Consider the following 55,492-nt stretch of genomic DNA (forward strand, 5'->3'; position numbering starts at 1 on the left):
CGCTGGGTCAGGGTTTCATCGGGCAGCGGCGCGATCGACAGCAATTGTGGGCTGAACAGACTGGTTTCCGAGAGCAGGCTTTCACCCCGTGCGCTGCGTAGGTCGTTGAGCAGCGGCAGCACCACCAACGGCAGATCGCGGCGGGCGCTGTGCACGCGGTCGAGGTACAGCGGCAGTTGGCCGAGGGCCTGTTGCAGAAGACGGATGCTTTCATCGCGCTGACTGACCCGCCCGGCCTTTAGCGCAAGGGCCAGTTCTTCGATCTCTTCGGCCAGCAGCGCTGCGCCGTAGAACTCGACCATTTGCAGCGCACCATGCACCTGGTGAATACCGGACAGGCATTGGCTGATCACGTCATCGTCATGGGTTTCGACAAACGCATCCAGCGCCGAACGGGCCTGTTTCAGGGTTTCGGCAATGTCGCCCTTGACCCATTCGAGGGCCACGTAGTCGTGCCGATCAACCATAACTGCTCCGCTTAGAATTCGTGGGTTGCCTGGATCTCCAGACAGATGGAGATCACATGCGGGACGGGCGGTGCGACGATTCGACTTGCCCCCTCCCACACTTTGACTGCATTTCAATCATCAACCTGTTTGGCCGCAGGCAAGGTGAAACCCGAGACCGACCTGCGCAACTGGCTCGCCATCTTCGCCAAATTGCCGATGCTTTCGGCAGTGGCGGTGGAACCCGACGACGTCTGCGTAGTGATTTGCTGGATCACGTTCATGGTCAGGGAGATCTGCCCTGCCGACGACGTCTGTTGCTGCGCCGCATTGGAGATGCTCTGGATCAGCGCCGCCAAGGTCTTCGATACGCCTTCGATCTCTTCCAGTGCCACGCCCGCGTCTTGGGCCAGCCGTGCACCGCGCACCACTTCGGTGGTGGTCTGTTCCATGGAGATGACCGCCTCGTTGGTGTCGGTCTGGATCGCCCGCACCAGGGTTTCGATCTGCCGCGTGGCAGCCGACGAGCGCTCGGCCAGTCGCTGCACCTCATCGGCCACCACGGCAAAGCCACGTCCGGCATCCCCGGCCATGCTCGCCTGGATGGCGGCGTTGAGGGCGAGGATGTTGGTCTGGTCGGCGATGTCGTCAATCAGGCTGACGATGTCGCCAATCTCCTGGGACGATTCACCCAAACGCTTAATGCGCTTGGCGGTGTCCTGGATCTGTTCGCGGATGTTGTCCATGCCGTGGATGGTGTTGTGCACCACCTCATTGCCCTTGTTGGCGATCTCTACCGAGCGCTCCGCCACTGCCGAAGATTCGGCGGCGTTGGCCGACACTTGGTCGATGGATTGAGCCATCTGGTTGATCGCGGTGGAGGCTTCGGCGATCTGCTGGGCCTGATGCTCGGAAGCCTGGGCCAGGTGCATGGCGGTGGCCTGGGTGTCTTGCACAGCACCGGCGACCTGGCCGGCGGTGAGGTTGATCGTCGCGACCAAATCGCGCAGTTGGTCCACGGAATAGTTGATCGAGTCGGCGATGGTGCCGGTGAAGTCTTCGGTCACCGAAGCCGTCACAGTGAGGTCACCGTCGGCCAGGTCTTCGATTTCATCCAGCAAGCGCATGATCGCGTTTTGGTTGCGCTCGTTCTTCTCGGCGGTCTCGTGCAGTTGGCGGTTGGTCTCACGCACCATCACCAGGCCAATCAGGATGATCGAGGCCAGCGCCAACAGACCCAGCACATAACCGCCGATGGTGTCGAAACTGCGCCCGCTGGCGAGGTTTTCGAACCCGATGGCCAGGTGCGAGGCTTCATCAAGCAGGGTTTGCGACAGGTTGAAAATATTGCTCGCCGAGGCGCGCACCTGGAACAGCTGCGGCGAGGTTTCGAGGATTTCATCCACGGAGCCAGAGACAAATTCGAACAGCTCGGCAATGTCCGCCAGCCGCGCGCGGGCATCGTGGTCTTCGACTTGGGTGATGCGCAGCCCAGGGTTGCCGTTGAGCATGCCATTGAGGACCTGACCAAAGCGGGCGGCATCACGGCCAAAGGTGTCGGCGGCCTGCGCGGCGGTTTCGTCGCCGGCCAGCACGGTGTTGACCGCACCCAAGATACGTTCGGCCAGCAGCGACTGGCGTTGGGCCAAGGCCACCTGGCTGGCCGGGGCGCCACGTTGCAGCAGGATGTCGACGACCTTCTCCGACTCCATCTGCAATTGCGGCACGGTTTCGGCGAGGGTCGCAGCCACTTGATGCAGGGACAGTACGGTCTGCTCGCTGGCGAGGATCGCGTCGGTGTTTTTCAGCAGCGCTTCCCAATCGGTCTGCACAGCACGCATCTCGGCACGGACCGCACTGGGTGCCGCGGGCAAGCCGGTTTGCGGGTCGCCTTTTTTCAGGTAGCCCCAGCGCTGGGCAAAATCGTTTCGCGCATCTCCCAACAGCTTGAAAGCAGCGGCCTTGCCGGCGGCGGCTTCGGTGGCGTTCTTGGCAATGCGTTGGGACAGCACGCGCAGTTCACCGGCGTGGCCGATGTACTGTTTGTCGTAGGTAGACTGGGTGTTGAGGTACGCGAAGTTGGCGAACAGCAGCATGATGAACACGATCAGTGCGATAAACAGCACGATGATCTGTGAACGGCTGCGCGAGCCGGCCTGGGGTTTGGGCGTGGTAGCGGTGGTCATGCGGCGACATCCATGAAGCCTGGGGCCTGGGCCAGGGCGAAGGGGCTGAAGACCTGCCACAGCGGATCACCCTCGAAGTGACCCTGGATAAACGGCGCGCCAGGGCTGGTGTTCGCCAGCAAGGCGTCTTGTGCAAAATGCTGCATCCCCACCACCTCATCCACCAGCAGCCCGACAAACAGATCGTTGTATTCCACCACCAGCACCCGCCGTTGCTTGCGCGCCTTGGACAGCGCAAGGCCGAGGAAGCCACCCAGGTCCATCACCGGCAGCAGGCGCCCGCGCAGGTTAGCAACCCCTTTGACCCAGGCCTTGACCCCAGGCATTAAAGTGCAACGTGGTTCATGCAGGACTTCGGCGACTTCGCCCATGGGCGCCACATACCAATGTTGCCCCAGGCGAAAGCCGATACCGCTCCAGCGTTGCAGGCGGGTTTCCTGGGACGGCAGGTCGGCGGCCAGCAGGCGGCAGCGGCGGTCGATGTCCAGCAGCAGCTCAAAGGCGGTTTGCGACTCGGTCATGATGGCGTGCCGTCAGCCGGCCAACACCTTGTTCAGGGTGGCGATCAAGGTTTCTTCGTCCACAGGCTTGGTCAGGTAGTCCTTTGCACCCTGGCGCGCGCCCCAGATCTTGTCGGTTTCCTGATCCTTGGTGGTGATGATGATGATCGGGATGCCGTTGGTTTCCGGCTCCTTGGACAGTTGGCGAGTAGCCTGGAAGCCATTGAGGCCAGGCATCACGATGTCCATCAGCACTGCGTCGGGCTTTTCCTGGCGAGCCAGGGCCACGCCGTCCGCACCGTTCTCGGCCTTGAGGACTTGGTGGCCGTGCTTTTCCAGCATGCCGGTGAGTTTGTACATTTCGGTCGGCGAATCGTCGACGATCAGAACACGTGCCATGGTTTTCCCCACTACATTGGTCGGCGCCGGCCCTCGTGGGGCGGCGTCAGTGTGCTTGTTCTACTGCGGCGAACCCCGGCACATAGGCCTTGATTGCACCCAGCAGTTCTTCCTTGCTGAAAGGCTTGGTCAAAAACTGATCGACACCCACGATGCGCCCCTTGGCCTTGTCGAACAGACCGTCCTTGGAGGACAACATGATCACCGGAATCGACTTGAACGCCGGGTTGTTCTTCACCAGGGCGCAGGTCTGATAACCATCCAGGCGCGGCATCATGATGTCTACAAAGATAATGTGCGGGTGATGATCAACAATCCGCGCCAGGGCATCGAAACCGTCGATGGCCGTAATGACCTCGCACCCCGAGTTCTTCAACAGCGTCTCGGCGGTGCGGCGGATCGTTTTCGAATCGTCGATCACCATCACTCTCAAGGCGTTGGAATGCTGTTCCATATCTGCTCTACCATCGCCACAGCGAGTCGGTTTTCGGTGTGTACTGCCTGATGTTGCACAGGATGATCGCCGCAGGCCTTGGATTTCAAGGGCTGCTGCGCTGTGGCAGTCTTTTTAGCACAGTCTCGGAGAGCAATCTATCGAGGCACCCGCCAGGTGGTTTTTCCTTGACCCACAACAGCCGCAGCGCCACTCTGACGCCACTTTTATGCGCCCAATTTGCTAGAGGAAATCCCCCATGAGCGTTCGCGTCGGCATTGTCATGGACCCTATCGCCAGCATTTCCTATAAAAAGGACAGCTCGCTGGCCATGCTTCTGGCCGCCCAGGCCCGCGGCTGGACCCTGTTCTATATGGAGCAGCGCGATCTGTACCAGGGCGACGGCGAGGCCCGCGCGCGCATGCGCCCGCTGCAGGTGTTCGCCAACCCGGAAAAATGGTTCGAGCTTTCGGACGAAATCGACAGCCCCCTGAGCGACCTGGACGTGATCCTGATGCGCAAGGATCCGCCGTTCGACATGGAATTCGTCTACTCCACCTATCTGCTGGAGCAGGCCGAGCGCGCCGGCGTTCTGATCGTCAACAAGCCGCAAAGTCTGCGCGACTGCAATGAAAAGCTGTTCGCCACGCTGTTCCCGCAGTGCACACCCCCGACCGTGGTCAGCCGCCGCGCCGATGTGCTGCGTGAATTCGCCGCCAAACACGGCGATGTGATCCTCAAGCCGTTGGACGGCATGGGCGGTACGTCGATCTTCCGTCACCGCGCTGGCGACCCGAACCTGTCGGTGATCCTGGAAACCCTGACCGCCCTGGGCACCCAGCAGATCATGGGCCAGGCTTACCTGCCAGCGATCAAGGACGGCGACAAGCGCATTCTGATGATCGACGGCGAACCGGTGGACTACTGCCTCGCGCGTATCCCGGCGGCAGGCGAAACCCGAGGCAACCTGGCGGCAGGTGGGCGCGGTGAAGCACGGCCTTTATCGGATAAGGATCGCTGGATCGCTAGCCAAGTTGGCCCGACCTTGCGGGAAAAAGGCCTGCTGTTTGTAGGCCTTGACGTAATTGGTGAAAATCTCACCGAAATCAACGTCACCAGCCCGACCTGTATTCGCGAGATAGACAATGCATTTGGCACGAACATCGGCGAAATGCTGATGGCCGCCATTGAGCGCAAGCTCGCAGCCAAGTGATATAGAACAGCCGGACACACACCAACATTGCGTTATCATGCGCCACCTGTGAAACGCGCGATGTTGGTTCTTTTGTCATGACACTCCCGTCCGATCTGCCCCCCGAACTCTCCCACAGCGGCGTGCGCCCGGCTGATCGGCTCGGATTTACCCTGTTTCTGGCTGCCTTAATTCATTTGGCCTTGCTCCTTGGCGTGGGCTTCACCATGGTCGAACCCAAGCAGATCACCAAGACCCTGGAAATCACCCTCGCCACGTTCAAGAGTGAAAAGAAGCCCGAGAAGGCAGATTTTCTAGCCCAGGACAATCAACAGGGCAGCGGCACCCTCGACAAGAAAGCCATCCCCAAAACCACCGAACTGGCGCCGTTCCAGGACAACAAGGTCAATAAAGTCACGCCACCTCCTGCGCCGAAGCCCGAGGTCAAGCAGGCTACGCCCAAGCCTACGGTGGCCACCATCGCACCCAAACCGCAAAAAGCCCCGGTCCAACGCGAAAAGACCAAGACCGAGCCGCAGCCCGTCAAACCGGCGCCTACCTTCGACAGCTCGACCCTGTCCGACGAAATCTCCAGCCTGGAAGCCGAACTGGCTAACGAACAGCAGTTGTACGCCAAGCGCCCACGCATCTACCGCTTGAATGCCGCCTCGACCATGCGCGACAAAGGCGCCTGGTATAAAGACGAGTGGCGTAAGAAGGTCGAGCGCATCGGCAACCTCAACTACCCGGAAGAAGCGCGGCGCCAGCAGATCTACGGCAACTTGCGTCTATTGGTATCGATCAACCGCGACGGCACCTTATATGAAGTGCAGGTGTTGGAGTCCTCCGGCCAACCGCTGCTGGACCAGGCCGCCCAACGCATCGTGCGCCTGGCCGCGCCGTTTGCCCCGTTTACCGGCGACCTGAATGACGTGGACCGCCTGGAAATCATCCGTACCTGGAAGTTTGCCAAGGGCGATCGGCTCTCCAGCAACTGATCAGACATGTCCTGCCACAGGTAACTCCAGCTTGTCAGTTCGCCCCTCCAACGCCACACTAGCGGACATGAAAAATGTCAGCCCGACCTACCTCAAGCACCAATTCCTGATCGCCATGCCCCATATGGCCGACCCGAACTTTGCGCAGACCTTGACCTACATCGTCGAGCACACGGCCAATGGTGCCATGGGGTTGGTGGTGAACCGCCCGCAAGCGCTGAACCTGGCCGATATCCTTGAGCAACTGCGTCCGGAGATCGATCCGCCGGCCCGTTGCCAATCGGTGCCGATCTACATCGGCGGGCCGGTACAAACTGATCGCGGCTTTGTGCTGCACCCGACCGGGCCGACGTTCCAGGCCACGGTGGACCTGGACGGTGTGTCGCTGTCCACCTCCCAGGACGTGTTGTTCGCCATCGCCGACGGTATAGGCCCAGAGCAAAGCGTGATCACCTTGGGGTACGCCGGTTGGGAAGCAGGGCAACTGGAGGCCGAACTGGCCAGCAATGCCTGGCTGACCTGCCCCTTCGACGCCGACATCCTGTTCAACACGGCCAGTGAACTGCGCCTGGAAGCGGCCGCCGCCAAGTTGCGGGTCAACCTCAGCCTGCTGACCAGCCAGGCGGGGCACGCCTGATGGCCTTGCGTCTGATCCTCGGTTTTGACTACGGCACCAAACAGATCGGCGTAGCGGTCGGCCAGGTGATCACCGGCCAGGCCCGCGAGTTGTGCACCCTCAAGGCACAGAACGGCATACCGGACTGGAATCAGGTCGAAGCCCTGATCAAGGAATGGAAGCCCGACGCGGTGGTGGTCGGCCTGCCCCTGAACATGGACGGCACCCCGAGCGACATGTGCCTGCGCGCCGAAAAATTCGCCCGTCGCCTCAATGGTCGTTACAACATCCCCTTCTATACCCACGATGAACGCCTGACCACCTTTGAAGCCAAGGGTGAACGCCGCGACCGTGGCGGCCAGAAGGGCAGTTACCGCGACAACCCCGTAGACAGCATCGCCGCCGCCTTGCTGTTGCAGGGCTGGCTGGACGAAAACACCGCTTTATTTGAATCCTGACTGACGCGGCTTGCCGCGTCTTCTTACGTTTGAGCCCGGAACTTGCCTACAGCAAGGCCTTGAAGGAGCCACCATGAGCCTGCCCAATCCCGCCGAACTGATCAGCCAGATGGCATTACGCCTCAAAGCGCACCTGGAACACCGCGGAATCAGCGAACCGCGCTTTATCGGTATTCGCACCGGCGGTGTATGGGTCGCTCAGGCGTTACTGGACGAACTGGGCAGCGACTCGCCACTGGGCACCCTCGACGTGTCCTTCTACCGTGATGACTTCAGCCAGAACGGCCTGCACCCGCAAGTGCAGCCCTCGGCCCTGCCGTTCGAAGTCGAAGGCCAGCACTTGGTGCTGATCGACGACGTGCTGATGAGCGGCCGTACCATCCGCGCCGCCATGAACGAACTGTTCGACTACGGCCGCCCGGCCAGCATCACGCTGGTCTGCCTGCTGGATCTGGACGCCGGCGAGCTGCCTATCAGCCCGGATGTGGTTGGCGCGACCCTGTCGCTGCAAGCCCAGCAACGGGTAAAATTGTCCGGTCCAACGCCGCTCGAACTCGAACTGCAAGACCTCGCCCTTTAAACCGCCTTGTAAAGAGTCCCCGCGATGACGCCTCTAGATGCCAAGCGCCCGCTGCAGCTCAATGCTCAGGGCCAGTTGCAACACTTTTTGTCCCTCGACGGTTTGCCCCGCGAACTGCTCACCGAAATCCTCGACACCGCCGACTCATTCCTCGAAGTCGGTGGCCGGGCGGTGAAGAAAGTCCCGTTGCTGCGCGGTAAAACCATCTGCAACGTGTTCTTCGAAAACTCCACCCGCACTCGCACCACCTTTGAGCTGGCGGCCCAGCGGCTGTCGGCCGACGTGATCACGCTGAACGTGTCCACTTCGTCGGCGAGCAAGGGCGAAACCCTGCTCGACACCCTGCGTAACCTGGAAGCCATGGCCGCCGATATGTTCGTGGTGCGCCACGGCGACTCCGGCGCCGCGCACTTCATCGCCGAGCACGTGTGCCCGCAGGTAGCGATCATCAACGGCGGCGACGGCCGTCACGCCCACCCGACCCAAGGCATGCTCGACATGCTCACCATCCGTCGGCACAAGGGCAGCTTTGAAAACCTATCGGTGGCCATCGTCGGCGACATCCTGCACTCGCGGGTAGCACGCTCGAACATGCTGGCCCTGAAAACCCTGGGTTGCCCGGACATCCGCGTGATCGCGCCGAAAACCCTGCTCCCCATCGGCATTGAGCAGTACGGCGTGAAGGTCTACACCGACATGGCCGAAGGCCTCAAGGATGTAGACGTGGTGATCATGTTGCGCCTGCAACGCGAGCGTATGTCCGGTGGTTTGCTGCCGAGCGAGGGTGAGTTCTACCGCTTGTTCGGCCTGACCACCGCGCGCCTGGCCGGCGCCAAACCGGATGCCATCGTGATGCACCCGGGTCCGATCAACCGAGGGGTGGAGATTGAGTCAGCGGTGGCCGATGGCAATCAGTCAGTAATTCTCAACCAGGTGACCTACGGCATCGCCGTGCGCATGGCGGTGTTGTCCATGGCCATGAGCGGGCAAACCGCGCAACGTCAATTCGAGCAGGAGAACGCCCAGTGAAGCTCAGCATTCTTGGCGCTCGCGTTATCGACCCGGCCAGTGGCCTGGATCAAGTCACCGATCTTCATCTGGAAGCCGGCAAGATCATCGCCATCGGCGCCGCCCCCAGCGATTTCAGCCCCAGCCAGACCATCGACGCCAAAGGCCTGGTGGCCGCGCCTGGGCTGGTGGACCTGAACGTCGCCCTGCGCGAGCCGGGTTACAGCCGTAAAGGCAGCATCGCCAGCGAAACCCGCGCCGCTGCGGCCGGTGGCGTGACCAGCCTGTGCTGCCCGCCGCACACCAAGCCGATCCTCGATACGTCGGCCGTGACCGAGCTGATCCTCGACCGTGCCCGCGAAGCTGGCAATTGCAAAGTGTTCCCCATCGGCGCCCTGAGCAAAGGTCTGGAAGGCGAACAACTCGCCGAACTGATCGCCCTGCGCGACGCTGGTTGCGTGGCCTTCGGCAACGGTCTTGAGAGCTTCCGCAGTACCCGCACCTTGTGCCGCGCCCTGGAATACGCGGCCACCTTCGATCTGACGGTGATCTTCCACTCCCAGGACCGCGACCTGGCCGAAGGCGGCTTGGCCCATGAAGGCGCCGTCGCCAGTTTCCTCGGCCTGCCGGGTATTCCGGAAACCGCCGAAACCGTCGCTCTTGCCCGTGACCTGCTGCTGGTGGAACAAAGCGGCGTACGCGCGCACTTCAGCCAACTCACCAGTGCCCGGGGCGTGGCCCTGATTGCACAGGCCCAGGCTCGCGGTCTGCCGGTGACTGCGGATGTGGCGCTGTACCAATTGATCCTCACGGATGAAGCGCTGATCGACTTCTCCAGCCTGTACCACGTGCAACCGCCCCTGCGCACCCTGGCCGACCGTGACGGTTTGCGTGCCGCGGTCAAATCCGGTGTGGTTTCGGCGATTTCCAGCCACCACCAGCCCCAAGAGCGCGATGCCAAGCTGGCACCGTTTGGCGCGACCGAGCCGGGGATCAGCAGTGTGGAGCTGTTGCTGCCACTGGCGATGACGCTGGTGGAGGATGGCCTGCTCGACTTGCCGACGCTGCTCCAGCGCCTGAGCGCTGGCCCGGCCGAAGCCTTGCGCCTGCCGGCCGGCAAATTGGCCGTGGGCGCCGCAGCGGATCTGGTGCTGTTTGACACGGCCAGCTCCACGGTTGCCGGGGAGCACTGGCTGTCCAAGGGTGAAAACTGCCCGTTCATCGGCCATAGCCTGCCGGCGAGCGTGCGCTACACCTTGGTGGATGGGCGCATCAGCTACCAGGCCTAAAGCGGGCACGCAAAAAAAGTGGGAGGGGGCTTGCCCCCGATTGCAGTGGGTCAGCAATAAATGAGCTGACTGATCCACCGCTATCGGGGACAAGCCCCCTCCCACATTTAGTTCTCTATAGAGCCTGAGAAATCAGCGTCCCCCGTTGCGCTCTGCATTGCGGATCGAAACCTGGGTATTCAACGTCCAGAAGTCATACAGCACCCCCACCAGGAACAAGCCACCGGTCAGCAGGTAGATCAGGCCGGTGATCCATTTGCCCTGGTACATGCGGTGCACGCCGAACACCCCCAGAAACGCCAACAGAATCCACGCCACGTTGTATTCGATGGGACCGGCGGTAAAACGCAGGTCGGCTTCACGGTCCATGGCGGGGATCAGGAACAGGTCGATCAGCCAGCCGATACCCAGCAGGCCAAGGGTAAAAAACCAGATCGTCCCGGTGACAGGTTTGCCGTAATAAAAACGATGCGCGCCGGTAAACCCGAAAATCCAGAGCAGGTAACCGATCACCTTGCTGTGGGTGTCTTGTTGCGGCCCAACCTGTTGATAGGTGTTCATGACGTACCTCTTTTGCTTCGATAGATAAATTTTTTCATTTTCTTTGTGACTTTTTTACGGGCGCCCGACGTACGGCAAATGGTATCTTCACTGCCCTGAAAGCCTTATGCCACCTGACTTGTGTAGGACAATTGCGGCGAATCGTCGCGTATTTCCTGATTTTGACGTCAAGGTTCAGTCGACAAACGGCCTGAGAACGACACAAAAAGCTGTTATAAAGTTGCGCGCAAACCCATAAGAGCCACGCCTAATGCGACCATTTTTAAAGACATGGCTAACCATTTGCCTATTAATGCCATTGGCCGCCCACGCCACCAATCGTGAGCAACGACTTCCGAACGTTAACGGTTTCACCCCTAAAGTCCACAGCACGCCAAGCACTGCCAAATCGGTAAAGCCGACCGTCAGCCGCCCGACTCAATTGAGCAAGGCGCACGGTAAAGCAGTTCCCGGCCTCGTGGCAGTCAACACCAAGCAAAGCAGCAACGTCCTCAGCCGCGCCGTAAACGTGCTCGGTACACCTTATCGTTGGGGCGGCAGCAGCCCAAGTAAAGGGTTCGACTGCAGCGGCCTGGTGAAATATGCGTTCAACGACGTAGCCGCCGTGGATCTGCCGCGCACTTCCAATGCCATGGCCGCCGGCCACGGGCAGAAGGTTGATCGCAAGGACCTGAAACCAGGTGATCTGCTGTTCTTCAAATTGAAGAGCCGCCAGGTCAATCACGTTGCCATCTACTTGGGCAATGACCGTTTTATCCACGCACCGCGTCGTGGCAAGTCGGTCAGCATCGACACGTTGAAAAAGCCGTTTTGGGACAAGAACTACGTGATTGCCAAGCGGGTTCTGCCGAAAGAGCAGAACACCTTGCGAGTGGTTCAACGCTGATTTCAAGCTGAAATGCAGTCGTCAATGTGAGAGGGGGCTTGCTCCCGATAGCGGTGGATCAGTCAGTTTATCTGTACCTGACCCACTGCAATCGGGAGCAAGCCCCCTCCCACATTTGGATCTCCTTATATCTCCCGATCTTAGATATCCCCAGGCACCCTCGCCTTCTCCAGCGCCTCTTCCCGGCTGATCACGCCCTGCGTGACCAACGCCTTCAAACTCATATCCAATGTCTTCATCCCCAACGCCCCGCCGGTCTGGATGGCAGAGACCATCTGCGCCACCTTGTCCTCACGAATCAGATTACGAATGGCTGGCGTGCCCAACATGATTTCATGGGCCGCCACGCGCCCGCCGCAGAGCTTCTTCACCAGCACCTGTGACACCACCGCCTGCAACGACTCCGACAACATTGAGCGGACCATGGCCTTTTCGCCGGCCGGGAACACGTCGACCAGCCGATCCACGGTCTTTGCCGCGGAGGTAGTGTGCAAGGTGCCAAATACCAGATGCCCCGTTTCAGCCGCCGTCAGGGCCAGGCGGATGGTTTCCAGGTCACGCAGTTCGCCCACCAGGATCACATCGGGGTCTTCACGCAGCGCCGAACGCAGGGCTACCGAAAAACTGTGGGTGTCGCGGTGTACCTGGCGCTGGTTGATCAACGCGATTTTCGGCCTGTGGATAAATTCGATAGGGTCTTCGAGCGTGAGGATGTGCTGGCGCCGATGCTGATTGAGGTAGTCGATCATTGCCGCCAGAGTGGTGGACTTGCCGGAGCCAGTGGGTCCGGTCACCAGCACCAGGCCACGTGGCAATTGGGCGATGCGTTGGAACACCGCCCCGAGACCCAGGCTATCCAGGCTCTGGACTTCGGCCGGAATAGTACGAAACACCGCGCCCATGCCGCGATCCTGTTGGAATACGTTGGCCCGGAAGCGCGCTACACCCGGCAGCTCGAAGGCAAAATCCGTTTCAAGAGATGTTTCGAAATCCTTTTGCTGGTATTGATTGAGCAAAGGGCTCAATAAATCCGCGACTTGCGGGGCAGAAAGCACCGGCCAATCCATCGGCCAGACTTCGCCATCGATTCGCCACATCGGCGCCAGCCCCGCCGACAGGTGCAGGTCGGAGGCGCCACGGCGCACGCCGGCCACCAGTAATTCAGTGATATCCATAGGGCTTTCCATTTCCAGTAGAATGCCGCGGACTCCATATCCACGGGCGCATCTTGAATGTCGACGATAGCAGACAACATCGGCCTGGTTAGCCAGCGCATCCGCGCCGCAGCCGACGCCGTGCAACGTGACGCAAGCAGCATCCACCTGCTGGCCGTGAGCAAGACCAAACCCGCCCAAGCAGTGCGCGAAGCCTATGCCGCCGGGCAGCTCGAATTCGGCGAAAACTATCTGCAGGAAGCTCTGGGCAAACAGGCTGAATTAACCGACCTGCCCTTGAGTTGGCACTTCATCGGCCCCATTCAATCGAACAAGACGCGCGCTATCGCCGAGAACTTCGCTTGGGTGCATTCCGTGGACCGCCTCAAAATTGCACAACGCCTGTCCGAACAACGCCCGGCCGACCTGCCGCCGCTGAACATCTGTATCCAGGTCAATGTCAGCGGCGAAGCCAGCAAGTCCGGCTGCACGCCCGCCGACTTGCCGGCCCTGGCCAATGCCATCAGCGCCCTGCCGCGCTTGACGCTGCGTGGCCTGATGGCAATCCCCGAGCCGACTGAAGATCGGACCGAGCAAGATGCAGCGTTCGCTACCGTTCGCGACCTGCAAAACAGCCTGAACCTGCCGCTCGACACGCTTTCCATGGGCATGAGCCACGACCTTGAGTCGGCCATCGCCCAAGGCGCCACCTGGGTGCGGATCGGTACCGCCCTGTTTGGCGCCCGTGATTACGGCCAGCCGTGAAATGGCTGACCTCCCTCTGAATAAGGACCTGTCATGAGCAACACGCGTATTGCCTTTATCGGCGCCGGTAACATGGCGGCCAGCCTGATCGGCGGCCTACGGGCCAAGGGCCTGGACGCCGCGCAGATCCGCGCCAGTGACCCGGGCGCCGACACCCGTGCGCGCGTCAGCGCCGAGCACGGTATCGACACCTTTGCCGACAATGCCGAGGCCATCCAAGGCGTCGACGTGATCGTGCTGGCGGTCAAGCCACAAGCCATGAAGGCCGTGTGCGAAAGCCTGCGCCCAAATCTGCAACCGCATCAGTTGGTGGTGTCCATCGCTGCCGGCATAACCTGCGCCAGCATGAAGAAGTGGCTGGGGGCCCAGCCCATCGTACGTTGCATGCCCAACACCCCGGCTCTGCTGCGCCAAGGCGTGAGCGGTTTGTATGCCACTGCCGAGGTCAGCACCGAACAACGTGACCAGGCCCAAGAGCTGCTGTCCGCCGTGGGCATTGCTCTGTGGCTGGATCAGGAACAACAACTGGACGCGGTCACCGCCGTCTCCGGCAGCGGCCCGGCGTACTTCTTCCTGCTGATTGAAGCCATGACCGCCGCCGGCGTGAAACTCGGCCTGCCACGGGAAGTCGCTGAGCAACTGTCCGAGCAGACCGCCTTGGGCGCCGCGAAGATGGCCGTGTCCAGCGATGCCGATGCCGCCGAGCTGCGCCGTCGCGTGACCTCACCAGGCGGCACGACGCAGGCCGCCATTGAATCGTTCCAGGCCGGGGGCTTTGAAGCCCTGGTGGAAAAAGCATTGGGTGCCGCTGCGCACCGATCGGCCGAAATGGCCGAACAACTGGGCAACTAAGGAGCCAATATGATTGGTTTGAACACCGCAGCCGTCTACGTGCTGCAAACCCTCGGCAGCCTCTACCTGCTGATCGTGCTGTTGCGTTTCGTGCTGCAACTGGTACGTGCCAACTTCTACAACCCGCTCTGCCAGTTCATCGTCAAGGCGACCCAGCCGCTGCTCAAGCCGTTGCGCCGGGTGATCCCGAGCCTGTTCGGCCTGGATATGTCGTCGCTGGTACTGGCGATCCTGGTGCAGTTGGCCTTGATGGCGCTGACACTGCTGCTGACGTACGGCACCACCGGCAATTTCATACAGTTGCTGATTTGGGCAATCATCGGCGTGACCGCGCTGTTCCTGAAGATTTTCTTCTTCGCCTTGATCATCAGCGTGATCCTGTCCTGGGTCGCCCCGGGTAGCCACAACCCTGGCGCCGAACTGGTGAACCAGATCTGCGAGCCCGCCCTGGCGCCATTCCGCCGCCTGCTGCCGAACCTGGGCGGCCTGGATATCTCGCCGATCCTGGCGTTCATGGTGCTCAAGCTGCTGGACATGCTGGTGATCAACAACCTGGCCACCATGACCGGGATGCCAGAGATTCTGCGCCTGCTGATCTGACGCAAACAAATGAGGGAGGGGCTTGCTCCCTCCCTCATTTCGAAGCGCGCAGGCCTTTGCTTGCCGCTGGGTGCAGTGGTCTTTAGACTTACGCCTCATTTAAACGAGAGCAGGGTCGATGCCAGCTGCCTTTCCCCCCGATTCTGTTGGTCTGGTCGTGCCCCAAGTGGCGCACTTCAGCGAACCCCTGGCCCTGGCCTGCGGCCGTTCTCTGCCCGCCTACGACCTGATCTACGAAACCTATGGCCAACTGAACGCCACGGCGAGCAACGCCGTGCTGATCTGCCACGCCTTGTCCGGTCATCACCACGCAGCAGGCTTCCATAGTGCCGACGAGCGCAAGCCCGGCTGGTGGGACAGCTGTATAGGTCCCGGCAAGCCCATCGACACCAACAAATTCTTCGTGGTCAGCCTGAACAACCTCGGCGGCTGCAACGGCTCCACTGGCCCCAGCAGTATCAACCCGGAAACCGGCAAGCCGTTCGGCGCCGACTTCCCGGTGCTGACCGTGGAAGACTGGGTACACAGCCAAGCGCGTCTTGCCGATTTGTTGGGCATCAACCAGTGGGCCGCCGTGATCGGTGGCAGCCTGGGCGGGATGCAGGCACTGCAATGGACCATCACCTACCCTGATCGCGTACGCCATTGTCTGGCCATCGCCTCGGCCCCCAAGTTGTCGGCGCAAAACATCGCCTTCAACGAAGTGGCGCGCCAGGCGATCCTCACCGACCCCGAGTTCCACGGCGGTTCGTTCCAGGAAGCGGGCGTGATTCCCAAGCGCGGCTTGATGCTGGCGCGGATGGTCGGGCATATCACCTACCTGTCCGATGACTCCATGGGCGAAAAATTCGGCCGTGGCCTCAAGAGCGAGAAGCTCAACTACGATTTCCACAGCGTCGAATTCCAGGTCGAAAGCTACCTGCGTTATCAGGGCGAGGAGTTCTCCGGGCGTTTCGATGCCAACACCTATCTGCTGATGACCAAGGCCCTGGACTATTTCGACCCGGCGGCCAACCACGACGATGACCTGGCGAAAACCTTCGAAGGCGCCACGGCCAAGTTCTGCGTGATGTCGTTCACCACCGACTGGCGCTTCTCCCCGGCCCGCTCCCGCGAGCTGGTGGATGCACTGATGGCCGCACGCAAAGACGTGTGCTACCTGGAGATCGATGCGCCGCAAGGCCACGACGCCTTCCTGATTCCGATCCCGCGTTACTTGCAGGCGTTCGGCAATTACATGAACCGGATTACAGTGTGAGAACGCCATGAGAGCCGACCTGGAAATCATCCAAGAATGGATCCCCGCCGGCAGCCGCGTGCTTGACCTGGGCTGCGGCGATGGCGAACTGCTGAGCTGGCTGCGCGACAACAAGCAAGTCACCGGCTATGGCCTGGAAAACGACCCGGACAACATCGCCCAGTGCGTGGCCAAGGGCATCAACGTGATCGAGCAGGACTTGGACAAGGGCCTGGGTAACTTTGCCAGCAACAGCTTCGACATCGTGGTGATGACCCAAGCCCTGCAAGCGGTGCACTACCCTGACCGCATCCTCGACGAAATGCTGCGCGTGGGTCGCCAGTGCATCATCACCTTCCCTAACTTCGGCCACTGGCGCTGCCGCTGGTACCTGGCGACCAAGGGTCGCATGCCGGTGTCGGATTTCCTGCCTTACACCTGGTACAACACGCCGAACATCCACTTCTGCACCTTCGAAGACTTCGAAGCGCTGTGTGGCGAGCGTGAAGCCAAAGTGATTAACCGACTTGCCGTCGATCAACAGCACCGTCACGGCTGGGCGAGTAAACTATGGCCCAACCTGTTGGGCGAAATCGGTATCTACCGGGTCAGCAGTCCTGGCCTGACCGACCACAAAATTGCCGTCTAATCATTTTCCAGAGGGGCGCTCATGAGTCGCTTGGCTATTTTTCTACTGACCGCTTGCCTGGGTGCCAACGCCTTGGCAGCCGACGCTATCGACGCAAATCGCAAGAAAGACTTCGGCGATATCACCGTTCACTACAACACCTTCACCTCCAGCTTCCTGCAACCGGAAACCGCCCAGAAAGTCGGCGTGGTACGCAGTAAGGAGAAGGGCTTGATCAATGTGACCGTGATCAAGGGCGTGACCCCCGTGGCCGCACAAGTAACGGGCACCATCAAGGATCTGGGCGGCAAGAGCGAGATCCTCACCTTCAAGCAAATCAACGAAAAAGGCGGGATCAATTATCTCGCGCCCTACGCCGTGACCCAGCGGGAATACAAGACGTTTACCATCAACGTTGAAACCGGCGGCAAAGCCCATAGCTTCCAATTCAACCAGGAACTGTTTCCGGCGGAATGATGAACCTTACCCAGCTCGTACTCGCCAGCCATAACGCCGGCAAACTCAAAGAACTGCAGGCCATGCTCGGCGACTCCGTGCAACTGCGCTCGATTGGCGAGTTCAGCCAGGTCGAGCCGGAAGAGACAGGCCTGTCGTTCGTCGAGAACGCCATCCTCAAGGCGCGCAATGCCGCACGTATCTCGGGCCTTCCGGCGCTGGCGGATGACTCTGGCCTGGCGGTGGATTTTCTCGGCGGAGCCCCTGGTATCTATTCGGCGCGCTACGCCGATGGCAAAGGTGACGCGGCCAACAACGCCAAGTTGCTAGACGCCCTCAAGGACGTGCCGGACGCCGAACGCGGCGCGCAGTTCGTCTGCGTGCTGGCCCTGGTGCGCCATGCGGACGACCCGTTGCCGATCCTTTGCGAAGGCCTGTGGCACGGGCGCATCCTGCATGCGGCCAGCGGTGAGCATGGTTTTGGCTATGACCCGCTGTTCTGGGTGCCAGAGCGCAATGTCTCCAGCGCAGAACTGAGCCCGGCCGACAAGAACCAGATCAGCCACCGCGCCCGCGCAATGGATTTGCTGCGCCAACGCCTGAGCCTGAAATGACCCACGACACCCAGGCGCTGCCGCTGATCCACGGCGGCGCGCAAACACCTCGGGCGGCCTTGCCCGTGCTGCCGCCTCTGGCGCTGTATATCCACATCCCGTGGTGCGTACGTAAATGCCCGTATTGCGACTTCAACTCTCACACCGCAAGCAAAGTGCTGCCGGAAGAAGAGTACGTGGACGCACTGTTGGCCGACCTCGATCAGGACCTGCATGCCGTTTACGGCCGGGAGCTGAGTTCGATCTTCTTCGGCGGTGGCACCCCAAGCCTGTTCAGCGCTGCAGCACTGGGTCGCCTGCTCAAAGGCGTGGAAGCGCGCATCCCGTTTGCCGGCGATATCGAGATCACCCTGGAAGCCAACCCCGGCACGTTCGAACAAGAGAAGTTCGTGGCGTACCGCAAGCTGGGGATCAACCGCCTGTCCATCGGTATCCAGAGCTTCCAGCAGGAAAAACTTCAGGCCCTGGGCCGTATCCACAATGGCGACGAAGCTGTACGCGCTGCCGGGATGGCGCGCCAGGCCGGATTTGATAACTTCAACTTGGACCTGATGCACGGTTTGCCCGATCAGTCCCTGGACGACGCCCTCAGCGACCTGCGCCAGGCCATCGCGCTCAACCCCACGCATTTGTCCTGGTATCAATTGACCCTGGAACCCAACACGGTGTTCTGGAACCAGCCGCCGGCGCTGCCAGAAGACGACACCCTTTGGGACATCCAGGAAGCAGGCCAGGCACTGCTGGCCGAGCACGGTTACGCCCAATACGAAGTGTCAGCCTATGCCCAACCGGGCCGCCCGGCGCGGCATAACCTGAATTACTGGAGCTTCGGCGACTTTATCGGCATCGGCGCCGGCGCCCACGGCAAGCTCAGCCATCCGGACGGGCGCATCGTGCGCACCTGGAAGACCCGCGCGCCAAAGGACTACCTGAACCCAACCAAAAGCTTCCAGGCTGGGGCGAAGGAGCTGACCAATGACGAGCTACCCTTCGAGTTTCTGATGAACGCTCTGCGCCTCACCGACGGCGTCGACGCCAGGCTCTACGCCGAGCGCACGGGCCTCGACCTGGCGAGCCTTGACGAGGCACGTCGCGAGGCAGAACAAAGTGGCTTAATGCAGGTCGAACCGTCACGCCTGGCGGCCACTGATCGCGGGCAACTCTTTCTCAATGACCTGTTGCAGAAGTTTTTGAGCTGACGCTCTAAGGAATTCGAATGGATTTGGTACTCGACCTGCTCGCCACCGTATCCCGCTGGAGCCGCAGCAACCTGTCGGAAATCTCCCTAGCGCTCGTGGGCTGTTTGCTGGTGCTGTTCGGCGCAGATATCAAGGGCTGGGTCGAAGCACGCCTGGGCAGCATCGCCGGCGCCTTGCGGGTCCCGTTGATGGCATTGGTGTGCATGGTCGGCAGCGGCGCTGCATTGATCTACGCCACACCGTGGATTGTGCGGGGCTTGAGCCAGTTCAATAACTACAGCCTGGCGCCGGTGTTGGTGGTGGTACTGGTATTGATTGGCGTCGTCGCCGATCGCCGCTGACCTCAAATCCAACACAAAACAACTGTGGGAGGGGGCTTGCCCCCGATAGCGGTGGATCAGTCACTTTGATGTCGACTGACACTCCGCTATCGGGGGCAAGCCCCCTCCCACATTGAATTGCATTTCAAGTCAGTGGCGAGTTACGCCAGCTTCTCGAACTTCAAATCCCACACCCCATGCCCCAGCCGCTCGCCGCGACGTTCGAACTTGGTGATCGGACGCTCAGCCGGGCGCGGCACGCATTTGCCATCTTCGGCCAGGTTGCGGTAGCCAGGGGCAACGTCCATCACTTCCAGCATGTATTCGGCATACGGCTCCCAGTCGGTGGCCATGTGCAGGATGCCGCCAACCTTGAGCTTGCTGCGCACCAGCTCCGCGAAGGAAGCCTGGACGATGCGGCGTTTGTGGTGGCGGGATTTATGCCATGGGTCCGGGAAGAACAGCATCAGGCGGTCAAGGCTGTTGTCGGCGATGCAACGGTTAAGCACTTCAATCGCGTCGCAGTCGTAGACCCGCAGGTTAGTCAGGCCTTGAGTCAGGACGCCGTTAAGCAGTGCGCCGACACCTGGGCGGTGTACTTCCACGCCAATGAAGTCCTGGTCCGGCCCGGCAGCGGCCATTTCCAGCAGGGAGTGGCCCATGCCGAAGCCGATTTCCAGTGAGCGCGGGGCCGAACGGCCAAACACTTGGTCGTAGTCCACGGGCGCATCGGCCAAGGGCAATACGAACAGCGGCGTGCCCTGCTCCAGACCCTTTTGCTGCCCTTCGGTCATACGACCGGCGCGCATCACAAAGCTCTTGATGCGGCGATGCTTGGACTCGTCGCCTGCTTCTTCCACGGTGTTCGGCGTTTCGTTTGATTCAGTCATCAATGGCTCTTACTTGATCAGACCATCCAGCGGCGAAGAGGCGCTGGCGTAGAGTTTTTTCGGCATGCGCCCGGCGAGGTAAGCCAGGCGGCCTGCGACGATGGCGTGTTTCATGGCTTCGGCCATCATGATCGGTTGCTGAGCATGGGCGATGGCGGAGTTCATCAGCACAGCGTCGCAACCCAGCTCCATGGCGATGGTCGCGTCGGAGGCAGTGCCTACGCCCGCATCCACCAGTACGGGGATCTTGGCTTCTTCGAGGATGATCTGCAGGTTGTACGGATTGCAGATACCCAGGCCGGAACCGATCAGACCGGCCAGCGGCATCACGGCGATGCAGCCGATTTCCGCCAATTGACGGGCGATGATCGGGTCATCACTGGTGTAGACCATCACGTCGAAGCCTTCCTTGACCAGGGTTTCAGCGGCCTTGAGGGTTTCGATCACGTTGGGGAACAGGGTTTTCTGATCGGCCAGCACTTCCAGCTTCACCAGGTTGTGACCATCAAGCAGCTCACGGGCCAGGCGGCAGGTGCGCACGGCTTCAATGGCGTCATAGCAACCGGCTGTGTTCGGTAGGAAGGTGTAGCGATCCGGCGACAGCACTTCGAGCAGATTCGGCTCGCCCTCGATCTGACCGAGGTTGGTGCGGCGTACGGCGAAGGTCACGATTTCAGCGCCCGAGGCTTCGATGGCCAGGCGGGTTTCTTCCATATCGCGGTACTTGCCGGTGCCGACCAGCAAGCGGGACTGGTAGGTACGACCGGCCAGGACGAAGGGCTTGTCGCTACGAACGATGCTCATGGGAAATCCTCGAAATGGGGTGAGGTTCTGCAGAATTCGGGCAGGCGACTAGCCGCCGCCGATGGCGTGGACCACTTCAACCTGATCACCTTCGGTGAGCGCAGTCTCGGCGTGGAGGCTACGCGGAACGATATCCAGGTTGAGCTCCACTGCGACGCGACGCCCGGTCAGGTCCAGACGGGTCAGCAGGGCCGAAACGGTTTCACCGTCGGGCAGTTCAAAGGATTCGCCGTTCAACAGAATGCGCATGCCGCGGGCCGCCATCGTTTTTAGGGGCCAGCATTCTAGCTTGATTGGCGTTGCCGGCCCAAGTCCCTTGGTCAGACGACCTGCAAGCGCCAGGCAAACAAACCGAGGAAGAACCAGCCGAGCAAGAACGCCAGGCCACCGAACGGCGTGATGATGCCGAGCTTGCTGATACCGGTCATGGTCAGCGCGTAGAGGCTGCCGGAAAACAGCAGGATACCGATGACAAACGAGATACCGGCCCAAGTCACCAGGCGGCCGGGAAGATGGGCGGCCAGCAACGCCACGCCGAACAGCGCCAGTGTGTGCACCAGTTGATAGGTGACTCCGGTATGGAAGATCGCCAGGTACTCGGCGCTCAGACGGTTTTTCAGGCCGTGGGCGGCAAACGCGCCCAAGGCCACACCGGTGAAGCCGAAAAACGCGGCCAGCATCAGAAAGCTACGCAGCATAGGGAACTCCAGTCAGACTCATCGGGCAGGGTCTGTATAATGGCCCGCTCAACGGGTTCGGCCAAGCCATCTCTATGCTGCGTCTCCTATTCAAACGCTTTCTCAACGTCGTGAAATGGTTTGCCATCGGCAGTGTTTTGCTGGTGCTGCTGTTTCGTGTCGTCCCGCCGCCCTTCACCGCCCTGATGGTGGAGCGCAAGGTCGAATCCTGGTTCGACGGCGAACCCATTGACCTGCAGCGCACCTGGGTGCCGTGGGACGAGATCTCCGATGAGCTCAAAGTGGCGGTGATGGCCGGTGAAGACCAGCGTTTCCCGCAGCATTGGGGCTTTGATTTCGGCGCGATCCAGGCGGCGATCCTGCACAACGAGCGCGGCGGTTCGATTCGCGGCGCCAGTACGTTGAGTCAGCAGGTGTCGAAGAATCTGTTCCTGTGGGCTGGCCGCAGTTATTTGCGCAAAGGGCTGGAGGCCTGGTTTACCGGGTTGATCGAGGTGCTGTGGCCCAAGCAACGGATTCTTGAGGTGTACCTCAATAGCGTGGAATGGGATGAAGGCGTATTCGGCGCGGAGGCGGCGGCACGGCATCACTTCGGCGTAAGCGCCAAGGGCTTGTCCCGGCAGCAGGCCAGCTATTTAGCGGCGGTGTTGCCTAACCCACGGGTATGGAGTGCCAGCCACCCGACCGCTTATGTGGCGCGGCGGGCGGCGTGGATTCGCCAGCAGATGAGCCAGCTAGGCGGAGATGGTTATCTGGTGGAACTGAACAACTCGCGCAAAGCGCCTTGGTCCGACTGATACAACACAAAAAAATGTGGGAGGACGCTTGCTCCCGATAGCGTTGGATCAGTCATTTTGATGTCGACTGACACTCTGCTATCGGGGGCAAGCCCCCTCCCACATTTTTAAGCGGCGCTTTTAAGCGGCGATCGACAACTTCAGCTTGTTCATCGCGCTTTTCTCAAGCTGACGAATTCGCTCGGCCGACACGTTGTACTTCTGCGCCAAGTCGTGCAGCGTGGCTTTTTCTTCCGCCAGCCAGCGCTGGTAGAGGATGTCACGACTGCGGTCGTCCAACACTTCCAGCGCTTCGTGCAGGTTGTGGTTGGAATTGTCGCTCCAGTCGGCGTCTTCCAGTTGACGAGCCGGGTCGTACCGGTGGTCTTCCAGATAGTTGGCCGGCGATTGGAAGGCGCTGTCGTCGTCAGCTTCCGCGGCCGGATCGAAGGCCATGTCATGGCCGGTCAGGCGACTTTCCATTTCGCGCACTTCACGGGGCTCCACACCGAGGCTTTCGGCCACGCGGTGGACTTCCTCGTTGTTCAGCCACGCCAGGCGTTTCTTCTGGCTACGCAGGTTGAAGAACAGCTTGCGCTGGGCCTTGGTGGTCGCGACTTTCACAATGCGCCAGTTGCGCAGGATGAACTCGTGGATTTCCGCCTTGATCCAGTGCACGGCAAACGACACCAGGCGCACGCCCATCTCAGGGTTGAAGCGCTTTACAGCCTTCATCAGGCCGACGTTGCCTTCCTGAATCAGGTCAGCCTGGGCCAACCCGTAGCCGCTATAGCTACGGGCGATATGTACGACAAAACGCAGGTGGGCGAGCACCATCTGCCGAGCCGCCCCCAAATCCTGCTCATAGTAGAGACTCTCGGCCAGTTCACGCTCCTGCTCGGGCGTCAGCAATGGAATGCTGTTGACCGTGTGCACATAGGCTTCCAGGTTCGCACCAGGGACCAAGGCATAAGCAGGTTGCAAAGAAGTGGTCATACGAAAAAACCTCCGACTCACATAACTCGTGCAGTTCAGCACTGCGAAAATTGACCGGGAACCGTAGGACAAGTTCCCTAAACCACTGATACGGTCAATACAAACGAAACCACATTAATCTGACATTAACTACTTCGGTGCCAGCTCACGTAAATGCCGTGCGACCGCAATCCAGGCACCGATATAACCCAACAATACCGCGCCAAGCAAGAGTGACAGACCATCGGCCACCGGTACCCCGGCCAGGGCAAAATCACTGCCGTACAAGCCGGCAAGCCCAACGACTGCGTCGTTCAGCCAGTTCAGGCCGAACGCCAGCACGCCCCAGGACAAAATCCCCGCACCCAGGCCATAAAGCGCGCCCATGTACAGAAAAGGCCGACGCACATAGCTGTCCGTGCCGCCGACCAGTTTAATCACTTCTATCTCGATGCGACGGTTTTCAATATGAAGACGAATGGTATTACCTATCACCAAAAGTAATGCAGACACCAACAGCACCGTCAGGCCGAACACAAAACGGTCGCCAAGCTTGAGGATCGCCGCCAGGCGCTCTACCCAGACTAGATCAAGTTGCGCCTGTTGCACCTTCGGCATCTCTGCGAGTTTTTGCCGCAGGGCTTCAAGGGCCGGCTTGTCGACTTCATTCGGGGTCACCAGCACCACGCCGGGCAGTGGGTTCTGCGGCAGCTCTTTAAGCGCCTCGCCCAGGCCGGACTGCTGTTGGAACTCCTCAAGGGCCTGGTCGCGGCTAACGTACTCGGCGTCCGCGACGCCCGGCATATTCTTGATATCGTCCCGTAGCGCTTCGCCTTCCTTGGTACTGGCATCCAGGTTCAAGTACAGCGAAATCTGCGCCGCACGCTGCCAGGAACCGCCCAAACGCTCCACATTATTAAGCAGCAGCGACAAGCCCATTGGCAGGCTCAAGGCCACAGCCATCACCAGGCAGGTGAAAAAGCTGCCGATCGGCTGTTTGCCCAGACGGCGCAAGCTGTCCAGCAGGCTGGCGCGGTGGCTTTCGATCCAGGCGCGCAGCAAGGTGCTGAAGTCCGGGCCGTCGTCATCGTCGTGTTTTTTCTTTTTCGGTTGCGGGTCGGCCGGTTTTGGCGCAACGCGCTCGGAAACCTTAGGGCTACGTGTGGCACTCATACGCCAGCCTCCCCGTCACCGATCAGGCGACCGCGCTGCAGGGTCAGCATGCGGTGGCGCATGCGGGCGATCAACGCCAGGTCGTGGCTGGCGATCAATACGCTGGTGCCCAGGCGGTTGATGTCTTCGAACACCCCCATGATCTCGGCCGCCAGACGCGGGTCGAGGTTACCGGTAGGTTCGTCCGCCAGCAGCAAGGCCGGGCGATGGACGATGGCGCGGGCGATGCCGACGCGCTGCTGCTGACCAGTCGAGAGGTCGCCGGGGTAGAGGTCGGTCTTGTCCGACAGCGCCACGCGCTCCAGGGCCGAATCCACACGCTTGACGATTTCGGCCTTGGACAACCCAAGAATCTGCAGCGGTAGCGCAATGTTGTTGAACACCGTGCGATCGAACAGCAACTGGTGGTTCTGGAACACTACGCCGATCTGGCGGCGCAGGAACGGGATCTGCGCATTACTGATGGTGGCCAGGTCCTGGCCGGCGAGCAGCAACTTGCCGGTAGTCGGGCGTTCCATGGCCAGCAGCAGGCGCAACAGCGTACTTTTGCCGGCCCCCGAGTGACCGGTGACAAACAAGAACTCGCCGCGACGCACTCGAAAGCTCAGCTCATGCAAGCCGACATGCCCGTTGGCATAGCGTTTACCGACCTGTTCGAATCGAATCATGAACGCTCCCGCTCGGCAAACAGTGCCTGTACAAAGGGTTCGGCCTCAAAGGTGCGCAGGTCGTCGATGCCTTCACCGACGCCGATATAACGAATCGGCAACCCGAACTGCTTGGCCAAGGCGAAGATCACACCGCCTTTGGCCGTGCCGTCGAGCTTAGTCAACGCCAGGCCGGTCAGTTGGACCGTCTGGTTGAATTGTTTGGCCTGGCTGATAGCGTTCTGGCCGGTACCAGCGTCCAGCACCAGCAGCACTTCGTGCGGCGCGTCAGCGTCGAGCTTGCCGATAACGCGGCGGACTTTCTTCAGCTCTTCCATCAGGTTGTCTTTGGTGTGCAGACGACCAGCGGTATCCGCGATCAGCACATCGATGTTACGAGCCTTGGCGGCTTGCACGGCGTCGAAGATCACCGAGGCGGAATCGGCACCCGTGTGCTGGGCGATGACCGGAATCTTGTTGCGCTCACCCCAGACCTGCAATTGCTCAACGGCGGCGGCGCGGAAGGTGTCACCGGCAGCGAGCATGACTTTCTTGCCTTCCGATTGCAGTTTCTTGGCCAGTTTGCCGATGGTGGTGGTCTTGCCGGCGCCGTTGACGCCCACTACCAGGATCACGAACGGCTTGTTCGGAGTGATCACCAGCGGCGCTTCCACGGGTTTGAGCATCGCAGCCAGTTCGGCCTGCAAGGATTTGTAGAGCGCATCGGCATCGGTCAGCTGCTTGCGCGCGACCTTTTGGGTCAGGCTCTGGATGATCACCGCGGTGGCTTCGACGCCCACGTCGGCGGTCAGCAGACGGGTTTCAATGTCTTCCAGCAGTTCGTCATCGATGACCTTCTTGCCCAGGAACAGGCTGGCCATGCCTTCGCCGATGCTGGCGCTGGTCTTGCTCAGGCCTTGCTTGAGACGAGCGAAGAAGCCGGTCTTGCTTGTTTCGGTGGGTGGGGCGATCGGCTCTGGCTCGACAACCTCGATAACTTGGGCAGGCTCAGCGGCCACAACAGGCGCAGGAACCGGGACCTCCACGGCGAGTGGCGCTTCGGCCACCACCTCGACCGGCTCAACCACCGCAGGAATCGGCGGGACCACGTGCTCAGCCTGTATGTCTTCGACCAACGCCACGGGCTCTTCGGCCACTGGCAACTCAGGCCACGGCTTGTGCTCAGGCTCAGGCTCGGCCTCAACCACTGGCTGCAACACCGGCTCAGCCATCGGCAACACCACCGGCGCAGGCACTTCGGCAACCGGCTCGGCTTCTACTATAGGTTCGGGGATCGGCTCAGCTTGAACCTGTGGCTGTTCGACAACGGTTTCCTGCGGCTTTTTGCGCAGCCATCCGAACAGGCCTTTCTTCTCGCCAGCCGCAGCTGGGGTCTTCTTGTCGTCGTTGGAACCAAACATGGAGACGGCTATCTCAAGGTAGCGAAGTGCCAGAGCGGCACGTCGGTAAATAAAATTCGATGCGTAACAGACTGTTTTTTAGCCAGCTCGTTCATGCGCAACATTTTGTAAGGCCTAAATAGGGCCTCAACAAGACTGCCGCAGTGGCCGTCCGTATATTCGACCAGTATCCTAGCACCTCCTCGCCCGCTGACGCTAAGACCAAGCGGGCAGCCCAACAGGTTTAAAAACGAATGAATGCTCTAGCCCGCCGCGCCGCAGGCCTGCTGTTCAGCACAGTTTGTCTGCCTCTTACAGCCTTGGCTGCCGACCCACAACCCACCCATGAATTCACCCTGGACAACGGCCTCAAGGTCGTCGTGCGCGAAGATCATCGCGCCCCTGTGGTGGTTTCCCAGGTTTGGTACAAAGTGGGTTCGAGCTACGAAACCCCGGGCCAGACTGGTTTGTCCCACGCCTTGGAACACATGATGTTCAAGGGCAGCGCCAAAGTCGGCCCCGGCGAAGCCTCGCTGATCCTGCGCGACCTGGGTGCCGAAGAAAACGCGTTCACCAGCGATGACTACACCGCTTATTACCAAGTCCTGGCCCGTGACCGCCTGGGCGTGGCCTTCGAACTTGAAGCCGACCGCATGGCAAGCCTGCGTCTACCGGCCGACGAGTTCAGCCGCGAAATCGAGGTTATTAAAGAAGAACGTCGCCTGCGCACCGACGACAACCCGATGTCCAAGGCCTACGAGCGCTTCAAGGCCATGGCCTTCCCGGCCAGCGGCTACCACACGCCGACCATCGGCTGGATGGCCGATCTGGACCGCATGAAGGTCGAAGAACTGCGCCACTGGTACCAATCCTGGTACGTGCCGAACAACGCCACCCTGGTGGTAGTCGGCGACGTAACTCCGGACGAGGTGAAAAACCTGGCCCAACGCTACTTTGGCCCGATCCCCAAGCGTGACGTACCGCCCGCGAAGATCCCGATGGAGCTGGCCGAACCCGGCGAGCGCCTGCTGACGATGCACGTGCAGACCCAATTGCCGAGCGTGATGCTCGGTTTCAACGTTCCTGGCCTGGCGACTGCCGAAGATAAACGCTCGGTGCAAGCCCTGCGCCTGATTTCGGCCCTGTTGGATGGCGGCTACAGTGCGCGCATCTCGGAGCAGTTGGAACGCGGTGAAGAGCTGGTTTCGGCAGCCTCCACCAATTACGACGCTTATACCCGCGGCGACACCCTGTTCATGCTGTCGGCCACCCCAAACCAGCAGAAGAAAAAGACCGTTGCCCAAGCCGAAGCCGGCCTGTGGCGACTGCTCGAAGAACTCAAAGCCAAGCCGCCAACCGCCGAAGAACTGGAACGCATCCGCGCTCAGGTCATCGCCGGCCTGGTCTATCAGCGTGACTCCATCACCAGCCAGGCCACGGCCATCGGCTCCCTGGAAACTGTCGGCCTGTCCTGGAAGCTGATGGACAGCGAACTCGCCGACCTGCAAAGCGTGACGCCTGAAGATATCCAGAAGGCCGCGCGTACTTATTTCACCCGCGAGCGTCTGAGCGTCGCCCATGTTCTGCCTGAGGAGACTGCTCATGAGTGATCGCAAAAGCCTGATCCTGCCTGGCCTGATCGCCGTTACCCTGATCGCGGCGAGCGCCGTGTATTTCCTGCGCCCAAGTGAATCGGTCGCGAGCCCGGCGCTTGAAAAAGCCCAGTCAGCCAACAAACTGCAATCCTTGGCGGAGTTGGACGGCAAGGCACCCACCAACCGCAAGCTCGACGTGCAAACCTGGACCACCGCCGAAGGCGCCAAGGTGCTGTTTGTTGAGGCGCATGAACTGCCGATGTTCGACATGCGCATCCTGTTCGCCGCCGGCAGCAGCCAGGATGGCGATGTGCAGGGCCTGGCGTTGATGACAAACGCCATGCTCAACGAAGGCATACCGGGCAAGGACGTCAGCCAGATCGCCAGTGGTTTTGAAGGCCTGGGCGCCGACTTCGGCAATGGCGCTTACCGCGACATGGCACTGGTATCCCTACGCAGCCTGAGTGCCAGCGATAAACGCGACGCCGCCCTGGCGCTGTTTGACGACGTGATCGGCAAGCCGACCTTTCCGGCCGACTCCCTGGCCCGCATCAAGAATCAGATCCTCGCCGGCTTCGAATATCAGAAGCAAAACCCCGGCAAACTCGCCAGCCTGGAGCTGTTCAAGCGCTTGTACGGCGATCACCCTTATGCGCACCCGAGCGAAGGCACACCTGAAAGCGTGCCGAAAATTAACCTGGCGCAGTTGCAGGCGTTCCACGCCAAGGCGTACGCCGCCGGTAATGCGGTGATTGCGGTGGTAGGCGACCTGACCCGCGCCGAAGCTGAAGCCATGACCGCAAAGGTGTCCGCATCGCTGCCTAAAGGCCCGGCCCTGGCGAAGATTGCCCAGCCGACTGAACCAAAGGCCGGCCTGAGCCATATCGAGTTCCCATCCAAGCAGACGCACTTGCTGTTCGCCCAACTCGGCATCGACCGCGCCGACCCGGACTACGCGGCCTTGTCCCTGGGTAACCAGATCCTCGGCGGCGGTGGTTTCGGCACCCGTTTGATGAGCGAAGTACGTGAAAAGCGTGGCCTGACCTACGGTGTTTACTCCGGTTTCTCACCGATGCAGGTACGCGGTCCGTTCATGATCAACCTGCAGACACGCGCCGAAATGAGTGGCGGCACCCTGCGCCTGGTCGAAGACGTCGTGGCCGATTACCTCAAGAACGGTCCGACGCAAAAAGAGCTGGATGACGCCAAGCGCGAGCTGGCCGGCAGCTTCCCGCTGTCTACCGCCAGCAACGCCGATATCGTCGGTCAGCTGGGCGCCATGGGTTTCTACAACCTGCCGCTGAGCTATCTGGAAGATTTCATGAAACAATCCCAGGCCCTGACCGTAGAGCAGGTCAAGGCTGCAATGAATAAACACTTGAGCGCCGATAAGATGGTCATCGTGACCGCCGGCCCGACGATTGCGCAAAAGCCACTACCGCCCCCCACTGATAAACCCGCCGAGCAGCCGCTCGGGGTTCCGGAGCATTAATGGCCAGTTCATCTCGCCCGAAAAAACCTGTCCACAACGTACACAACGGTGTGGGCCAACTGCGCATCATTGGCGGTGAATGGGGCAGCCGCAAGCTGAGCTTCCCCGATGTCGTGGGCCTGCGCCCAACGCCGGATCGCGTGCGTGAAACCCTGTTCAACTGGCTCGCGCCGTATATCGCGGGCGCTAAGGTCTTGGACCCGTTCGCCGGCAGTGGCGCACTGTTCCTGGAGGCGTTGTCCCGTGGCGCGTCTCAGGCACAGGCGCTGGATGCCAGCAATGTGGCGGTCTCCAGCCTCAAGGAACACCTGGGCACCCTGCGTTGCACCAATGGCCAGGTACAAACTGCCGATGCTCTGCGCTACCTGGAAACCCAGGCGGCCAGCGAGTACGACGTAGTGTTCCTCGACCCGCCGTTCAACCAGAACCTCTTGCCGACCGTGTGTACGCTGCTGGAAGAACGCCAATGGCTGGCGCCCGACGCTTGGATCTACACTGAAAGCGAGACTGCGCCATCTTCCTTGGGACTGCCGGGCGCGTGGCGACTGCACCGGGAGCAGAAATCCGGGCGGGTGTATTACGCGTTGTGGCATCGGTTGGTCGAGAACTGAGAGTAATCCAGCTTTTGTGGTGAGCGGGCTTGCCCCGCGCGGGGCTGCGGAGCAGCCCCAATAAAAACACCGCGCACCATCAGCTAGAACTCGGTCGCTTGGTCTGGGGCCGCTCCGCAGCCCCGCGCGGGGCAAGCCCGCTCACCACAGAAGCCTGCTCACCACAGCAAACGCGCTTGCCACAGAGATCTGCATGACCCCTTCCTCTGAAAAATTCACCCCCGCCTTCGGCCTCGGCAACCCTCACCTGCAAACCCTGTGGGGGCCGCTGTGGCGCCCTACCACCCATATCGAACGCCAACGCGAACGCCTGTGGCTGGAAGACGGCGACTTTCTCGACCTCGACTGGCATGGCCCGCATGACGCGCAGGCGCCGTTGGTGCTGGTGCTGCATGGGCTGACCGGCTCGTCCAATTCCCCCTATGTAGCCGGCCTGCAAAAAGTCCTCGCAGCGCAAGGCTGGGCCAGTGCGGCCTTGAACTGGCGTGGTTGCTCGGGCGAGCCCAACCTGTTGGCCCGCAGCTATCACTCGGGCGCCAGCGAAGACCTGGCCGCCGCCATTGCGCATCTACGCGCCAAGCGGCCGCTGGCGCCGCTGTATGCGGTGGGTTATTCGCTGGGTGGCAATGTGCTGCTTAAGCACCTGGGGGAAACCGGCGAGGCATCCGGGCTGCAAGGCGCGGCGGCGGTGTCGGTGCCGTTTCGCCTGGACCAGTGTGCGGACCGCATCGGGATAGGCTTCTCGCGCGTTTACCAGAAGCACTTCATGCGCGAGATGCTCGCGTATATCCGCGTCAAGCAGCGTCAGTTTTTGCAGGATGGTCGGGAGGACGGGTTGAAAACCCTGGAAGCGCTCGGCTCACTGGAGAAGATGCGCACCTTCTGGGACTTCGATGGCCGGGTCACCGCGCCGCTGCACGGGTTCTTGAGTGCCGAGGACTATTACCGCCGCGCGTCGAGTCGCTACTACCTGGGTGCTATACGCACGCCGACGTTGATTATCCAAGCTGCCGACGACCCGTTCGTATTCGCCCACAGCTTGCCCGAGGCCAGCGAGCTGTCGGCGTGCACCGAGTTTGAGCTGACGGCCAAAGGTGGGCACGTGGGCTTCGTCGATGGCTCACTGAAACGCCCCAGCTACTACCTGGAGCGGCGCATTCCCCAATGGTTACTGTCAAAACACGGTTAAACATGTGGGAGGGGGCTCGCCCCCGATTGCGGTGGAACAGTCAATAATGTGTCGACTGATACTCCGTAATCGAGGACAAGCCCCCTCCCACATTTGGATTGGGTTTACACGACCGGTAAATCAGTCGCCAGTCGCAATTGCCCGCGCAGGATCGGTAATCCACTCGCTCCACGACCCCGCATACAACTTGCCCAACGGATAACCCGCCAGACTCAGGGCGAACAGGTTGTGGCAGGCCGTCACACCCGAGCCGCAGTACGCCACCAGATCTTCCGGCGAGCGGCCTTGCAACTGCGCGGCGAAGCGTTGCCTGAGTTGGTCGGCCGGCAGGAAACGTCCATCGCTGCCCAGGTTTTCGTTGAACGCCGCACATTGCGCACCGGGGATATGCCCGGCAATCGGATCAATAGGTTCAACGTCACCGCGAAAACGCGCTTGGGCACGGGCATCGATCAAGGTCAGGCCGGGTTGGCCCAAGCGTTTTTGCAGGTGTTCGGCGTCCAGCAACAGATGATTGTCCGGCGTACCCGCGAAGGTGCCAGGCTCTGTCACCGGCGCGTCCAGGCTCAACGGGAAACCAGCTACATGCCAGGCCTTGAGGCCTCCATCCAGGATAAACACGCCATCGCGCTTGCCCAGCCAGGCCAGCAGCCACCAGGCGCGGGCGGCAAATGCGCCGGGGCCGTCGTCATAGAGCACCACGTCGGTAGTGGCATGGATGCCCCAGGCCCGCAATTGCTCGGCAAAAGTGTCCGCCGCCGGCAATGGGTGGCGGCCGGTCACACCCTTGATTACCGGGCCGCTGAGATGGCGTTCCAGGTCGGCATATTGCGCGCCGTCGATATGCCCTTCGGCGTAGCTGCAAAGTCCGTAATCCGGGTCTTCCAAGGCAAAACGACAGTCCAGGATCACCAGCCCGGTCGACTTCTGGCGCTCGGCCAATTGCTGGGGACTGATCAGTTGGGCAAGCGGCATGACGAACTCCTACGAATGCAGTGGGAAAGGCCTACTTCACTTCTTCCAGTGCCTGGTTCAGCGGCACGTAAAACTCTTTGAACAGCGCATCCACGTCCTCTTTCGCCTGAGGCGTGACAAAACCGGCCTCCAGCACCAGCACCTGATACACCCCGCGCTTGATGGCTTCGGCACTCAAATGGGCAGAATTTTCATTGGTGGTGCACAGAAAACGCACCCACGAGGTGAGGATGATCCAGGCGTTGAGGGTCAATGCTTCGGTTTGAACAGGGTCCATATTGAGGATGCCAGCGTCGACGAACCCCCGGTAGATCGCATTGCCTTGGGTCAGGCAACGCTGGGAAAAGCGCCGATAACCGGTGGCGAGCTCGGGATCGCTCTCCAGCAGATGTTCAAGGTCGCGATGCAGGAAGCGATAGCGCCACATCCCGGCCAGCAGGGCCTGCAGGTAGAAACGTTTGTCTTGAACCGTCGCGGCGCGCCCCTGTGGCGGACGCAGAAAGCTGTCTACCAGCGCTTCGTATTCACGGAACAGCACGGCGATGATCGCCTGCTTGTTGGGGAAGTGGTAGTACAGGTTGCCCGGCGAAATTTCCATATGGGCGGCGATATGGTTGGTGCTGATACTGCGCTCACCCTGCTGGTTAAAAAGCTCCAGGCTGGTTTGCACAATGCGCTCGCTGGTCTTTACTCGTGGTGCCATAGGGGAATCAGCTTCTATACACGTGATGGCGCATCTTACGACCTATCCTTGCCAGGATAAATCTGCATGTTGCCGCAATGTTATTTGACAATTTAGAGCAATGACTCTAAAAATCCAGGCAGACCAATAACAATCGGTGCTGCGCCATGTCTGCCAACGTTGCCTACCTGCAAGATTCCCAGGTGCTGGATCAGCTCCAGGGCCTGTTCGACGCTCAACGTCGCGCCTACGCCGCCAACCCCATGCCGCCGGCAGCACAACGCCAGCAATGGCTCAAGGCCCTGCGCGACCTGCTCAGCGACGAGCGTCAGGCGCTGATCAACGCAATCAGCCAGGACTTCAGCCACCGCAGCGCCGACGAGACCCTTTTCGCCGAATTGATGCCAAGCCTGCATGGCATTCACTACGCCAGCAAACACCTCAAAGGTTGGATGAAACCTTCCCGCCGTGCTGTAGGCATTGCCTTTCAACCGGCCTCAGCCAAGGTCATTTACCAACCGCTGGGCGTGGTCGGGGTGATCGTGCCGTGGAACTACCCGCTGTACCTGGCCATTGGGCCGTTGGTCGGCGCGTTGGCGGCAGGTAACCGGGTGATGCTCAAGCTCAGCGAGTCCACTCCCGCCACCGGCGAACTACTCAAAACCCTGTTGGCGAAAATCTTCCCCGAGGATCTGGTGTGCGTGGTGTTGGGGGAAGCCGACGTGGGCATGGCGTTTTCCAAGCTGCGCTTCGACCACCTGCTGTTCACCGGCGCCACCAGTATCGGCAAACACGTGATGCGCGCAGCGGCCGAGCACCTCACGCCGGTCACCCTGGAGCTGGGCGGCAAGTCGCCAGCCATCGTTTCCGCCGATGTACCGCTCAAGGACGCCGCCGAACGCATCGCCTTCGGCAAAGCCTTGAATGCCGGGCAAACCTGTGTGGCGCCGGATTACGTGCTGGTGCCGGAAGACCGTGTCGAGGGCTTCGTCGAGGCTTACAGCAAAGCCGTTCGCGGATTTTATCCGACCCTGGCAGACAACCCGGACTACACCGCAATCATCAATGAACGGCAATTGGCTCGGCTCAATAGCTACGTCAAGGACGCCACCGATAAAGGCGCGACGCTGATTCCGCTGTACGAGCAAGGCCAGGCGCGCCGCATGGCCCACATCCTGCTGCTGGATGTCAGCGACGAAATGACTGTGATGCAGGACGAGATCTTCGGCCCAGTGCTGCCGATCGTGCCGTATCGCGGTATCGACCAGGCGTTTGCCTACATCAACCAACGCCCTCGCCCGCTTGCTCTGTATTACTTCGGCTACGACAAGGGCGAACAGAACAGAGTGCTGCACGAGACCCATTCCGGCGGCGTTTGCCTGAACGACACCCTGCTGCACGTGGCCCAGGACGACATGCCATTTGGCGGCATCGGCCCTTCGGGCATGGGCCATTACCACGGGCATGAAGGTTTCCTGACCTTCAGCAAGGCTAAGGGTGTGCTGGTGAAGCAGCGCCTGAACGCCGCTAAGTTGATCTACCCGCCTTATGGCAAGGCTATTCAGAAGTTGATCCAGAAGCTGTTCGTTCGCTGACACCGCCACCTACGGGATAACAATAACAATGAACCCTAGCCTGACTGATTCACCCGCGCTGTCGCGGCGCGGCGTCTTGAAAATAGGCCTGTGCGCCAGCGCCTTCCTCGCCACCGCCGGGCTTGGCGCCAGCCTCAGCGGCTGTTCCAGCAGCACACCGGCCAGCGGCTTTGCCCTGTTGCGCAGCAGCGATCTGCCGTTTTTACGCGCGGTTATTCCGGTATTGCTGGAAGGTGTAGCCAGCGCCCAGGAGGTGGCCAACGGCGTCGAAGACACTCTGAAAAAACTCGATTTCAGCCTGCAGCGCCTGTCGCCCGAGATGTTCAAGCTCACCCAGCAGCTGTTCGACGTATTGGGCATGGCCATCACCCGAGGTCCGTTGACCGGTATCTGGGGCAGTTGGGAGAACGCCAGCACAGAGCAGATCCACAACTTCCTGCACCGCTGGGAAAACAGCTACCTGAACCTGCTGCGCATGGGCCAGGGCTCATTGCTCAAGCTGGTGATCATGGCCTGGTACTTCCAGCCCGCATCCTGGGCCCATTGCGGCTATCCCGGCCCGCCGAAGATCTGATCCGCATCCCCCCAACAATAAAAACAAGAGACGATCCTGATGCCCGTACCCGATCTGTTCCGCGAAGGCCTGGCCCGTGGCTGGAAAACCCACAACGGCGCCGCCCTCGACAATGACCTGACGCTGGAAGCCGACATCGCCATCATCGGCAGCGGCGCCGGTGGCGGCACCACGGCCGAGATCCTCAGCGCTGCCGGCTATAAAGTGCTGCTGATCGAGGAAGGCCCACTCAAGACCAGCAGCGATTTCAAGTTGCTGGAGGACGAGGCCTACACCAGCCTGTATCAGGAAGGCATCGGCCGCATGAGCAAGGACGGCGCGATTACTATCCTGCAGGGTCGGGCAGTGGGCGGCACCACGTTGATCAACTGGACCTCCAGCTTCCGCACCCCGGACGCCACCCTCTCTCACTGGGCCAGTGAATACGCGGTCAAAGGCCACAGCAGCGCCGAGATGGCGCCGTGGTTCGAAAAAATGGAACAACGCCTGGGCATCGCGCCTTGGGCCATGCCGCCGAACGCCAACAATGACGTGATCCGCAAAGGCTGCGAAAAACTTGGCTACAGCTGGCATGTGATCCCGCGCAATGTGCGTGGCTGTTTCAACCTGGGCTATTGCGGCATGGGTTGCCCGGTCAATGCCAAGCAATCGATGCTGGTGACCACCATACCGTCCACCCTGGAGAAAGGCGGCGAGTTGCTCTACCTGGCCCGCGCCGAACACCTCAAATACAGCGGCGACACCATCAGCAGCCTGGAATGCGTGGCCATGGATGAGCGCTGCGTATCGCCGACCGGGCGCAAGATCACAGTCAAGGCAAAACACTACGTGCTGTCGGGCGGCGGTATCAACAGCCCGGCGTTGCTGATGCGCTCGGACGCACCCGACCCGCACTCGCGCTTGGGCAAGCGCACCTTTTTGCACCTTGTGAATTTCTCCGCCGGGTTGTTCGACGAGGTGATCAACCCATTCTACGGTGCACCGCAGTCGATCTACTCCGATCACTTCCAATGGCAGGACGGCACGACCGGCAAAATGTCCTACAAGCTGGAAGCGCCGCCCTTACACCCAGGATTGGCCAGCACGCTGTTCGGCGGCTACGGCACCGGGAATGCGCTGGACATGAGCCAATTGCCGAATACTCACGCCATGCTCGCCCTTTTGCGCGACGGTTTTCACCCCGACAGCCCTGGTGGAACGGTAGATTTGCGCGGCGACGGCACTCCCGTTCTCGATTATCAGGTTTCACCCTACGCCTGGGACGGCCTGCGCCGGGCCTTTCACAGCATGGCCGAAATTCAGTTTGCAGCGGGCGCCAAGTCGGTCAAGCCGCTGCATCACGATGCGCGTTACGTAAACACCTTGGCGCAAGCCCGCGAACTGATTGACGGTTTGAACCTGGAACTGCATCGCACGACCCTGGGCAGCGCCCATGTGATGGGCGGTTGCGCGATGGGTGAAGACCCGAAAAACGCCGTGGCCGACAGCCTGGGTCGCCATCACCAATTACGTAATCTGTCGATCCACGATGGCTCGTTATTCCCCACCAGCATTGGGGCCAACCCCCAATTGTCGGTGTACGGATTGACCGCCCAACTGGCCACAGCATTGGCCGAACGTCTGAAAACAGCATGAAAAAACGCTCGATCAGCGGCATGTATCTACATAAGTCGACTTGGCCGACCGGGATGGCTGCGATACCATCCGGTTCCCCAACGGACTCCGCCAGGACGACGCGATGAACCGAGTGTTGTACCCAGGAACCTTCGACCCGATTACCAAAGGCCATGGCGATCTGGTCGAACGCGCCTCTCGCTTGTTCGACCATGTGATCATCGCGGTCGCGGCCAGCCCCAAGAAAAACCCGCTGTTTCCCCTGGAACAGCGCGTGGAGCTGGCGCGTGAGGTCACCAAGCACCTGCCTAACGTCGAAGTCGTGGGCTTTTCGACGCTGCTGGCGCACTTCGCCAAAGAGCAGAACGCCAATGTGTTCCTGCGCGGCCTACGTGCGGTATCGGACTTCGAATACGAATTCCAACTGGCCAACATGAACCGCCAACTGGCGCCGGACGTTGAGAGCCTGTTCCTCACGCCTTCGGAACGTTATTCGTTCATTTCCTCGACTTTAGTCCGTGAAATCGCTGCTTTGGGCGGAGATATCACCAAGTTCGTGCACCCTGCCGTGGCGGACGCGCTGACGCTGCGCTTCAAGAAGTAGCCGAGGTTTGCCGGTTTACCTGTAGTGAGCGGGCTTGCCCCGCGCCGGGCTGAGAAGCCCCCAATAAGAGCACTGCGTAGCTTTAGGTGAACCCCGGTCGCCTGGATTGGGGCTAATTCGCAGCCCAGCGCGGGGCAAGCCCGCTCACCACAAAAATCAAAAGCCACAAGTCAGACCGGCTCGCACTGCGGGCGCCAATGCGGCACAATTGCGCGCATTAGTTTTCAGATGCCCTGGCTGACAGCCCTGGCAGGAGTTTCCATGTCCCTGATCATCACCGACGATTGCATCAATTGCGACGTCTGCGAACCCGAGTGCCCGAACGCTGCCATTTCCCAAGGTGAGGAGATCTACGTGATCGATCCGAACCTGTGCACCCAGTGTGTCGGCCACTATGACGAACCTCAGTGCCAACAGGTGTGCCCGGTGGATTGCATTCCGCTGGATGAGGCGCGTCCGGAGACTGAAGAGGAACTGATGGAGAAGTACCGGAAGATTACCGGTAAGGCCTGAGGTTCTTCAGCGCCTGTCAGGGCCTTATCGGGGGCAAGCCCCCTCCCACACTTGTAATGCATTTCAAATGTGGGAGGGGGCTTGCCCCCGATGGTTATATCCGCCATCACACAACAATCAGCTCTGGCACTTGGGGCAAAACACACTCGCCCGCTGCCCCAGCACCACGTTGCGCAGCTCAGTCCCACAGACCTTGCACGCCTCGCCACCCCGGCCGTAGACGAACAGTTCCTGCTGGAAATACCCCGGCTGCCCATCCCCGCCGATAAAGTCCCGCAACGTGGTGCCGCCCCGCTCAATGGCAGCCGCCAGCACGCGTTTGATCTCAATCGCCAGCTTCAAATACCGCCCGCGTGAAATGCCACCCGCCTCACGACGCGGATCAATCCCCGCCGCAAACAGCGCTTCCGTCGCATAGATATTGCCCACGCCCACCACCACCGCGTTGTCCATGATGAACGGCTTAACCGCCATCGACCGCCTGCGGGACAGTTGAAACAAGCGCTCGCCATCAAACAGGTCCGTCAACGGCTCCGGCCCCAGACGGATCAGCAACTCATGGTTGTGCGGATCCTGGCTCCAGAGCATCGCGCCAAAGCGCCGTGGGTCGGTGTAGCGAAGGGCCATGCCCGATTCCAGCTCGATATCCACATGCTCATGCTTGGCCGCTGGCATACCGACTTCCACCAGGCGCAAATTGCCTGACATGCCCAAGTGGCTGATCAAGGTGCCCACCTCGGCATTGATCAACAGGTACTTGGCCCGCCGCTCTACCAGCACGATGCGCTGCCCGGACAGGCGCACGTCCAAGTCTTCCGGGATTGGCCAGCGCAGGCGCCGCTCACGTACCACTACGCGGCTGACGCGCTGGCCTTCCAGGTGCGGCGCAATCCCGCGCCGGGTGGTTTCGACTTCTGGTAACTCGGGCATGTGTACCTCTTGAAGGGGGGAGTCAGTGCGCGCCCAGTTCGCGGATCGACAACTTCATACTCTCGAAGTCGTAATCCGACAGGCCCACGTAGTCCAGCACCAGAGGGCCGATGGCGTTCCACTCATGGTCAACCGACTGGTTGCCCAGCACCCGGTAGGACGAGCAGATGTGCTCGGCCATCTTCAGGATTGCCAGCAGGTTCTTCACCTGCGGGTTGCGCGACGACTCATCGCTGAAAACCGCCAGGGCGTTGTGGTGGTTGGCGATGGCATCGGTCACATGTTCCGGCAGGCGCCAGGACTTGGCGGTGTAGTAGCCAACCACCGCATGGTTGGTGTTGAACGCATTGTTCTCGGTGTCGACCACGCGGCAGTCAGGGCCGGCATTGGCGTAGGCCTGCTCCAGCACGGTCATATAGTTGGGGAAGCGCTTGAGCATCAACGGCACCCCGCAATCGTGGAACAAGCCCAAGGCATAGGCCTCGTCTACGGTCTGGGAACCCGTGCGCTTGGCCAGTGTGAGACAGGTCATGGCCACATCCTGGGCGGTGTCCCAGAAGCGGTTGAGGGTGACGATGGTGTCGTCGCTCATCTCGCCCCTGATCGACTGCGCGTTGATCAGGTTGATGATCGACCGGCTGCCCAACAGGTTCACTGCGCGCTGGATCGAGGCAATCTTGTTGCTCAGGCCGTAATACGGTGAGTTGACAATCTTCAGCAACGCGCCGGACAGGCCGGGATCCTGGGAGATCAACCGTGCGATCACTTCCAGGTCCGGGTCAGGCATGTACTGCTCCATTTGCAAATCCACCATGATTTGCGGTTGGGGCGGTACGCTGATGCCTTGCAGGGCCTGCTGTATCTGTTCGGCGGAAAGCTCTTGGGACATAAGTACACACTCTGGGCTAGGCGAGGATTCTACCCCCTAAGCAAAGCTGACCGACACCTCAAAAACCGGATGGAGCCGGACCAAATTTGGGTGCTGGCCACATGTCCGGCGGCGCCGCGATTTCCTACGCAACAAGGTATACTCCCGCTCTTTTTTCCGGAGCGACGTCATGTCCCTGCCAAGCCTGCGTCTCAAAGCCAACGCCGATCGTCGTTTGCGCAACGGCCACCTGTGGGTCTACAGCAACGAAATCGATGTGGCCGCCACACCTCTTCACGGCTTCCAGGCAGGCGACCAGGCTATCCTGGAAGCGGCCGGCGGCAAGACCCTGGGCATCGTGGCCATGAGCCCGAACAACCTGATCTGCGCACGCCTGCTGTCGCGCGATATCAAGTTGCCGCTGGACAAGTCGCTGCTGGTGCACCGCATCAACGTTGCCCTGTCCCTGCGTGATCGCCTGTTCGACAAGCCGTTCTACCGCCTGGTCTACGGCGATTCCGACCTGCTGCCGGGCCTGGTAGTCGACCGTTTCGGCGACATCCTGGTGGTGCAGATCGCTTCGGCGACCATGGAAGCCCATAAGGAAGACGTGATCGCTGCACTGACCCAAGTGCTCAAGCCGAGCGGCATCCTGTTCAAGAACGACTCCGCCGCGCGCGACGCCGAAGGCCTCAACCGCTACGTCGAAACCGTGTTCGGCCTGGTGCCTGAGTGGGTCGCGCTGGAAGAAAACGGCGTGAAATTCGAAGCCCCGGTGATCCAGGGCCAGAAAACCGGCTGGTTCTATGACCACCGTATGAACCGCGCACGCCTGGCCCCATACGCCAAAGGCAAACGCGTACTCGACCTGTACAGCTACATCGGCGGCTGGGGCGTGCAAGCAGCAGCCTTTGGCGCCAGTGAAGTGTTCTGCGTCGACGCTTCCGCCTTCGCCCTCGACGGCGTAGAGCGCAACGCTGCGCTGAACGGCGTTGCCGAAAAAATGACCTGCATCGAAGGCGATGTTTTTGAAGCGCTGAAAGAACTGAAAGCCAGCGAAGAACGCTTTGACGTGATCGTCGCCGACCCACCGGCCTTCATCAAACGCAAAAAAGACATGAAGAACGGCGAAGGCGCCTACCGCCGCCTGAACGAGCAAGCCATGCGTCTGCTCAGCAAGGACGGCATCCTGGTCAGCGCCTCGTGCTCCATGCACCTGCCGGAAGACGACCTGCAGAACATTCTGCTGACCAGCGCCCGTCATCTGGACCGCAATATCCAGATGCTTGAGCGTGGCGGCCAGGGTCCGGATCACCCGGTGCACCCGGCGATTGTCGAGACGCGGTACATCAAGAGCATTACGTGCCGGTTGTTGCCGAATAGCTAACAGGCAAGCACAGATAAAAATGTGGGAGGGGGCTTGCCCCCGATAGCCGTGCGTCAGCCAGCTAATAGGGGGCTGACACTACGCAATCGGGGACAAGCCCCCTCCCACATTTGTTTTGTGGTTGCCGTGAAAACTTTTCCTACCCAAGCAAGCCACGTCTACTCAGGAAATTTCTCTCAACGCTTTTGATTGAATTCCACTTTTCGCAGACTAGTATCGGTTTCTGGTTTTACTCCGGAAAACAAAAACAATGTCTGGGCCCTCTCTCTCCCGCTTCATCCTGATCACCTGCATTTCCCTGATCAGCTTCTTCCCGATCAATATCCTGCTGCCCTCGTTTCCCGCCCTGTCTGCCCAGTTCGATACGCCCAGCGCAGACATCGCACTGTCCATCAGCCTGTTCACTTTGGTGTTTTCGATCTCCCAACTGGTCACTGGCCCGCTGTCGGATAAATGGGGTCGCAAGGAAGTGCTGCTCGGCTGCATCACGCTGTCGATCCTCGGGGCGATAGGCTGCGCAATGGCCCCGGATTACCTGACGTTCCTGCTGTTTCGCACGGTGCAGGCCATGGGGTGCGGCTTCTTCGTGTTGGGCCATGCACTGGTGGAAGACCTGTTCGACGAACAGGACCGAGCCCGGGTACGCCTCTATTACATGACCCTGAGCGGCTCGTTTGTCGCCCTATCACCACTGATCGGCTCCTGGCTGCAAACCACCTTCGACTGGCAAGGGAGCTTCTATGGGTTTGCGCTCATGGCATTGGGCATGTTGATCCATGCGTTCTGCATTCTGCCTTCCCAGGCTGCCAGCCCGCACCGCGTACCCGTTTCGATCCTGGGCACGCTCAAAGCAGTCGCCGCCAATCGCGACTTTCTGCGCTATTGGTGGATCGCCGCCCTGGTGTTTGCCTGCTATTTCGCCTTGATCAGCGTGACACCGCTGATTTTCATGGATGCGCTGAAGCTGTCCGAGTACCAATATGCGTTGGTGCTGATGGTGTATGGCGTGGCCTACTTGCTCGGGGGCGTCGCAGCCTCGCACCTGCAAAAACGCATGACGCTGTCCCGGCAAATCAACATCGGTCTCGGACTACTGCTCGTTGCTGGCGCACTGTTAACCCTGATCGTGAGCCTGAACGCCATCAGCACCGTGACCTTGCTCATCCCAATGCTGATCAGCGCCCTGGCCGTGACCCTGGTTCGGCCTGCTGCGATTTCCGCAGCGATGCTGTTGTTCTCAAGCAGTGCGGGCACCGCAGCATCGGCCGGGAACAGCATCATGTTTCTCACGGCGGCCATCAGCAGCGCTGCACTGGCCCAGGCCGGCGATTATCTGCTCATCACCATCGCCATCGGGTTCATTGTGCTCAGCCTATGGGGGCTGATGACCAACAGCCGTGCGGGCCGCTAAGGCTCCCGAATCACCGGCGTAAGCAGCATATCGCTGGTCTGCAACTGCAAATAACGGGGTTTGACCAGCGAAACCTTTCCTTCGCGGATATCGTGGATCAGCGTCTCCGTGTCGACATAACCGTCCGGCAGCTGCGTCCACAACAATGGACCACGATCGTCCCATTCGCCCTTCTCATCCAGCACGAAAATGCGTGGCGGCTTGGAGTCGTGACGATAACTGGTGCTCGGCATTGCCAGCACTTCGGGTTGGCCATCCTGATCCAGGTCGACCGCCCACAGCACGCAACCCAACTCGCAAGGGGAGTCCGTGCTCAGGCTGAGCTCGGCAAATTGCTCGCTGCCTTTGGGCTCCGGGCCGATCCATTCCAGTTCGGGCTTGGGCCGCTCCGCCTGTTCCTTTGCATAGCGCTCGGTGAAACTCAGCGCCGTGTCGTCCATCCGCTCACGCAAGGCGCGGCGTGAATCCGGGTCCAGAATGCGTTCCTGATCCAAGTCGACCTGCAACTTTGCAAACGCCTCCTCGCCTGCTTTCTCCAGGCCAAACCGCAAGTAGTCCGCATCGAACGCTTCAGCCTTGGTGCGCCCGTCGAGCAAACGCCGGACCTGATCGTCGACGCTCAAACGTACCGGATCGAGGATCGGCGTATTGACCAACACCACCAGCCCACAAAACAGCAACGCCAGGGCCGGGTTGGTCACCCGCAAGTTGGCGAGCCAGATCGGCGAACGCAACACCACCGCCCAAACGGCCGCCAGGCCATACAAGCCACACAATAGCGCCGCCGCCAGCGCAATGAAGCGTTGTGGCGACAAGGCATATTGCTCCACCCGCAGCCAGCTCGAATAAAACGCGATGGCGGCGAGAATCGGCAGACACAGCAGGCTCAACTCGATAAAACGCGTTAACCATTTGGGGTACGGCCGAGGCTGAACACCCTCCTGAAAAACACCGTTGAGCAAGAACAGCTGCGCACCTGCCAGCACCAGCAGAATGGGCGTTGAATAACCCGTCGCCCAAATTCGTTGGAGCCCGGTGAACGGTAAAGTCAGGGTAAACAGCAGACTGATCAGGGCGATCAACGGCAACAACAAGCCACAGGCGCTGAACAGCATGCCGCGCATCTGGCCGATGACTTTCTCGCTGCGCGCCGCCAGGTACATGCCCAGGGCGAACACCAACGGCAAGCTGATGCACAGGAATCGCTGGCTCCAGAAGTGATGCTCAAAAAATTCGATGCCCAGCATCAGGAACAGGCGGCCCCATAGCTTGAGCAACAACATGAACACCCCCACCAGGATCAGGGCGTACAGCACGATGAACACGCTGTTCCAGGCCTGCTGAAACAGGTCCTCATAACGCCAGCGCTGCCCTTTTTCGGCGGGCCAGGCGAACAAAAACGTGGCACAGACATAACTCAACAACATCACGCTGATAAACCAGGAATTGATCGCCCAACGGCTATTGCCGACATGGTCGAGGCCGTAACAGACCCACAGCGTCATGCCGCCCATCAACAGGGTGAACGCCAGCGTAGGTAGCAGCGACCGCCACCGCAGGGCTTTTTCCCCCAGCAACTGCAAGGTGGTACCGCCGACCAACACAACGGTGTAGGTGACAAAAAACAGAGTTTCGCTCAAGCGATAGAGCTGATCGGAGTAATTGAAGACGATTCCCTGGATCAGACCGATCAGCACGTAAAACCCAAGAAAACGATGGATACCGGGCATTCCAATTCCTTTGGAGGGGGGTGGGGGGCAAAGGGTCGCTAGTCTAAACAAAGCCCACGGACATGAGTATTGCCCCGTTCCCTCCAGCCGCCAGCGGTGTAGAATCGGCCCTATTCATCGCCAGTCATCCCCCGGCGGGTTTATGAGCTCAAGGCCAATGCGCACGGCGATCCCGTCACGTTTGCGGCAACTTCCGGACACCAGGGCCATTTTTCGGGTGTTCCAGACGTCACTAGAAGCTCACTCCCCTTTGATACCGATTAGCCGCCCGGAGTGCTCCAATGCCTGATTACCGCTCGAAAACATCCACCCACGGCCGCAACATGGCCGGCGCGCGCGCACTGTGGCGTGCCACGGGGATGAAAGATGACGACTTCAAGAAGCCGATCATCGCGATTGCCAACTCTTTTACCCAGTTCGTACCGGGCCACGTCCACCTCAAGGACCTGGGCCAACTGGTCGCCCGCGAGATCGAACGCGCTGGCGGCGTAGCAAAAGAATTCAACACCATCGCCGTGGATGACGGCATCGCCATGGGCCATGACGGCATGCTGTATTCGCTGCCAAGCCGCGAGATCATCGCCGACTCCGTGGAGTACATGGTCAACGCCCACTGCGCCGACGCCATCGTCTGCATCTCCAACTGCGACAAGATCACCCCCGGCATGCTGATGGCCTCCCTGCGCCTGAACATCCCGGTGATCTTCGTCTCCGGCGGCCCGATGGAAGCCGGCAAGACCAAGCTCGCCTCCCATGGCCTGGACTTGGTCGACGCCATGGTCATCGCCGCCGATTCCAGCGCTTCTGACGAGAAGGTTGCGGAATACGAGCGCAGCGCCTGCCCGACCTGCGGTTCGTGCTCCGGCATGTTTACCGCCAACTCGATGAACTGCTTGGTCGAGGCACTGGGCCTGGCGTTGCCGGGCAACGGTTCGACCCTGGCGACCCACAGCGACCGCGAGCAACTGTTCCTGCAGGCCGGCCGCACCATCGTCGAGCTGTGCAAGCGTTACTACACCGAGAACGATGACTCGGTATTGCCGCGCAACATCGCCAACTTCAAGGCGTTCGAAAACGCCATGACCCTGGACATCGCCATGGGCGGTTCCACCAATACCATCCTGCACTTGCTGGCCGCCGCCCAGGAAGCCGAGATCGATTTCGACCTGCGCGACATCGACCGCCTGTCCCGTCACGTGCCGCAACTGTGCAAAGTCGCGCCGAACATCCAGAAGTACCACATGGAAGACGTGCACCGCGCCGGCGGGATCTTCTCGATCTTAGGCTCTCTGGCCCGTGGCGGCCTGCTGCACACCGACCTGCCGACCGTGCACAGCAAGTCCCTCGCCGAAGGCATCGCCAAGTGGGACATTACCCAGACTGACGATGAAGCCGTGCATACCTTCTTCAAGGCCGGCCCGGCGGGCATCCCGACTCAGACTGCGTTCAGCCAGTCGACCCGTTGGGACACCCTGGACGACGATCGTGAAAACGGCTGCATCCGCAGTGTCGAACACGCCTACTCCCAAGAAGGCGGCCTGGCCGTGCTCTACGGCAACATCGCCCTCGATGGCTGTGTGGTGAAAACCGCCGGTGTGGATGAGTCCATCCACGTCTTCGAAGGTCGCGCCAAGATCTACGAAAGCCAGGACAGCTCGGTTCGCGGCATCCTCGCCGACGAAGTGAAAGAAGGCGACATCGTGATCATCCGCTACGAAGGCCCGAAAGGCGGTCCGGGTATGCAGGAGATGCTCTACCCGACGTCCTACCTGAAATCCAAAGGCCTGGGCAAAGCCTGCGCCCTGCTGACCGACGGCCGCTTCTCCGGCGGCACCTCGGGCCTGTCCATCGGCCATGCTTCGCCAGAAGCCGCTGCCGGTGGCGCGATTGGCCTGGTGCAGGATGGCGACAAGGTGCTGATCGACATTCCGAACCGTTCGATCAACCTGTTGATCAGCGATGAAGAACTGGCGGCGCGCCGGGTCGAACAGGACAAGAAAGGTTGGAAGCCGGTTGAAAAACGTCCACGTAAAGTGACCACCGCGCTGAAGGCTTATGCCCTGCTGGCCACCAGCGCCGATAAGGGTGCTGTGCGTAACAAGGCGATGCTCGACGGCCTGTAAGCCTCGCCCCAATAAAAATGCCCCGCCAAGTGCGGGGCATTTTTTTGCCTGGAGCAATTCTCCAAAACACTGAGGATCACAATGTGGGAGGGGGCTTGCTCCCGATATAGATGGGTCAGTCAACACATGCACCGACTGGCACCCTGCTATCGGGAGCAAGCCCCCTCCCACATTTACCGGCGTAGAGCCGTGGTTATTGAATCTCATCCGGCTTGACGATCACCCAGTTCTTATCCGCCGTCACCGGCAACCCTTCCTTGGCCTGCGCCGCAGCATGCTTGGCCATCATGCCGTTGAGTTGGGTCATGTATTTGTCTTTGCGGTTGATCCACAGGTGCACGCCGCCCTTGGCGACGTCTACATCGTGGAACAGCATGTAACCGTCGCTGGTCGGCGTGTCGCCGCCGACGATCACCGGTTTTTTCCATTCGTCGATGTAGGTGAGGATCGCCGCGTGTTTACCCGCCATCCAGGTCGCCGGGGTCCACAGGTAGGGGGTCAGCTCCAGGCCGAGGTTGGCTTTCTCATCGTATTTGCCGGCGGTGATCTGCTTGCGGGCGGTGGTCAACTCGCCGGTCTTGCGGTCCTTGAGCAGGGTGGTCACGCCGATGACGTTTTCAGGTTTGACGTTGTAGCCGTACTTCGGATCCGCCGCGACCATGCGCACCAGTTCCTCGGAAGCGGCCGTCATCACGTACACCTCGATGCCGTTTTCCATCAGCTTGTTGTACAGCTCGGTCTGGCCGGTGAAGACTTTCGGCGGCTGCACCTCGGACTTCTTCACCACGTCGCCTTCGAAATAGCTGACCGGCACGGGCTTGCCGGACGCCATCAGCTCATCCACCTGAACCTTGAGTTCCTTGAGGGTGAAGCCGGAAAACACTTGGGCGACCCAGGGGTAGCAGACCATGTCGTCCACTTCGCACAGGCGATAGTAGTAACTGAACAGGCTTTCCTTATGGTCGGCCGTGTCTTTGAACGGCATCAGCTTGAGCGAAGGATCAAGGCTGTCGCGGGTGATCAGGCCCTTGTTTTCCATGTAGGGCAGCAGGGACTCTTCGAGGTCGTAGCGGTAGCTGGTGTTGTCCATGTCGAACACCGCGTAGTTACCCTTGTTGGCGTTGGCGGCGATCATGTCGTTCAGTTGCTTGGCCGCAGGTGCGGGCCAGTGTTTCAACTCCGTGGCGGCAAACGCCTGGCTGGCGAGTCCCAGGCAAAGTGCGGCGGATACCAGTAGTTTCGGCGCGAGCTTCATAGACGTTGTCTCCCTGAGTGAAAGACATCGACGCTAACAAATCCTCGTGACAGTTCCCATGTTGAGCGCGACCGCGCGCGTCCTGATCCCGCCAACGGCATACGCCTGAGCGTCAAAGGCTTATTCCAAAAACGACAGTCACCATTCCATATTGGTATTAAATCAATATATTTCAAGCTGTTAGGATTTCCGGTTCGCAATCGCAGGCTCACGCGATTGGCTGCCTTCTCAACGGAGCTTCAATGAATCTGCCCCTGATTCTCAACTTACTCGTGTTCGTGGCCCTGCTATTGGGCCTGGCGCAAACCCGTCGCACAAACTGGAGCCTCGCCAAGAAGGTTCTGTTTGCCCTGGTCCTGGGCGTGGCGTTTGGTGTGGCGCTGCACAGCATTTACGGTGCCGGCAACCCGGTGCTCAAGGCCTCCATCGGCTGGTTCGACCTGGTCGGTAACGGCTACGTGCAGTTGCTGCAAATGATCGTGATCCCGCTGGTATTTGCCTCGATCCTCAGCGCTGTGGCGCGCCTGCATAACGCGGCGTCCTTGGGCAAGATCAGCTTCCTGACCATCGGCACGCTGCTGTTCACCACCGCGATTGCGGCATTGATCGGTATCGGTTTGACCAACCTGTTCGGCCTCACCGCCGAGGGCCTGGTGGCCGGCACCCAGGAAATGGCGCGCCTGCAAGTGATCCAGAGTGATTACGCAGGTAAGGTCGCCGACCTGAACATCCCTCAATTGCTGCTCTCGTTTGTGCCGTCAAACCCGTTTGCCGACTTGGCCCGCGCCAAGCCAACGTCGATCATCAGCGTGGTGATCTTTGCTGCCTTCCTGGGGGTTGCCGCGCTGCAACTGCTCAAGGATGACGTGGAAAAAGGCCAGAAAGTGCTCAACGCCATCGACACCCTGCAAGCCTGGGTGATGCGTCTGGTGCGCCTGGTGATGAAACTGACCCCGTACGGCGTATTGGCGCTGATGACCAAAGTGGTCGCCGGTTCCAACCTGCAAGACATCATCAAGCTCGGCAGTTTCGTGCTGGTGTCGTACCTGGCCCTGGGCCTGATGTTCGTGGTGCATGGCCTGCTGCTGTCGCTGGCCGGGATCAACCCGCTGCGCTTCTTCCGCAAGGTCTGGCCAGTGCTGACGTTTGCCTTCACCAGCCGTTCCAGCGCGGCGGCTATCCCGCTGAGCATTGAGGCGCAGACTCGCCGCCTCGGCATTCCGCAATCCATCGCCGGTTTCGCTGCTTCGTTCGGCGCGACCATCGGCCAGAACGGTTGCGCCGGCCTCTACCCGGCCATGTTGGCGGTGATGGTGGCGCCGACCGTGGGCATCAACCCGTTGGACCCGCTATGGATCGCGACCCTGGTGGCGATTGTGACCCTGAGTTCGGCCGGTGTTGCTGGCGTGGGTGGCGGTGCGACGTTTGCCGCGCTGATCGTGCTGCCGGCCATGGGCTTGCCGGTCTCACTGGTGGCGCTGCTGATTTCCGTGGAGCCGCTGATCGACATGGGCCGTACGGCGTTGAACGTGAATGGTTCGATGACGGCAGGGGCAATTACCAGCCAGATCATGGGGCAGACGGACAAGGCGTTGTTGGATGCAGATGAGCATGCGGAGTTAGCGCAGGCCTGATAGACCGCCATCGGGGGCAAGCCCCCTCCCACATTTGGAATGCACCTCAATGTGGGAGGGGGCTCGCCCCCGATGCTTTTAGACTTTTTCCCAGACTTCGAAGTTGTAAGCCGGCTTATCACCTTCGGCTGGGTTTGGCAGATTGGAAACCAACGTCCACTGGTTCGCATCAAACTCCGGAAACCACGCATCCCCTTCCGGACTCAGCGCCACGCGCGTGAGATATAACCGATCCGCCTGCTCCAGCCCCTGCGCATACAGCTGCGCGCCACCGATCAGCATCAACTCATCCACGCCCTGCTCCAGCGCCCAGGCTTCAGCCCGCGCCACGGCGGCATCGAGTGACGGAAAAACTTCCGCACCTTCAAGCTTAAGATCGGTCTGACGGCTGACCACCAGGTTCAAGCGCCCAGGCAGCGGTCGACCCAGAGAATCCCAGGTCTTGCGCCCCATGATGATTGGCTTGCCAAGGGTGGTGGCCTTGAAATATTTGAAATCCCCCGGCAAATGCCAGGGCATGCTGTTATCGACGCCGATCACGCGGTTTTCACCGAGGGCTGCGATCAGGCTTAAAGGGAGAGTTTTTTTCATGGCGACGAGAATACCAGAGCCAAGACCTAGCAGTTATGCTCCAACCTCACTTGCTCAACAGGACGGCGCGTGACTGCACTGAACCCGCTGCAAAAACTCTGGCTGACAGAAACCGTGCGCCTGCGTGAAGAACACGCAGGCGCCCTGGAAGACTTGGAAGCCAACCGCCTGGCCCGCACGGCCGGCGGCGATCTGCCGACGCGCATCCAGCATCGCGCCTTGCATCTGGCCGAGCGCGATGGGCTGACTGCCGCCCTCACCCGCTGGCTGCAAGGTGCGCGTTTGGCACTGGTGCTGCTGGCGCTAGTCGCCGTTATCAGCGGCGCCGGGCTGGCCTTCGCGGCACTGGGCAACGGCTTGACCCCGGTGAATGTGTTCTGGGCCCTGGGCAGCCTGCTCGGTTTGAACCTGATCCTGTTGATAAGCTGGGCACTGGGCCTGCTGTTTGCTGGAGAGCACAGCGCCAGCCTTGGTCGCTTATGGCTGTGGCTCAGTGAAAAACTCGCCCGTGACGCCAAGGCCGCGCAATTGGCCCCGGCGTTATTGCTGTTGTTGCAGCGCCAGAAACTCAATCGCTGGGCAGTCGGTGTGCTGGTCAACGGACTGTGGCTGCTGGCATTGCTCTGCGCGCTGGTCATTCTGCTGACACTGCTCGCCACAAGGCGCTACGGCTTTGTGTGGGAAACCACCATTCTCGGTGCCGACACCTTCGTCGCCGTCATCCAGGCCCTCGGCGCCCTGCCCGCTGTGCTTGGTTTCAATGTACCGACCGTCGAGATGATCCGCGCCAGCGGCGACTCCGCCCTCAATATCGAAAGCGCCCGCCAAGCCTGGGCCGCTTGGTTGGTGGGCGTGTTGCTGGTCTACGGCCTGCTGCCCCGACTCATCCTCGCCCTGTTGTGCCTGTGGCGTTGGAAAGTAGGACGCGCGGCCTTGCGTCTGGACCTGAACCTACCGGGCTATAGCCAACTGCGTGAACGCCTGATGCCAAGCAGTGAACGCCTCGGCGTCAACGACGCCGCGCCCGAGCAACTGCACCACGTTACCGGCGGCGTCAGCGAGCTTGAAAGCGACGGCGCCCTGCTGGTGGCCATCGAGCTGGACGACCAACACCCCTGGCCGCCCAAGCTACCAGCCCAAGTGAAAAACGCCGGCATCCTCGACAGCCGTGAATCGCGCAACAAGCTGTTGGAACAGCTCACCCGCTTCCCGCCCGCGCGCCTGGCCATCGCCTGCGACCCGCGCCGTTCGCCGGATCGCGGCAGCCTCGCGCTGATCGCCGAACTCGCGCGCAGCGCCGCAGCCACGCGCGTCTGGCTGCTGCAAGCGCCGCCCGGCCAAGCGCTGGATGCCGAACGCCTCGGCGATTGGCACACCGCGCTGCATCAGCTGGAGCTGCCCTTCGCCGACTGCACGCCGTTGAACTGGCTGGAGACCGGTCATGACTAAACCGCTGAAACTCGCCGTGGTCGGCCACACCAACGTGGGCAAAACTTCGCTGCTGCGCACCCTGACCCGGGATGTGGGCTTCGGTGAAGTCTCCCATCGTCCCAGCACCACGCGGCATGTAGAAGGCGCGCGCCTGTCGGTGGACGGCGAAGCCCTGCTGGAGCTGTACGACACGCCCGGCCTGGAAGATGCCATCGCCCTGCTTGACTACCTGGAACGTCTCGACCGACCCGGCGAACGCTTGGACGGCCCGGCGCGCCTGGCGCGGTTCCTCGAAGGCAGCGAAGCGCGCCAGCGTTTCGAGCAGGAAGCCAAAGTGCTGCGCCAACTGCTGGCCTCGGACGCCGGTCTGTATGTGATTGATGCCCGCGAGCCGGTGCTGGCCAAGTACCGCGATGAGCTGCAAGTGCTGGCCAGTTGCGGCAAACCCTTGCTGCCGGTGCTCAATTTCGTCAGCAGCAGCGACCACCGCGAACCGGACTGGCGCGAAGCCCTGGCCCGCCTCGGCCTGCATGCGCTGGTGCGTTTCGACAGCGTCGCGCCGCCGGAAGACGGCGAGCGTCGTCTGTATGAAAGTCTGGCCCTGCTGCTGGAAAACGCACGACCGCAGTTGGAACGCTTGGTCCTTGATCAGCAAGCCCAACGCCAAGCCCGCCAGCAAAGCGCCGCGCGGTTGATCGCCGAATTATTGATCGACTGCGCCGCGTGCAGGCGCAGCGTGGTCACTGAAGATGAGCAGCAAGCCATCGGCGATTTGCGCAAGGCCGTGCGCCAGCGCGAACAAAAATGTGTGGAGGCCCTGCTCAAGCTGTTCGGTTTCCGCCCACAAGACGCGGCCGCCAGCGACTTGCCGCTGCTGGATGGCCGCTGGGGCGACGACCTGTTCAACCCGGAAACCCTCAAGCAACTCGGCGTGCGCGTGGGTGGCGGGATCGCTGCCGGCGCGGCGGCGGGTGCCGGCGTGGATCTGCTGGTTGGCGGGCTGACGCTGGGCGCCGCTGCCCTGGCCGGAGCCATCGCCGGGGGCGCGCTGCAAACCGCGCGCAGCTATGGCAGCCGCCTGCTGGGCAAGATCAAGGGCCAACGCGAGTTGACCGTCGATGATAGCGTGCTGCGACTGCTCGCCCTGCGCCAACGCCAGTTGCTCAAGGCCCTGAGCGTGCGCGGCCACGCGGCGATGCACAGCATCAAGGTCGATACGCCCCAGGACAAAACCTGGCGCGAAGGCAAGTTGCCGGAGGCGCTGCACAAGGCCCGTGCCCATCCGCAATGGTCGTCGCTCAACCCCCACGCCAAGCTGAGCCAGGCTGAACGCCAAGAGCAAATCGAGGCCCTCGCCCAACGCCTCGACGAGACCTAAGCTGCCAGCACCTTGCGAGCCTTGGCCTTGAGTACTTCAAGGTCGAGCAGCGGCACGTGCATGTCCTTGGCTTGTTCGTCCCAGTGGCGCATGCGCAGGCTGACGTGACAGAGCGGGTCTTGCTCGAAGGCCCGTGCCTCATCGGCCGTCATCACGCCGCCCTGATAAGCCAAGGTTCGACGGCTGGCTTCGCTCAGGCGCGCGTAGTAATCCGGCTGGCTGGAGGTCAGGTAGCGCTTGGCCTGCACGTGATATTCCACCAGCCTGGCCATGCGTTCGCTGAACCCTGCCCGACGCAGGTAATCCGCCCCCAACCGCTCATGGCTGACCACGCCATAACCACCCATGTTCGCGTTGCCCTGGCCGCAGAGATGGCCGATGTCGTGGAAGAACGCTGCCAATACCACTTCATCATCGAAACCTTCTGCCATGGCCAACTGCGCGGTCTGGGACATGTGTTCGATCTGCGACACCGGCTCGCCGATGTAATCCGCCGTGCCGTGCAGTTCGTACAAACCGAAGACTTCGGTAATCACCTGTTCCCGGTTCATCACGCCTCCCCACACAACGCGCGGATATTGCGCTCGGCCATCGCTGGTCCCACGCTCATGCCAACGCCGGTGTGCATCAACGCTGCACTCACGCCTGGCGCCGCCCGCAAGAACGAGAACGGCGCCGGTCCACGCGAGCCATAAACGCCCTGCCAACGTTCCACCACCTGGATCTTGCAGCCCAGGGTCTGCTGGGCCAGTTCGATCATCCAGTCATCGACCTGTTCGGCGTTGAAGGGCGACGCATCGCTGCCGTACTCGTGGGAATCGCCGATGATCAGTTCGCCGTGAGGCGTCGGGCTGATCAGCAAGTGAATGCCATGCTCATGCAGGTACGGTGCTTCGCGAAGGATCTGCGCCTGCACCGGCGCGGCTTCCGGCAAGTCGGCGAAAGCACCGTAATGCACGCAACTGAGGCCGGTGAGCAAGGCGTGTTGCAGGTTCAGGTTGAGCACCGGCCGAGCGCGCAGCATTTGCAGGCGACAGACCTGCGGGTTGAGCGGCGCAATCGATTCGGCCAGCAGGGTTTGGTAATCGTGGCCGGAGCAGACGATGATCTGCTCGCCACGAAAGCTCCCCGCCGTGCTGTGCAGTTGCCCCGGCTCCACGTCGCGCACGAGCGTGGAGAAATGAAACTCCACGTTCAGCGCTTGCGTCAGGTAGTTGATCAGCGCCGGAATCGCCTCGCGCGAATACAGCTGTTGATCGTCCTTGCCGTGCAGCGCGGCGCGGTGGTGGCGGAACTGGCCGCCGTACAGATCCTTCATTGCTGCGCCTTGCAGCAACTCGACGTTATAGCCGTACTCCTGCGCGCGACCGGCGCAGAAGGCTTCCAGCAGGTGTTCTTCAGCTTCGGTGCGGGCGAACAAGTACGAGCCGTTGCGCTTAAGTTGCAGCCCGGCGACTTGCGCCCACTGCCCCCAGATCGCACGGCTTTCCCGCGCCAGGTCGAGCATCGGCCCCGGTGGTTGGCCGGTGACCAGAGCCTGGCCGAAGTTGCGCACCGAGGCGCCCAACGGCGTGGCGCTGCGCTCGAAGACTTTGACCTTGAGGCCGCGTTTGGCGGCTGCATAAGCGTGGGAAAGGCCGAGGATGCCGGCGCCGATGATCAGCAGGTCGCTGTGGTGTGTCATTTAGTGATGTCCTGTTTTCAAGACCGCCATCGGGGGCAAGCCCCCTCCCACAGTTGACCGCATTCTCATGCAGGAACTCGGTCGACTATGGGAGGGGGCTTGCTCCCGCTAGGGCCATCAGCCCTAACGAAAACCTTACTGACCCGCTACCTTCTCCGACTTGCCGTCATAGCGCTTACGCCATTCAGTCAGGATGCTGTCGCGGTTTTTGGAGGCCCAGCCGAAGTCGTTCTTGATCAAACGCTGCTCGTAGTCCGCCGGCAATTCGGTCTGCGGCTTGGCGATTCCCGGCTGGGCGAGCACGGCAAAGTTGTCCTTGTACAACTCCATCGCCGCAGGGCTGGCAGAAAAGTCCGCCAGTTTCTTCGCCGCGTCGGCATGGGCGCTGCCCTTGATCACGGCAGTCGCTTCGATGTCCCAACCCAGGCCTTCTTTGGGCAGGATGATGTCCAGCGGCGCGCCCTGACGCTTGAGCTGTACCGCCGGGTATTCAAACGAAATACCAATCGGGAATTCTCCCGAAGCCGCCAGCTTGCAAGGCTTGGAACCGGAGTGAACGTACTGGCCGATGTTCTGGTGCAGGTCGTCCATGTACTGCCAGCCTTGTTTCTCGCCGAAGGTCTGCAGCCACGCGCTTACGTCCAGGAAACCGGTGCCGGACGATGCCGGGTTGGGCATCACGATCTTGCCCTTGTACTCAGGTTTGGTCAGGTCTTGCCAGCTCACCGGCTTGGTCAGGCCCTGTTTCTCGGCTTCGACGGTGTTGAAGCAGATGGTCGCGGCCCACACGTCCATGCCGACCCAGGCCGGGGGGTTGGCAGCGTCGCGGTAGTTTTTGCCGATCTTGTCCAGGTCCTTCGGCGCGTAGTTGTCGAGCATGCCCTGC

General features: G+C 60.8%; 58 protein-coding genes (2 of these 58 running past the window's edge). 33 read left to right on the top strand and 25 right to left on the bottom strand.

The features are described from left to right. From CKW32_RS12780 to pilG, 5 genes are all read right to left on the bottom strand, one after another. Nucleotides 1-467: the 5' end (the start) of an Hpt domain-containing protein gene (locus CKW32_RS12780; RefSeq protein WP_095185124.1), read on the bottom strand. Its footprint begins 5,353 nt before the window's first position; only the first 467 of its 5,820 coding nucleotides appear in the window; its start codon is at nt 465-467; the stop codon falls past the left edge of the window. A 113-nt stretch (nt 468-580) separates the two neighbouring features. Further along, nucleotides 581-2,632 (bottom strand): methyl-accepting chemotaxis protein, encoded by a 2,052-nt coding sequence (locus CKW32_RS12785; protein WP_032884120.1) that lies wholly within the window; start codon nt 2,630-2,632, stop codon nt 581-583. Continuing rightward, nucleotides 2,629-3,153 (bottom strand): chemotaxis protein CheW, encoded by a 525-nt coding sequence (locus tag CKW32_RS12790; protein ID WP_032884121.1) that lies wholly within the window; start codon nt 3,151-3,153, stop codon nt 2,629-2,631. The genes CKW32_RS12785 and CKW32_RS12790 overlap by 4 nt, the downstream gene beginning before the upstream one ends. A 12-nt stretch (nt 3,154-3,165) precedes the next feature. Continuing rightward, a complete protein-coding gene (gene pilH / locus CKW32_RS12795) occupies nt 3,166-3,531 on the bottom strand; it encodes a twitching motility response regulator PilH (RefSeq protein WP_014720320.1) in 366 nt (121 codons plus the stop codon). Between the two features lie 46 nt (nt 3,532-3,577). Then, nucleotides 3,578-3,985: a twitching motility response regulator PilG gene (pilG, locus tag CKW32_RS12800; protein ID WP_095185125.1), complete on the bottom strand. Its 408-nt coding sequence runs from the start codon at nt 3,983-3,985 to the stop codon at nt 3,578-3,580. Nucleotides 3,986-4,223: 238 nt separating this feature from the next. On the opposite strand from pilG, the gene gshB reads away from it, so the two are divergent. From gshB to CKW32_RS12835, 7 genes are all read left to right on the top strand, one after another. Beyond that, nucleotides 4,224-5,177: a glutathione synthase gene (gene gshB / locus CKW32_RS12805; protein WP_032884123.1), complete on the top strand. Its 954-nt coding sequence runs from the start codon at nt 4,224-4,226 to the stop codon at nt 5,175-5,177. Between the two features lie 77 nt (nt 5,178-5,254). Beyond that, the gene (locus CKW32_RS12810) at nt 5,255-6,154 is read left to right on the top strand and encodes an energy transducer TonB (RefSeq protein ID WP_095185126.1); all 900 of its coding nucleotides are present in this window, start codon (nt 5,255-5,257) and stop codon (nt 6,152-6,154) included. Nucleotides 6,155-6,221: 67 nt separating this feature from the next. After that, nucleotides 6,222-6,791 carry a YqgE/AlgH family protein gene (locus tag CKW32_RS12815; protein ID WP_095185127.1) on the top strand — a complete coding sequence of 190 codons (570 nt, stop codon included), beginning with the start codon at nt 6,222-6,224 and terminating at the stop codon, nt 6,789-6,791. Then, on the top strand, nt 6,791-7,228 hold the full coding sequence (ruvX, locus tag CKW32_RS12820) for a Holliday junction resolvase RuvX (protein WP_095185128.1): 438 nt from the start codon (nt 6,791-6,793) through the stop codon (nt 7,226-7,228). Before CKW32_RS12815 ends, ruvX begins: the two co-directional genes overlap by 1 nt. Nucleotides 7,229-7,301: 73 nt before the next feature. Further along, nucleotides 7,302-7,808: a bifunctional pyr operon transcriptional regulator/uracil phosphoribosyltransferase PyrR gene (gene pyrR / locus CKW32_RS12825; protein WP_095185129.1), complete on the top strand. Its 507-nt coding sequence runs from the start codon at nt 7,302-7,304 to the stop codon at nt 7,806-7,808. A gap of 24 nt (nt 7,809-7,832) precedes the next feature. After that, a complete protein-coding gene (locus tag CKW32_RS12830) occupies nt 7,833-8,837 on the top strand; it encodes an aspartate carbamoyltransferase catalytic subunit (protein WP_015886339.1) in 1,005 nt (334 codons plus the stop codon). Beyond that, on the top strand, nt 8,834-10,105 hold the full coding sequence (locus tag CKW32_RS12835) for a dihydroorotase (RefSeq protein WP_095185130.1): 1,272 nt from the start codon (nt 8,834-8,836) through the stop codon (nt 10,103-10,105). The genes CKW32_RS12830 and CKW32_RS12835 overlap by 4 nt, the downstream gene beginning before the upstream one ends. 132 nt (nt 10,106-10,237) lie before the next feature. Here the strand turns inward: CKW32_RS12835 and CKW32_RS12840 are convergent, their stop codons facing one another. After that, a complete protein-coding gene (locus CKW32_RS12840) occupies nt 10,238-10,666 on the bottom strand; it encodes a TM2 domain-containing protein (RefSeq protein ID WP_027606088.1) in 429 nt (142 codons plus the stop codon). A gap of 250 nt (nt 10,667-10,916) precedes the next feature. Here CKW32_RS12840 and CKW32_RS12845 point away from each other — a divergent pair, with 250 nt between their 5' ends. Beyond that, nucleotides 10,917-11,552, top strand: coding sequence for a C40 family peptidase (locus CKW32_RS12845; RefSeq protein ID WP_032884130.1), 636 nt, complete (start codon nt 10,917-10,919; stop codon nt 11,550-11,552). Nucleotides 11,553-11,692: 140 nt separating this feature from the next. Here the strand turns inward: CKW32_RS12845 and CKW32_RS12850 are convergent, their stop codons facing one another. Then, nucleotides 11,693-12,727, bottom strand: a complete 1,035-nt coding sequence (locus tag CKW32_RS12850; protein ID WP_095185131.1) for a type IV pilus twitching motility protein PilT — start codon at nt 12,725-12,727, stop codon at nt 11,693-11,695. Nucleotides 12,728-12,784: 57 nt separating this feature from the next. Here CKW32_RS12850 and CKW32_RS12855 point away from each other — a divergent pair, with 57 nt between their 5' ends. The 9 genes from CKW32_RS12855 to CKW32_RS12895 all read left to right on the top strand — a co-directional run bounded on the left by CKW32_RS12855 (nt 12,785) and on the right by CKW32_RS12895 (nt 19,398). Further along, nucleotides 12,785-13,471, top strand: coding sequence for a YggS family pyridoxal phosphate-dependent enzyme (locus CKW32_RS12855; protein ID WP_032884134.1), 687 nt, complete (start codon nt 12,785-12,787; stop codon nt 13,469-13,471). Nucleotides 13,472-13,504: 33 nt separating this feature from the next. Beyond that, nucleotides 13,505-14,323: a pyrroline-5-carboxylate reductase gene (gene proC / locus CKW32_RS12860; protein ID WP_032884136.1), complete on the top strand. Its 819-nt coding sequence runs from the start codon at nt 13,505-13,507 to the stop codon at nt 14,321-14,323. Nucleotides 14,324-14,332: 9 nt separating this feature from the next. Next, nucleotides 14,333-14,923 carry a YggT family protein gene (locus CKW32_RS12865; protein ID WP_032884137.1) on the top strand — a complete coding sequence of 197 codons (591 nt, stop codon included), beginning with the start codon at nt 14,333-14,335 and terminating at the stop codon, nt 14,921-14,923. 118 nt (nt 14,924-15,041) lie between these two features. Next, entirely contained in the window at nt 15,042-16,181 is a 1,140-nt protein-coding gene (locus tag CKW32_RS12870) for a homoserine O-acetyltransferase (RefSeq protein WP_095185132.1), read from the top strand. Nucleotides 16,182-16,188: 7 nt separating this feature from the next. After that, on the top strand, nt 16,189-16,809 hold the full coding sequence (gene metW / locus CKW32_RS12875) for a methionine biosynthesis protein MetW (protein WP_010207236.1): 621 nt from the start codon (nt 16,189-16,191) through the stop codon (nt 16,807-16,809). Nucleotides 16,810-16,830: 21 nt separating this feature from the next. Next, nucleotides 16,831-17,265: a DUF4426 domain-containing protein gene (locus CKW32_RS12880; RefSeq protein WP_032884139.1), complete on the top strand. Its 435-nt coding sequence runs from the start codon at nt 16,831-16,833 to the stop codon at nt 17,263-17,265. Further along, entirely contained in the window at nt 17,262-17,858 is a 597-nt protein-coding gene (rdgB, locus tag CKW32_RS12885) for an RdgB/HAM1 family non-canonical purine NTP pyrophosphatase (protein WP_025859581.1), read from the top strand. Before CKW32_RS12880 ends, rdgB begins: the two co-directional genes overlap by 4 nt. Continuing rightward, nucleotides 17,855-19,057, top strand: a complete 1,203-nt coding sequence (gene hemW, locus CKW32_RS12890; protein WP_095185133.1) for a radical SAM family heme chaperone HemW — start codon at nt 17,855-17,857, stop codon at nt 19,055-19,057. Before rdgB ends, hemW begins: the two co-directional genes overlap by 4 nt. A gap of 17 nt (nt 19,058-19,074) precedes the next feature. Continuing rightward, nucleotides 19,075-19,398, top strand: a complete 324-nt coding sequence (locus CKW32_RS12895) for a DUF3392 domain-containing protein (protein ID WP_032884141.1) — start codon at nt 19,075-19,077, stop codon at nt 19,396-19,398. A 140-nt stretch (nt 19,399-19,538) separates the two neighbouring features. On the opposite strand, the gene trmB is transcribed toward CKW32_RS12895, so the two are convergent. From trmB to CKW32_RS12915, 4 genes are all read right to left on the bottom strand, one after another. Beyond that, nucleotides 19,539-20,267 carry a tRNA (guanosine(46)-N7)-methyltransferase TrmB gene (trmB, locus tag CKW32_RS12900; RefSeq protein WP_095185134.1) on the bottom strand — a complete coding sequence of 243 codons (729 nt, stop codon included), beginning with the start codon at nt 20,265-20,267 and terminating at the stop codon, nt 19,539-19,541. A 9-nt stretch (nt 20,268-20,276) separates the two neighbouring features. Continuing rightward, nucleotides 20,277-21,071 (bottom strand): thiazole synthase, encoded by a 795-nt coding sequence (locus CKW32_RS12905; RefSeq protein ID WP_032884143.1) that lies wholly within the window; start codon nt 21,069-21,071, stop codon nt 20,277-20,279. 48 nt (nt 21,072-21,119) lie between these two features. Then, nucleotides 21,120-21,320 (bottom strand): sulfur carrier protein ThiS, encoded by a 201-nt coding sequence (thiS, locus tag CKW32_RS12910; RefSeq protein ID WP_032884144.1) that lies wholly within the window; start codon nt 21,318-21,320, stop codon nt 21,120-21,122. A 71-nt stretch (nt 21,321-21,391) separates the two neighbouring features. Next, complete coding sequence (locus CKW32_RS12915) at nt 21,392-21,769, bottom strand: DUF423 domain-containing protein (protein ID WP_032884146.1); 378 nt, start codon at nt 21,767-21,769, stop codon at nt 21,392-21,394. 74 nt (nt 21,770-21,843) lie between these two features. Between CKW32_RS12915 and mtgA the strand changes: the two genes are divergently transcribed. Further along, the gene (gene mtgA / locus CKW32_RS12920) at nt 21,844-22,566 is read left to right on the top strand and encodes a monofunctional biosynthetic peptidoglycan transglycosylase (protein ID WP_032884148.1); all 723 of its coding nucleotides are present in this window, start codon (nt 21,844-21,846) and stop codon (nt 22,564-22,566) included. 120 nt (nt 22,567-22,686) lie between these two features. On the opposite strand, the gene rpoH is transcribed toward mtgA, so the two are convergent. From rpoH to ftsY, 4 genes are all read right to left on the bottom strand, one after another. Continuing rightward, the gene (gene rpoH, locus CKW32_RS12925) at nt 22,687-23,541 is read right to left on the bottom strand and encodes an RNA polymerase sigma factor RpoH (RefSeq protein WP_003176698.1); all 855 of its coding nucleotides are present in this window, start codon (nt 23,539-23,541) and stop codon (nt 22,687-22,689) included. Between the two features lie 129 nt (nt 23,542-23,670). Further along, nucleotides 23,671-24,693 carry a permease-like cell division protein FtsX gene (ftsX, locus tag CKW32_RS12930; protein WP_032884149.1) on the bottom strand — a complete coding sequence of 341 codons (1,023 nt, stop codon included), beginning with the start codon at nt 24,691-24,693 and terminating at the stop codon, nt 23,671-23,673. Continuing rightward, nucleotides 24,690-25,361 carry a cell division ATP-binding protein FtsE gene (gene ftsE / locus CKW32_RS12935; protein WP_003213784.1) on the bottom strand — a complete coding sequence of 224 codons (672 nt, stop codon included), beginning with the start codon at nt 25,359-25,361 and terminating at the stop codon, nt 24,690-24,692. Before ftsE ends, ftsX begins: the two co-directional genes overlap by 4 nt. After that, entirely contained in the window at nt 25,358-26,761 is a 1,404-nt protein-coding gene (gene ftsY, locus CKW32_RS12940) for a signal recognition particle-docking protein FtsY (RefSeq protein WP_095185135.1), read from the bottom strand. Before ftsY ends, ftsE begins: the two co-directional genes overlap by 4 nt. 233 nt (nt 26,762-26,994) lie before the next feature. Here ftsY and CKW32_RS12945 point away from each other — a divergent pair, with 233 nt between their 5' ends. The 4 genes from CKW32_RS12945 to CKW32_RS12960 all read left to right on the top strand — a co-directional run bounded on the left by CKW32_RS12945 (nt 26,995) and on the right by CKW32_RS12960 (nt 31,627). After that, entirely contained in the window at nt 26,995-28,350 is a 1,356-nt protein-coding gene (locus tag CKW32_RS12945; protein ID WP_032884151.1) for a pitrilysin family protein, read from the top strand. After that, nucleotides 28,343-29,827 carry a pitrilysin family protein gene (locus tag CKW32_RS12950; protein WP_095185136.1) on the top strand — a complete coding sequence of 495 codons (1,485 nt, stop codon included), beginning with the start codon at nt 28,343-28,345 and terminating at the stop codon, nt 29,825-29,827. Before CKW32_RS12945 ends, CKW32_RS12950 begins: the two co-directional genes overlap by 8 nt. Beyond that, entirely contained in the window at nt 29,827-30,438 is a 612-nt protein-coding gene (rsmD, locus tag CKW32_RS12955; RefSeq protein WP_032884156.1) for a 16S rRNA (guanine(966)-N(2))-methyltransferase RsmD, read from the top strand. The genes CKW32_RS12950 and rsmD overlap by 1 nt, the downstream gene beginning before the upstream one ends. A 193-nt stretch (nt 30,439-30,631) precedes the next feature. Continuing rightward, on the top strand, nt 30,632-31,627 hold the full coding sequence (locus CKW32_RS12960; protein WP_032884157.1) for a hydrolase: 996 nt from the start codon (nt 30,632-30,634) through the stop codon (nt 31,625-31,627). A gap of 120 nt (nt 31,628-31,747) precedes the next feature. Here the strand turns inward: CKW32_RS12960 and CKW32_RS12965 are convergent, their stop codons facing one another. Next, complete coding sequence (locus CKW32_RS12965) at nt 31,748-32,602, bottom strand: sulfurtransferase (RefSeq protein ID WP_095185137.1); 855 nt, start codon at nt 32,600-32,602, stop codon at nt 31,748-31,750. Nucleotides 32,603-32,633: 31 nt separating this feature from the next. Then, the gene (locus CKW32_RS12970; RefSeq protein WP_095185138.1) at nt 32,634-33,305 is read right to left on the bottom strand and encodes a TetR/AcrR family transcriptional regulator; all 672 of its coding nucleotides are present in this window, start codon (nt 33,303-33,305) and stop codon (nt 32,634-32,636) included. Between the two features lie 146 nt (nt 33,306-33,451). Here CKW32_RS12970 and CKW32_RS12975 point away from each other — a divergent pair, with 146 nt between their 5' ends. The 5 genes from CKW32_RS12975 to CKW32_RS12995 all read left to right on the top strand — a co-directional run bounded on the left by CKW32_RS12975 (nt 33,452) and on the right by CKW32_RS12995 (nt 38,184). Beyond that, the gene (locus CKW32_RS12975) at nt 33,452-34,879 is read left to right on the top strand and encodes a coniferyl aldehyde dehydrogenase (RefSeq protein WP_095185139.1); all 1,428 of its coding nucleotides are present in this window, start codon (nt 33,452-33,454) and stop codon (nt 34,877-34,879) included. A gap of 28 nt (nt 34,880-34,907) precedes the next feature. Continuing rightward, a complete protein-coding gene (locus tag CKW32_RS12980) occupies nt 34,908-35,453 on the top strand; it encodes a twin-arginine translocation pathway signal protein (protein WP_095185140.1) in 546 nt (181 codons plus the stop codon). 39 nt (nt 35,454-35,492) lie between these two features. Beyond that, a complete protein-coding gene (locus CKW32_RS12985) occupies nt 35,493-37,088 on the top strand; it encodes a GMC family oxidoreductase (RefSeq protein ID WP_095185141.1) in 1,596 nt (531 codons plus the stop codon). Nucleotides 37,089-37,191: 103 nt separating this feature from the next. Beyond that, nucleotides 37,192-37,671 (top strand): pantetheine-phosphate adenylyltransferase, encoded by a 480-nt coding sequence (gene coaD / locus CKW32_RS12990; protein ID WP_003176711.1) that lies wholly within the window; start codon nt 37,192-37,194, stop codon nt 37,669-37,671. Nucleotides 37,672-37,932: 261 nt separating this feature from the next. After that, the gene (locus tag CKW32_RS12995) at nt 37,933-38,184 is read left to right on the top strand and encodes a YfhL family 4Fe-4S dicluster ferredoxin (RefSeq protein WP_032884168.1); all 252 of its coding nucleotides are present in this window, start codon (nt 37,933-37,935) and stop codon (nt 38,182-38,184) included. Nucleotides 38,185-38,301: 117 nt separating this feature from the next. Here CKW32_RS12995 and mutM read toward each other — a convergent pair whose 3' ends face one another. Next, nucleotides 38,302-39,114 (bottom strand): bifunctional DNA-formamidopyrimidine glycosylase/DNA-(apurinic or apyrimidinic site) lyase, encoded by an 813-nt coding sequence (gene mutM / locus CKW32_RS13000; protein WP_095185142.1) that lies wholly within the window; start codon nt 39,112-39,114, stop codon nt 38,302-38,304. Between the two features lie 22 nt (nt 39,115-39,136). After that, nucleotides 39,137-40,003, bottom strand: a complete 867-nt coding sequence (locus tag CKW32_RS13005) for an HDOD domain-containing protein (RefSeq protein WP_032884170.1) — start codon at nt 40,001-40,003, stop codon at nt 39,137-39,139. A 169-nt stretch (nt 40,004-40,172) separates the two neighbouring features. Between CKW32_RS13005 and CKW32_RS13010 the strand changes: the two genes are divergently transcribed. Together CKW32_RS13010 and CKW32_RS13015 are read left to right on the top strand one after the other, a co-directional pair. Beyond that, nucleotides 40,173-41,369 (top strand): class I SAM-dependent rRNA methyltransferase, encoded by a 1,197-nt coding sequence (locus tag CKW32_RS13010; RefSeq protein WP_053127951.1) that lies wholly within the window; start codon nt 40,173-40,175, stop codon nt 41,367-41,369. A gap of 250 nt (nt 41,370-41,619) precedes the next feature. Next, the gene (locus tag CKW32_RS13015) at nt 41,620-42,780 is read left to right on the top strand and encodes an MFS transporter (RefSeq protein ID WP_032884171.1); all 1,161 of its coding nucleotides are present in this window, start codon (nt 41,620-41,622) and stop codon (nt 42,778-42,780) included. Here CKW32_RS13015 and CKW32_RS13020 read toward each other — a convergent pair. After that, nucleotides 42,777-44,510, bottom strand: a complete 1,734-nt coding sequence (locus CKW32_RS13020) for a DUF4153 domain-containing protein (protein ID WP_095185143.1) — start codon at nt 44,508-44,510, stop codon at nt 42,777-42,779. The two genes, CKW32_RS13015 and CKW32_RS13020, sit on opposite strands and share 4 nt — an antisense overlap. 281 nt (nt 44,511-44,791) lie before the next feature. Here CKW32_RS13020 and ilvD point away from each other — a divergent pair, with 281 nt between their 5' ends. After that, complete coding sequence (ilvD, locus tag CKW32_RS13025) at nt 44,792-46,633, top strand: dihydroxy-acid dehydratase (protein ID WP_032884175.1); 1,842 nt, start codon at nt 44,792-44,794, stop codon at nt 46,631-46,633. Between the two features lie 193 nt (nt 46,634-46,826). Here the strand turns inward: ilvD and CKW32_RS13030 are convergent, their stop codons facing one another. Beyond that, complete coding sequence (locus tag CKW32_RS13030) at nt 46,827-47,888, bottom strand: phosphorylcholine phosphatase (RefSeq protein WP_095185144.1); 1,062 nt, start codon at nt 47,886-47,888, stop codon at nt 46,827-46,829. Nucleotides 47,889-48,130: 242 nt separating this feature from the next. On the opposite strand from CKW32_RS13030, the gene CKW32_RS13035 reads away from it, so the two are divergent. After that, a complete protein-coding gene (locus tag CKW32_RS13035) occupies nt 48,131-49,522 on the top strand; it encodes an L-cystine transporter (protein WP_032884179.1) in 1,392 nt (463 codons plus the stop codon). 78 nt (nt 49,523-49,600) lie between these two features. Here CKW32_RS13035 and CKW32_RS13040 read toward each other — a convergent pair whose 3' ends face one another. Next, complete coding sequence (locus tag CKW32_RS13040) at nt 49,601-50,113, bottom strand: dihydrofolate reductase (RefSeq protein WP_095185145.1); 513 nt, start codon at nt 50,111-50,113, stop codon at nt 49,601-49,603. 69 nt (nt 50,114-50,182) lie between these two features. Between CKW32_RS13040 and CKW32_RS13045 the strand changes: the two genes are divergently transcribed. Together CKW32_RS13045 and CKW32_RS13050 are read left to right on the top strand one after the other, a co-directional pair. Next, nucleotides 50,183-51,562: a DUF2868 domain-containing protein gene (locus tag CKW32_RS13045; RefSeq protein ID WP_095185146.1), complete on the top strand. Its 1,380-nt coding sequence runs from the start codon at nt 50,183-50,185 to the stop codon at nt 51,560-51,562. Then, nucleotides 51,555-52,922, top strand: coding sequence for a DUF3482 domain-containing protein (locus CKW32_RS13050; protein ID WP_032884183.1), 1,368 nt, complete (start codon nt 51,555-51,557; stop codon nt 52,920-52,922). The genes CKW32_RS13045 and CKW32_RS13050 overlap by 8 nt, the downstream gene beginning before the upstream one ends. Here the strand turns inward: CKW32_RS13050 and CKW32_RS13055 are convergent. The 3 genes from CKW32_RS13055 to CKW32_RS13065 all read right to left on the bottom strand — a co-directional run. Further along, nucleotides 52,919-53,473, bottom strand: a complete 555-nt coding sequence (locus CKW32_RS13055) for a phosphonate degradation HD-domain oxygenase (RefSeq protein ID WP_095185147.1) — start codon at nt 53,471-53,473, stop codon at nt 52,919-52,921. The two genes, CKW32_RS13050 and CKW32_RS13055, sit on opposite strands and share 4 nt — an antisense overlap. Next, on the bottom strand, nt 53,473-54,606 hold the full coding sequence (locus CKW32_RS13060; protein WP_095185148.1) for a TIGR03364 family FAD-dependent oxidoreductase: 1,134 nt from the start codon (nt 54,604-54,606) through the stop codon (nt 53,473-53,475). Before CKW32_RS13060 ends, CKW32_RS13055 begins: the two co-directional genes overlap by 1 nt. Nucleotides 54,607-54,741: 135 nt before the next feature. Beyond that, nucleotides 54,742-55,492, bottom strand: partial view of a putative 2-aminoethylphosphonate ABC transporter substrate-binding protein gene (locus CKW32_RS13065; protein ID WP_095185149.1) — the 3' portion only. The gene runs 272 nt beyond the window's last position; only the last 751 of its 1,023 coding nucleotides appear in the window; its start codon lies beyond the right edge, outside the window — the gene reads right to left on this strand; the stop codon is at nt 54,742-54,744.

It is taken from the genome of Pseudomonas sp. Irchel 3H9, from assembly GCF_900187495.1.
GTDB classification, from domain to species: Bacteria; Pseudomonadota; Gammaproteobacteria; order Pseudomonadales; family Pseudomonadaceae; genus Aquipseudomonas; species Aquipseudomonas sivasensis.

Coding starts and splice junctions, on each gene's coding strand:
- CKW32_RS12785 (WP_032884120.1), bottom strand. CDS start 2,632: ATGACCACCGCTACCACGCCCAAACCCCAGGCCGGCTCGCGCAGCCGT.
- CKW32_RS12790 (WP_032884121.1), bottom strand. CDS start 3,153: ATGACCGAGTCGCAAACCGCCTTTGAGCTGCTGCTGGACATCGACCGC.
- pilH (WP_014720320.1), bottom strand. CDS start 3,531: ATGGCACGTGTTCTGATCGTCGACGATTCGCCGACCGAAATGTACAAA.
- pilG (WP_095185125.1), bottom strand. CDS start 3,985: ATGGAACAGCATTCCAACGCCTTGAGAGTGATGGTGATCGACGATTCG.
- gshB (WP_032884123.1), top strand. CDS start 4,224: ATGAGCGTTCGCGTCGGCATTGTCATGGACCCTATCGCCAGCATTTCC.
- CKW32_RS12810 (WP_095185126.1), top strand. CDS start 5,255: ATGACACTCCCGTCCGATCTGCCCCCCGAACTCTCCCACAGCGGCGTG.
- CKW32_RS12815 (WP_095185127.1), top strand. CDS start 6,222: ATGAAAAATGTCAGCCCGACCTACCTCAAGCACCAATTCCTGATCGCC.
- ruvX (WP_095185128.1), top strand. CDS start 6,791: ATGGCCTTGCGTCTGATCCTCGGTTTTGACTACGGCACCAAACAGATC.
- pyrR (WP_095185129.1), top strand. CDS start 7,302: ATGAGCCTGCCCAATCCCGCCGAACTGATCAGCCAGATGGCATTACGC.
- CKW32_RS12830 (WP_015886339.1), top strand. CDS start 7,833: ATGACGCCTCTAGATGCCAAGCGCCCGCTGCAGCTCAATGCTCAGGGC.
- CKW32_RS12840 (WP_027606088.1), bottom strand. CDS start 10,666: ATGAACACCTATCAACAGGTTGGGCCGCAACAAGACACCCACAGCAAG.
- CKW32_RS12845 (WP_032884130.1), top strand. CDS start 10,917: ATGCGACCATTTTTAAAGACATGGCTAACCATTTGCCTATTAATGCCA.
- CKW32_RS12850 (WP_095185131.1), bottom strand. CDS start 12,727: ATGGATATCACTGAATTACTGGTGGCCGGCGTGCGCCGTGGCGCCTCC.
- CKW32_RS12855 (WP_032884134.1), top strand. CDS start 12,785: ATGTCGACGATAGCAGACAACATCGGCCTGGTTAGCCAGCGCATCCGC.
- proC (WP_032884136.1), top strand. CDS start 13,505: ATGAGCAACACGCGTATTGCCTTTATCGGCGCCGGTAACATGGCGGCC.
- CKW32_RS12865 (WP_032884137.1), top strand. CDS start 14,333: ATGATTGGTTTGAACACCGCAGCCGTCTACGTGCTGCAAACCCTCGGC.
- CKW32_RS12870 (WP_095185132.1), top strand. CDS start 15,042: ATGCCAGCTGCCTTTCCCCCCGATTCTGTTGGTCTGGTCGTGCCCCAA.
- metW (WP_010207236.1), top strand. CDS start 16,189: ATGAGAGCCGACCTGGAAATCATCCAAGAATGGATCCCCGCCGGCAGC.
- CKW32_RS12880 (WP_032884139.1), top strand. CDS start 16,831: ATGAGTCGCTTGGCTATTTTTCTACTGACCGCTTGCCTGGGTGCCAAC.
- rdgB (WP_025859581.1), top strand. CDS start 17,262: ATGATGAACCTTACCCAGCTCGTACTCGCCAGCCATAACGCCGGCAAA.
- hemW (WP_095185133.1), top strand. CDS start 17,855: ATGACCCACGACACCCAGGCGCTGCCGCTGATCCACGGCGGCGCGCAA.
- CKW32_RS12895 (WP_032884141.1), top strand. CDS start 19,075: ATGGATTTGGTACTCGACCTGCTCGCCACCGTATCCCGCTGGAGCCGC.
- trmB (WP_095185134.1), bottom strand. CDS start 20,267: ATGACTGAATCAAACGAAACGCCGAACACCGTGGAAGAAGCAGGCGAC.
- CKW32_RS12905 (WP_032884143.1), bottom strand. CDS start 21,071: ATGAGCATCGTTCGTAGCGACAAGCCCTTCGTCCTGGCCGGTCGTACC.
- thiS (WP_032884144.1), bottom strand. CDS start 21,320: ATGCGCATTCTGTTGAACGGCGAATCCTTTGAACTGCCCGACGGTGAA.
- CKW32_RS12915 (WP_032884146.1), bottom strand. CDS start 21,769: ATGCTGCGTAGCTTTCTGATGCTGGCCGCGTTTTTCGGCTTCACCGGT.
- mtgA (WP_032884148.1), top strand. CDS start 21,844: ATGCTGCGTCTCCTATTCAAACGCTTTCTCAACGTCGTGAAATGGTTT.
- rpoH (WP_003176698.1), bottom strand. CDS start 23,541: ATGACCACTTCTTTGCAACCTGCTTATGCCTTGGTCCCTGGTGCGAAC.
- ftsX (WP_032884149.1), bottom strand. CDS start 24,693: ATGAGTGCCACACGTAGCCCTAAGGTTTCCGAGCGCGTTGCGCCAAAA.
- ftsE (WP_003213784.1), bottom strand. CDS start 25,361: ATGATTCGATTCGAACAGGTCGGTAAACGCTATGCCAACGGGCATGTC.
- ftsY (WP_095185135.1), bottom strand. CDS start 26,761: ATGTTTGGTTCCAACGACGACAAGAAGACCCCAGCTGCGGCTGGCGAG.
- CKW32_RS12945 (WP_032884151.1), top strand. CDS start 26,995: ATGAATGCTCTAGCCCGCCGCGCCGCAGGCCTGCTGTTCAGCACAGTT.
- CKW32_RS12950 (WP_095185136.1), top strand. CDS start 28,343: ATGAGTGATCGCAAAAGCCTGATCCTGCCTGGCCTGATCGCCGTTACC.
- rsmD (WP_032884156.1), top strand. CDS start 29,827: ATGGCCAGTTCATCTCGCCCGAAAAAACCTGTCCACAACGTACACAAC.
- CKW32_RS12960 (WP_032884157.1), top strand. CDS start 30,632: ATGACCCCTTCCTCTGAAAAATTCACCCCCGCCTTCGGCCTCGGCAAC.
- CKW32_RS12965 (WP_095185137.1), bottom strand. CDS start 32,602: ATGCCGCTTGCCCAACTGATCAGTCCCCAGCAATTGGCCGAGCGCCAG.
- CKW32_RS12970 (WP_095185138.1), bottom strand. CDS start 33,305: ATGGCACCACGAGTAAAGACCAGCGAGCGCATTGTGCAAACCAGCCTG.
- CKW32_RS12975 (WP_095185139.1), top strand. CDS start 33,452: ATGTCTGCCAACGTTGCCTACCTGCAAGATTCCCAGGTGCTGGATCAG.
- CKW32_RS12980 (WP_095185140.1), top strand. CDS start 34,908: ATGAACCCTAGCCTGACTGATTCACCCGCGCTGTCGCGGCGCGGCGTC.
- CKW32_RS12985 (WP_095185141.1), top strand. CDS start 35,493: ATGCCCGTACCCGATCTGTTCCGCGAAGGCCTGGCCCGTGGCTGGAAA.
- coaD (WP_003176711.1), top strand. CDS start 37,192: ATGAACCGAGTGTTGTACCCAGGAACCTTCGACCCGATTACCAAAGGC.
- CKW32_RS12995 (WP_032884168.1), top strand. CDS start 37,933: ATGTCCCTGATCATCACCGACGATTGCATCAATTGCGACGTCTGCGAA.
- mutM (WP_095185142.1), bottom strand. CDS start 39,114: ATGCCCGAGTTACCAGAAGTCGAAACCACCCGGCGCGGGATTGCGCCG.
- CKW32_RS13005 (WP_032884170.1), bottom strand. CDS start 40,003: ATGTCCCAAGAGCTTTCCGCCGAACAGATACAGCAGGCCCTGCAAGGC.
- CKW32_RS13010 (WP_053127951.1), top strand. CDS start 40,173: ATGTCCCTGCCAAGCCTGCGTCTCAAAGCCAACGCCGATCGTCGTTTG.
- CKW32_RS13015 (WP_032884171.1), top strand. CDS start 41,620: ATGTCTGGGCCCTCTCTCTCCCGCTTCATCCTGATCACCTGCATTTCC.
- CKW32_RS13020 (WP_095185143.1), bottom strand. CDS start 44,510: ATGCCCGGTATCCATCGTTTTCTTGGGTTTTACGTGCTGATCGGTCTG.
- ilvD (WP_032884175.1), top strand. CDS start 44,792: ATGCCTGATTACCGCTCGAAAACATCCACCCACGGCCGCAACATGGCC.
- CKW32_RS13030 (WP_095185144.1), bottom strand. CDS start 47,888: ATGAAGCTCGCGCCGAAACTACTGGTATCCGCCGCACTTTGCCTGGGA.
- CKW32_RS13035 (WP_032884179.1), top strand. CDS start 48,131: ATGAATCTGCCCCTGATTCTCAACTTACTCGTGTTCGTGGCCCTGCTA.
- CKW32_RS13040 (WP_095185145.1), bottom strand. CDS start 50,113: ATGAAAAAAACTCTCCCTTTAAGCCTGATCGCAGCCCTCGGTGAAAAC.
- CKW32_RS13050 (WP_032884183.1), top strand. CDS start 51,555: ATGACTAAACCGCTGAAACTCGCCGTGGTCGGCCACACCAACGTGGGC.
- CKW32_RS13055 (WP_095185147.1), bottom strand. CDS start 53,473: ATGAACCGGGAACAGGTGATTACCGAAGTCTTCGGTTTGTACGAACTG.
- CKW32_RS13060 (WP_095185148.1), bottom strand. CDS start 54,606: ATGACACACCACAGCGACCTGCTGATCATCGGCGCCGGCATCCTCGGC.